Origin of the sequence: Magnetospirillum sp. UT-4, assembly GCF_902729435.1 — a bacterium.
Taxonomy (GTDB): Bacteria; Pseudomonadota; Alphaproteobacteria; order Rhodospirillales; family Magnetospirillaceae; genus Magnetospirillum.
Map to the genome: position 1 here is coordinate 1 of NZ_CACVCG010000052.1, position 55563 is coordinate 55563.

A 55563-nucleotide genomic window follows, 5' to 3' on the forward strand; every position below is an offset into this window, starting at 1 on the left:
GTCTCCGTCAGCGCCGGCGCCGCCTTGGTGCCGCCATCGCCGGGCTTGCATTGGCGTGGACGGCGGCCACCGCCGTTTCCGGCGCGCTGATGTGGCGCCGCGCCGAGACCTCGGCGCTGGCCTTCGCCCGCACCGAGGCGGCAGCCAACCTCAACAAGGACCGCGCCTTCCGCTACTGGGCCACCGAGCACGGCGGAGTCTACGTTCCGCCCACCGCGACCGCGCCGCCCAATCCCTATCTCGCGCACATTCCGGACCGCGACGTGGTGACCCAGGAGGGCAAACGCCTGACCCTGGTGAACCCCGCCTACATGCTGCGCCGGATGATGGAGCAGTACGAGGCGCTGTACGGCATCAAGGGCCGCCTGGTCAGCACGCTGCCGCTCAATCCCATCAACACCCCCGACCCGTGGGAGGAACGGGCCCTGGCCGAGCTGCAGTCGGGTGCGCGCGAGTTCTCGGAGCGGACGGTGATGGACGGCCGGCCGGTGCTGCGGATGATGGAGCCGTTCCGCACCGAGGAAGGCTGCCTCAAGTGCCACGGCCAACAGGGCTACCGGGTCGGCGACCTGCGCGGCGGCGTCGGGGTGGCGATCCCGCTCGGCCCCTATCTCACGGCGGCGCGCCAGCAGCAGGAGGACATCGCCCTCGCCCATGGCGGCATCTGGCTGCTGGGGCTGGTCGGCCTGGGCCTGGGCTGGCGCTCGGGGCGCGTCCGCATCGACCAGCAGGGCCGCTCCGAGCTGGGACCTGGCCCGCAGCGAGGAACGCCTGTCCTTCGCCATGCAGGGGGCCAATGACGGCCTGTGGGACTGGAACCTGGACACCGGCGAGGTGTACTACTCCGCCCGCTGGAAGGAAATGCTCGGCTATCGCGAGGACGAACTGGAGGCGACCCTGGCGACCTGGGCGCGGCTGGTTCATCCCGACGACAAGGCCCGCGCGCTGGCGCTGGTCGATGATTACGTCGCCGGCAGGGCCCCGCGCTACGAGATCGAGTTCCGCATGCGCCACAAGGACGGCGTCTGGATCGACCTCCTGTCGCGCGGCAAGCTGGCCCGCAGCGACGATGGCCAGGCGCTGAAGCCGCGGCGGCTGGTCGGCACCCATACCGACATCAGCGAGACCAAGCGCATCCAGAAGATCCTGGCGGAGGAACGCTCGCAGCTTCGCGCCATGCTCGACAACATCCCCGATCTGGCCTGGCTCAAGGATGCCGAGGGCCACTTCATCGCCGTCAACGAGCGCTTCGCCCAGGCGGTGGATATCCGGCGCGACCTGCTGGTGGGCAAGACCGACTTCGCCGTCTGGCCGCGCGACGTGGCGAGCGCCAATGCCTTTGCCGAGAACGACGTGCTGGCCTCCTGCCGCCCCATGCTGTCCGAGGCCAGGCTGGAGATCGACGGCCGGCCGCGCTGGTTCGAAATCCAGATCGCCCCCATCTGCGGCGAAAACGGCGTGTGCACCGGCACCACCGGCATCGCCCACGACATCACCGGCCGCAAGGAGGCCGAGGCCCGCCTGCTGCGCACCATCGACGAGTTGACCCGGTCCAACACCGAGCTGGAGCGCTTCGCCTATGTCGCCTCGCACGACCTGCAGGAGCCGCTGCGCAACATCGTCTCGTTCAGCCAGCTGCTGGAACGCCAGCTGGGCGAGCGCCTGACCGCCAGCGAGCGCGAGTACCTGGACTTCATCGTCAATGGCGGCCTGCGCATGCGCGACCTGGTCAACGACCTGCTGGACTATTCGCGGGCCGGCCGGGCCGACGGCGCCTATCAGGACGTCTCGCTGGCCGACGCCGTCGCCCGGGCCGAGGCCAACCTGCAGGCCGCCCTGCGCGAATCCGGCGCCACCCTGTGCCGCGAGGGGGATGCCACCCTGCGCGCCAACCCGCTGCAGATGGCGCAGTTGTTCCAGAACCTGATCGGCAACGCCGTCAAGTTCCGCCGCCCCGACATCGCCCCGGTGGTCACCATCGCCGCCCGGCCGGTGGACTCCGACATCGAGATCGCCGTCACCGACAACGGCATCGGCATCGCGCCGCCCTATCTCGACCAGGTCTTCGTCATCTTCAAGCGCCTGCACGCCGGCGGCGAATTCCCCGGCACCGGCATGGGCCTGGCCATCTGCAAGCGCATCGTCGAAAGCCACGGCGGCAGCATCCGGGCCGAATCGGATGGCCCCGGCACCGGCACCACCATCCGCATCCGCCTGCCCGCCGCCTGACCTCTGCCTCCGACGCCATACCGGCTGTGTCCATTGTGGGTAACCACAAGGTATTGCGTCGTCGTCATGGCTCCCCTGCATGTCACGCTATGGTCAAACGCTTGCCTCTGCATGTATGTTGCGTCGCAGCAATACGGGGAGCATGTCATGCTCGAAGAGTGGATTCATAACCTTCCCATCGCTGAACTGCGCCGCATCGCCTCGGACCCCAAGGTCGAAGGCGGGCGCATCTGGCACTTGGCCGTGCTCGAACTGATGGCCCGCCAGCGCCAGGCACTGGCGGCGTAGACCGCGAAGCCCCGGCGCCACCCGCCGTTCGGGGGTGGCGCAACCGGTCGCGGTACCGTACATGTTGACGGGTGGAAAACCGTCGGCACCGCCATGCATCTCCATTTCATCGAACACGGACCGCCTGAGGCCCCGCCGGTGGTCCTCCTGCACGGGCTGCTGGGCTCGTCGCGCAACTGGGGCGGGGTGGCGCAGGCGCTGGCCGGGCGCTGGCGGGTGATCGCCCCCGATCTGCCCAACCACGGCGCCAGCCCGTGGTCCGAGACCATGGATTATCCCGTCATGGCCCGCGAGGTGGCCCGCCTGATCGCCGAACGGGCAGGCGGCCGGGCCGCCGTAATCGGCCATTCCATGGGCGGCAAGGTGGCCATGCTGCTGGCGCTGACCCGGCCCGAGCTGGTGGAGCGGCTGATGGTGGTGGACATCGCGCCGGTGGCCTATGGCCACACCTTCGCCCCCTATATCCGCGCCATGCGGGCCGCCCCCGTCGCCACGGCGCGGCGGCGGGCCGACGTGGAATGCGCCATGCACGGCATCGTCGATAATCCCCGGGTTCGGGCCTTCCTGATGCAGAACCTCGACGGCCGCCCCGGCTTCTATCGCTGGCGGTCCAATCTGGCGGTGCTGGGGGCCGCCATGGACGACATCCTGGCCTTTCCCCGCCTGGACCCCGACGCCCATTACGACGGCCCGGCATTGTTCCTGCACGGCGAGGAGTCGGACTATGTGCTTCCCGCACACGAAGACCTGATCGCCGCGCTGTTCCCCGCCGCCCGCATCGACTCCATCGCCGGCGCCGGCCACTGGCTGCACGCCGACCGCCCGGCCGAATTCCAGGCGGCGCTGCAGGCGTTCCTGGCGGGGTAGGACAAAAAGGTCCGTTGCCGGAGTGGTTGGGGTGTCGTTCGGAAAGCGCCAACCGTCGTTCCCGCGAAGGCGGGAACCCAGGAGTCGCTGACAAGACGGCGGTGCACCCGTGGGTCCCCGCCTTCGCGGGGACGACGTCCACTTTGGTCAGGATTCCCCGCCACTCCGCGACAAATCAAAAAAAACCCTCCGCCAAGGGGGGGAGGCGGAGGGTATGGGAAGTTTGTCTTAGAGAGGGAGGCTGACCTCGGGGGAGGTCAACATCTGAGTCGTACGCTAGCCTATTCCCCGACCCATGTCAAAACAATTCTAATATCTGTTCGCAGGTGGTGTTGCTGCGCACCAAGGGGCGTTACGCCCCCTCCGTCGCCAGCACGCCGCTCATCACCTGCTCGACGGCGGCGCGGGGCAGGTCGCGGGTGATGAAGACGATGCGGGTGCGGTGGTCGGCGTCGGGCCAGGCGGGCAGGGTGGCCGGCGGGTGGAAGATGTGCTGGACGCCGTGGATGGCCAGCGGGCGGTCGGAATCGCGCACGTTGACGATACCCTTGACCCGCAGCAGGTTCTCGCCGCGGCTGGAGACCAGCAGCTCCAGGGCGAAGGCCAGGGCCGGCCAGCCCACCGGCTGGTCGTGGGTGAAGACGAAGGCCTCGATGTGGTCGTCGTGGCGGTTGGCGTCGTGATGGTGGTGGTGGTCATGGTCGCCCACCACCCGGAACGCCTCGGCGTTCAGCCATTTGCGCACGTCGGGGCTCTTATCGCGGGTGTTGAACAGGCCGGCATCCAGGATGGCGGCGGGGTCGATGGCGCCGTGGGCGGCGCGCAGGATGGGGGCGGCGGGGTTGAGGGTTTGCAGGCGGGCGTGCAGCACCTCCACCGCGGCATAGTCGGCGATGTCGGCCTTGGTCAGCACCAGCCGGTCGGCCATGGCCGCCTGCTTCACCGCTTCCGGCTGGCTGTCCAGGGTGCGGTCGCCGCAGGCGGCATCGACGGTGGCGACGATGCCGTCCAGGCGGTAGCGGGCGCCCAGCAGCGGGTCGCTCATCAGGGTGTGGATGATGGGGGCGGGGTCGGCCAGGCCGGTGGTCTCGATGACCACCCGGTCGAACTCGGGGATCTCGCCCTTGACCCGCTTCAGAAACAGGTCGCGCAGCGCGTTGACCATGTCGCCGCGCACGGTGCAGCACAGGCAGCCCGAGTTCAGCAGCACGATGTCCTCGGCGACGTGGCGGACCAGCAGGTGGTCGAGGCCGATCTCGCCGAACTCGTTGACCACCACCGCGGTGCGGGCCAGTTCGGGCCGGGCCAGCAGGTGGTTGAGCAGGGTGGTCTTGCCGCTGCCGAGGAAGCCGGTCAGCACGGTGACCGGAAGGATCTCGCTCATTTGCCGTACAACTCCTCGGGCGAAATGGCCACCTTTTCCACCTCGACCAGCCCCTCGGGGCGGGCGGCGGTGAAGAAGCAGGTGCGCCGGCCGGTGTGGCAGGCGACGCCGTCCTGCTCCACCTTCAGCAACAGGGTGTCGCCGTCGCAGTCGATGAGCAATTCCTTGAGCCGCTGCTGCTGCCCCGAGGTCTCGCCCTTGCGCCACAATTTCCCGCGCGACCGCGACCAGTAGCACACTCGTCCGGTGGCCAGGGTCTCGGCCACCGCCTCGCGGTTCATCCAGGCCATCATCAGCACCTCGCCGGTGTCATGGGCCTGGGCGATGGCGGGTACCAGCCCGTCGGCGTTGAAGGTGATGGCGGCAAGGGCGTCGTCGGGCTGGGTCATGGCGGCCTCCGGGAACAGGGCGGGTCAACATCCTTCGAGCCGAGCGCTGCGCACTCTCCTCAGGATGAGGCCTCATGCTGAGGAGGCCGCCGAAAGGCGGCCGTCTCGAAGCATCAGCCCGGGCTTACACCATTTCTCAGCGTCCCGCCAGACACCCCGTCAGCCCGTCGGCCAGCCCGGTCATCAGGCGGAAATAGAGATCGGGACCGGGCGGGATGGACGCCCCCTGGGGATCGAGGCTGCCGATGCCGGCCCCGGCCGCGGAGGCCAGGGCTTCGGCGGTCTTGGCCGGGAATTGCGGCTCGCGGAAGACGCAGGCGGCACCGCCCTGCTTCAGCCTGTCGCGCAGGCTCGCCATGCGCCTGGCCGAGGGCGGGCGGTCGGGATCGACGGTGATGGAGCCGGCGGCGGCCAGGCCGTAGCGGGCCTCGAAATACTGGTAGGCGTCGTGGAACACCACGTAGGGCTTGCCCGCCACCGGGGCCAGCCGCGCCCTCAGCTCGAGGTCGAGGGCGTCGAGCCGCGCCGCAATCTCGGTCGCATTGGCGGCATAGAGCGGGGCGTTGGTGGGATCAAGGGCGGCCAGCTTGGCCGCCAGCGCCGTCACCAGCACCTTGGCGTTGGCGGGGTCGAGCCAGAGGTGCCCGTCCATGGCGCCATGATCGCGATGGTGGTCGTGGTCATGGTCGCCGTGTTCCGGCTCCCACACTCCGCCCTGGCGCGGTGCCAGCACGGTCATGCCGGGCAGGTCGGCCATGGCGACGATCTCGGCCTTGCCCTTCATGCCCGCCAGCGGCTTGGCCATGAATGCCTCGTAATGCTCGTCCACCAGCACCACCAGGTGGGCGGCGGCCAGCTTGCGGGCGTCCGAGGGCTTGAGCGAGAAGGTGTGCTCGGACCGGCTGCCGCTGACCAGCAGCTCAGGCGTGCCGGCCCCCTTCATCACCGCCGCCGCCAGCGAATGCAGCGGCTGGATCGAGGCCACCACCTTCGGCGCCTCGGCCCGCGCCGGGAGGGAGGCGAGGGCGATAAGGGCGCAGGCGGCGCCGAGGGGCTTCCACATGCCGGGGCTCCGTGCCATCATGGTGGGTACGCTATGTTATAGTGTTGCAATCCCGGTTCGCCAAGATGAGCTTTCCCGTTCCCGGCCACGATCATCGCCGCTGCGTCGCCGGCGCCCTCGACGCCGCCGAGGCGGAATGCCGCCGCCGCGGCGCCCGCCTGACCGATGTGCGACGCCGGGTGCTGGAACTGGTGTGGGCCAGCCATGCCCCCATCGGCGCCTATGCCGTCCTCGATGCGCTGGCCGGCGATGGCCGCGCCGCCGCCCCGCCCACCGTCTACCGGGCGCTGGATTTCCTGCTCGCCCATGGATTGGTGCACCGCATCGAGCGCCTCAACGCCTTCATCGGCTGCTCCCATCCCGGCGCCCCGCACAGCGGCCAGTTCCTGCTGTGCAAGGAATGCGGCGCGGCGGCCGAGCTGGACGATCCGGCCATCGCCGGCGCGGTGGCGACGGCCTCCGCCCGCGTCGGCTTCACCGTCACCGGCCAGACCGTCGAGGCCGAGGGCCTGTGCGCCCTGTGCCGCCGCGAGGGCGGGGATGGCTGAGCCTCTGGTTCGGCTCGACCGGGTGTCGCTGTCGCTGGGCGGCCAGCAGGTGCTGACCGAGGTGTCGCTGGCGGTGGAGCCGGGGCGCATCGTCACCATCGTCGGCCCCAACGGCGCCGGCAAATCGACCCTGGTCAAGGTCGCCCTGGGCCTGCTGCCGCCCGAGGCCGGCCACGTCCATCGCCGCCCCGGCCTCGCCATCGGCTATGTGCCGCAGCGTCTGGTGGTGGCGCCGACCCTGCCGCTGTCGGTGCGCCGGTTCCTCGCCATGGCGGTGCCCCGGGCCCGCCTCGCCGACATGGAGCAATCCCTGGAGCGCGTCGGCGCCGGCCATGTGCTGGCCCGCCAGGTGACGGCGCTGTCGGGGGGCGAGCTGCAGCGGGTGATGCTGGCCCGCGCCGTGCTGCGCCGGCCCGATTTCCTCGCCCTCGACGAGCCGGTGGGCGGCGTCGACATGACCGGCCAGGCCGAGCTTTACGACCTCATCGCCGGGCTGGCCCGCGACCATGGAAGCGGCGTGCTGATGGTCAGCCACGATCTGCACGTGGTGATGGCCGCCACCGACGAGGTGGTCTGCCTCAACCGCCACGTCTGCTGCGCCGGCCATCCCGAGGCGGTCAGCCGCCACCCCGAATATCTCGGCCTGTTCGGACCGCGGGCGGCGGGCAGCCTGGCCATCTACACCCACGTCCACGACCATGCCCATCTCGCCGACGGCACCGTCGGCGCCGATTCCCCACACGTCAATGGCCCCCATGGGCATGGCCCGGATTGCCGCCATGGATGAGTTCCTGCAGCGCGCTTTGGCGGCCGGGCTGGGCCTGGCGGTGGTGGCCGGCCCGCTGGGCTGCCTGGTGGTGTGGCGGCGCATGGCCTATTTCGGCGACACCATCGCCCATGCCGCCCTGCTCGGCGTGGTCGCCGGCCTGCTGCTGGGCGCCGACCCGGCGCTGGGGGTGGTGGCGCTGGCGGTGGCGGCGGCGGTGCTGCTGGCGGCGGCCGAGCGCGACCGCCGCCTCGCCTCGGACACCCTGCTGGGCATCCTGTCCCACGGCGCCCTGGCCGCCGGCCTGGTGGCGCTGTCGCTGATGGAGGAGGTCCGCGTCAACCTGATGACCTGGCTGCTGGGCGACATCCTGGCGGTGACCTGGACCGATGCCGCCCTGGCCTGGGGCGGCGGCGCCCTGGTGCTGGCGGCGCTGGCGCTGGTCTGGCGCGCCCTGGTGGCGGCGGCGGTGGACGAGGACCTGGCGGCGGTGGAAGGCCACCGGGTCGGCCTGGCCCGGCTGGTGCTGATGGTGCTGGTGGCGCTGCTGGTGGCGGTGGCGCTGAAGGTGGTCGGCGCCCTGCTGGCCACCGCGCTGCTGATCATCCCGGCGGCGGCGGCCCGCCCCCTGGCCCGCACCCCCGAACAGATGGCGCTGCTGGCGGCGGCGATGGGAATGGTCGCGGTAGCCGCCGGCCTGGGCGCCAGCTGGCGCTTCGACACCCCCTCGGGCCCCAGCATCGTGGTGGCGGCGGTGGCGGTGTTCGTACTGACCAGGGTGGCGGCGCGGCGGGGGTAGGGGGGCACGGTCGCCGGCTGGCCGGTGCGGCTAATCGTCCGCATTCAGGTCGGCCATCAGATCGTCGATGGTGCCGACCCGGACCACGTCGCCGCGCCGGGCGGCTTCCATTGCGGCGATGGTCTCGGCATTGGGAACCAGCGGCTCGAACGGCAGCCGCTTTTCTGTCGCGATCCGCACCATCATCATGCGAAAGGCATCGGACACGGTCAGCCCGATGGACGACAACACCACGGTGGCCTCGTCTTTCACCTGCTCGTCGATACGGGCGCGGACAACGGTGTTCATGGCGGGACCTCCAGAATATGGGCCATATTGTAGCCCATACATGGTCGCGGCGTCCACCATGCCCAAGGGGGAACGGGAGCGTCCCCGCCCCTATCGCCCCGCCCCCACCGCCTCGATCAGGTCGGCGAAGCTGTCGATGACCAAATCGGCGCCGAGGTCGCGGGCCGGCACCTTGGTGTAGCCGAAGCTGACCAGGATGCAGCGCACATGGGCGCCCTTGGCGGCCAGCACGTCGTTGATGGAATCGCCCACATAGACGGCGTCGTCGTGGTGGACGCCCAGGCGGTCGAGGACCAGGTTGACGTGGGCGGGGTCGGGCTTGTGCACCGGGGTGTCGTCGCCGCCCACCACCACCGCGAAATATTGTTCCAGGTCGAGGGCGCGCAGGATCTCGCGCGTCGCCGAGCTGACCTTGTTGGTGCAGATGGCCAGGGTCAGGCCCTTGGCCTTGAGCACCTTCAGGGTTTCCACCACGCCCTCGAAGGGGCGGGTCAGGCGGGTGGCGTTGGGCTCGTAATGGGCGACGAAGCGGCGCACCAGCTCGGCCGGGTCGCCCTGGGGCATGCCGCCGCGCGCGGTGAAGGCGCGTTCCACCAGCACGGCCACGCCGTTGCCGACCATCGGCCCGACATCGGCCTCGGTCAGGGGCTCGCGGCCTTCCTCGGCCAGCAGGGCGTTCACCGCCCAGGCAAGGTCGGGCACGCTGTGGATGAGGGTTCCGTCGAGGTCGAAGATGATGGCGCTGAACCGTCGAGACATGATGCAATCCACTGACGAAGGTATGGGGGCGCATCATGCCCGCTTCTCGGCGCCTTGAAAACTACGCCCCAAGGGCGGTCGGACACCCCTTCCGGCGGGTAGCCGGCCTGTAACCTTCGGCAACAAAGATTGACTGGCGACCACCGTTCCTTTGTGGCACCTTGCCGCTTCAACCGCAACAGATTGGGTATCCCGGTCGGGTCATGGACAGACCTCAACTCGCCGTCATCGTGCTCGCCGCCGGCCTGGGCACGCGCATGAAGTCCGACCTGCCCAAGGTCATGCACCCCCTGGCCGGGCGCCCCATGATCCAGCACCTGATGGCCACCATCGGCGGCCTGTCGCCGGACCGGGTGGTGGTGGTGGTCGGCCCCGGCATGGACGACGTCGCCGCCGCCGCCGCCCCGGCCGAGACCGTGGTGCAGGCCGACCGCCTCGGCACCGGCCACGCGGTGGCGCAGGCCCGCCATCTGCTGGCCGACTTCACCGGCGACGTGCTGGTGGTGTTCGGCGACACCCCGCTGATCACCGCCGAGACCCTGGAACGCATGCTGGCCGAGCGGCGCGGGCCGAAGAACCCGGCGGTGGTGGTGCTGGGCTTCAAGCCCGCCGATCCCGCCCATTACGGCCGTCTGGTGGTGGGCGCCGAGGGGCTGAAGGCGATCGTCGAGTGGAAGGACGCCAGCCCCGACCAGCGCGCCATCCCGTTGTGCAATTCCGGCGTCATGGCGGTGGACGGCAAGCGGCTGTGGCCGCTGGTCGGCCGCCTCGCCAACGACAACGCCAAGGGCGAATACTACCTCACCGACCTGGTGGCGCTGGCCCGTGGTGACGGCGCCAATTGCTCCTTCGTGCTGGGCGAGGCCGAGGAGCTGCTGGGGGTCAATTCCCGCGTCGAGCTGGCCGCCGCCGAGACCATCGTGCAGCGCCGCCTGCGCCTGTCGGCCATGGAGAACGGCGCCACCCTGATCGATCCCGAAACCGTGTGGTTCGCCTGGGACACCCGGCTGGGCCGCGACGTGGTGGTATGGCCGCACGTGGTGTTCGGCCCCGGCGTGGTGGTCGGCGACCGCGTGGCGGTGAAGGGCTTCTGCCATTTCGAGAGCTGCCGTATCGCCGACGGCGTCGAGATCGGCCCCTATGCCCGCCTGCGCCCGGGCGCCGAGATCGGCGAGAATGCCCATATCGGCAACTTCGTCGAGGTCAAGAAGTCGGTGGTCGAGAAGGGCGCCAAGGTCAACCACCTGACCTATGTGGGCGACGCCCGCATCGGCGCCGGGGCCAATATCGGCGCCGGCACCATCACCTGCAATTACGACGGCTTCTCCAAGTCCCTCACCGACATCGGCGCCGGCGCCTTCATCGGCTCCAACACCTCGCTGGTGGCGCCGGTCAAGATCGGCGACGGCGCCATCATCGGCGCCGGCTCGGTGATCACCAAGGACGTGTCGCCCGGCGCCCTGGCGGTGGAGCGGGCCAACCAGATGGAACTGCCCGGCTGGGCCGAGCGCTTCCGCGCGTCGAAGCGCAAAGGCTAGGCGAGGGGAGAGCAGCACATGTGCGGCATCGTCGGCATCATCGGCAAGGGCGAGGCGTCGCCGCTGCTGGTCGAGGGATTGCGGCGGCTGGAATACCGCGGCTACGATTCGGCCGGCATCGCCACCCTGGTGGATGGCCGCATCGAGCGCCGCCGCGCCGAGGGCAAGCTGGCCAATCTGGAATCGCTGCTGGCGGCGCAGCCGCTGGGCGGAACCATCGGCATCGGCCACACCCGCTGGGCCACCCACGGCGTGCCCAACGAACGCAACGCCCATCCCCACGCCACGGCGCGGGTGGCGGTGGTCCATAACGGCATCATCGAGAATTACACCGAGCTGAAGGCCGAGCTGACCGCCGCCGGACAGATCTTCGAAAGCGACACCGACACCGAGGTGGTGGCGCAGCTGCTCGATCATTACCTGGCCGAGGGCAAGGCGCCCGAGGAGGCCACCGCCTTGGCGCTGAAGCGGCTGCACGGGGCGTTCGCCCTGGGCATCATCTTCACCGGCCACGACGATCTGATGATCGCGGCCCGCGAGGGCAGCCCGCTGGCCATCGGCTACGGCGACGGCGAGGTGTATCTGGGTTCCGACGCCCTGGCGCTGGCGCCGCTGACCCGGAAGATCAGCTATCTGGCCGATGGCGACTGGGCGGTGATGCGGGCCGGCGGGGTCACCATCCGCGACCGCGACGGCCACCTCGCCAACCGCGAGGTGCGCATGAGCCAGCTGTCGGGGGCGATGATCGGCAAGGGCCAGCACCGCCACTTCATGCTCAAGGAAATCCACGAGCAGCCGCAGGTGCTGGGCGACACCCTCAACACCATGCTCAATCCGGCCGAGCGCACCGTCACCATGCCCGATTTGCCGTTCGACCTGGCCGAGGTCAACCGGGTGACCATCGTCGCCTGCGGCACCTCGTATTATGCCGGCATGGTGGCGCGCTACTGGTTCGAGCGCCTGGCGCGGGTGCCGGTCGAGGTCGACATCGCCTCGGAATTCCGCTACCGCCGCCCGGCGCTCACTCCGGGCGATCTCGCCATCTTCATCTCGCAATCGGGCGAGACCGCCGACACCCTGGCGGCGCTGCGCTATTGCCGCCAGCAGGGCCAGCGCACGGTGTCGCTGGTCAACGTCGCCGAAAGCACCATCGCCCGCGAGACCGAGGCGGTGCTGCTGTCCAAGGCCGGCCCCGAGATCGGCGTCGCCTCGACCAAGGCCTTCACCACCCAGCTGGTGGTGATGGCCTGCCTGGCCATCGCCCTGGCCAAGGCCAAGGGCCGCCTCGATCGCGACGAGGAGGCGCGCCTGGCCCAGGCCCTGGCCGAGATCCCCGGCCACGCCGCCGACGTGCTGCGCGACGCCGGCCCGCTGCAGGAGATCGCCGAGGCGGTGGCCCCGGCCCGCGACGTGCTCTATCTGGGCCGCGGCACCGGCTATCCCATCGCCCTGGAAGGGGCGCTGAAGCTGAAGGAGATCAGCTACATCCACGCCGAGGGCTATGCCGCCGGCGAACTCAAGCACGGCCCCATCGCGCTGATCGACGACCTGGTGCCGGTGATCGTCATCTGCCCGTCGGACGAGCTTTACGACAAGACCGCGTCCAACGTGCAGGAGGTCATCGCCCGCGGCGGCCGCGTCATCTTCCTCTCCGACCGCAACGGCCTCGACCGCCTCGCCGCGACGCCCCTGGCCACCTTCGAACTCCCCACCGTCGATCCCTTCGTCGCCCCCATCCTCTACGCCCTGCCGGTCCAGCTGCTGGCCTACCACGTCGCCGTCGCCAAGGGCACCGACGTCGATCAGCCGCGGAATCTGGCGAAAAGCGTGACGGTGGAGTAGGGGGGCGGTGCTGTAGCACTGCGGCTCTCCGTCGTCGCATACGGAATCCCAAGTGATGCGCCCAGCCCCCTCCTGGCTTAAACCCGCGGTCGATTACGGGCCGCTGGCGGTGTTTCTGGCGACCTATTACCTCGCTGGACTCATGCCCGCCACCGCCGCGCTGATGGCCGCGACGGTGGTGGCGCTGGCGGCGTCGTGGTGGGGCGAGCGCCGGGTGCCGGTGATGCCGGTGGTCACGGCGGCCGTGGTGTTGGTGTTCGGCGGGCTGACGGTGTGGCTCAACGACGAAACCTTCATCAAGCTCAAGCCGACCATCATCTACGGCCTGTTCGCCGCCACGCTGGCCATCGGTCTGGCGCTCGACAAGCCGCTGCTGAAGGCCGCGCTGGGCGGCGCCCTTCGGATGGACCCGGCCGGCTGGCGGGCGCTGTCGCTGCGCCTGGCGCTGTTTTTCGCCGCGATGGCTCTTGCCAACGAGGTGGTCCGCCGCGTCGCCAGTACGGATGTGTGGGTGCTCTGGAAGGTGCCGGGAAGCATCGTCGCCACCCTGCTTTTCATGCTCGCCCAAATGTCCCTGGTCCAACGCCATCGGGTCGGGGAGCCCCCTGCCGGGGATTGACCAGGCCGGCGCCATGTCCTGTCACCGGCGGGCAGGTGCCTTGGCCTGCCGACGGCGGTTGTGGATTGAAAGCCACGAAGAGTTGTGTGATACTGTGAGGCATTCTGTGATGGTTATCGCAGGTGCCGGACATGACCATTCCTTCGTATCCTCGTGCGCCGATGCGCAAAGATTCCGCGAACAGCCAAGCCATCTTCCAGGTTCAGGAGCGGCTCAACGCTCTGGGCTGCGGCCCGATCGCCACCGATGGGAACTTCGGCGACGAAACCGAGGCGGCGGTCCGTCTGTTCCAATCCCGTTTCGCCGACCGCGCCGGCCAACCGCTGGTGATCGACGGCGTGGTGGGGGCGATCACCTGGGCGGCGCTGTTCGAGGAGGCCCAGCCGGCGGCGCTGCCGCCTGCAGTCTCGCCGTTCCGGTCCAAGGTCCTGGAGATCGCCGCCTCGCAGGTCGGCGTGCGCGAGCAGCCACCCGGCAGCAACGGCGGGCCGGTGGTCGACCAGTATCTGGCGAGCGTCGGCCTGGGGACCGGCTATGCCTGGTGTGCTGCCTTCGTCCACTGGTGCTGCGCCGGGGCGGCCCAGGCGGTTCCGTCTGCGGTGGCTCCCATCCGCACCGGGGGGGTGATGGATCTGTGGCGCATCGCCGGTCAGACCCCCGGCCTGACCATTATTTCCGCAGCCGCCGCGACCGACGATCCGCAATCGGTGCCGCCCGGGGCGATCTTCATCATCAATACCGGCCACGGCCACGGCCACACCGGCTTCGTCGAGGCGGTGACGGACGGCCGCCTGGCCACCATCGAGGGCAACACCAATGAGGGCGGCTCGCGCGAGGGGATCGGCGTGTTCCGCCGCAACGCCCGCAAGGTCGCCGGCATCAATGAGGGCTTCATCGTCTTCCCCTGATCGGGGATTGCAGGGGAGGGGAGCATGGGATTGCTGGAAGGATTGCTGGCCTTCGCGCTGACCATCCTGGTCTTCGCCAACGTGGTCAGCGCCGCGGTCGAGTTCGTGCAGCGGGTGGGCAAGGCGCGGGCGCGCGGCTTTCACCGCATGATGCTGGCCTATTGGGGCCGCGACCTGCCCGAGGTGCTGAAGGCCAACGGCGCCGGTCCGGCGGTGCTCGACGGCCTGAAGACCCAGTCCAAGGCCGACTTCATCGGCGAGATGGTGCGCCATCCGGTCGCCGGGCTGGACAATGCGGTCCTGTGCCGCGGCGACACCTGCGACCTGTCCAAGATGGTCGAGAAGCTGGACAGCACCGAGTTCCGCGACCGCCTCAGCACCACCCAGATCGGCGGGCTGATCGCCGCCGACCCCGCCGCGCCCAAGCTGATGGACGCGCTGGTGAAGCGGTTCGAGGTCATGGGCCGCGCCGCCTCCGAGCAGTTCGCCCGCAACGCCCGCACCCTCAGCATTCCCATCGGCATCGCCCTGGCCCTCGCCATCAACCTGGACAGCATCCACCTGCTGTCGCGCTACCTGACCGAGGAACCGCTGCGCCAGACCATCATCGCCAAGTTCCCGGCCGCCCCGGCGGTGGCCGTTCCCGCTCCCGGCGACCCGGCCGTCGATGCCGACGCCTTCAAGGCGATGACCGAGTATGCCCAGCTCCTGCGCAAGGAAATGGACGGCATGCGCACCCAGGGCTTTCCGGTGGGGTGGGACCAGTATCCCAATTGCTCGGCCAAGGACGGCACCGACAGCCGCTGCGTCAAGGCCGGGCTGAGGGGCATGGACGGAGTGCTGACGGTGGCCGGGCACGACCACGCCGTCTTCGCCAAATGGGCGGTCGGCGTGCTGATTTCCGGCCTGCTGGTCGGCCTCGGCGCGCCGTTCTGGTTCGAGGTGGTGCAGCGCCTGATGCAGGCCCGCAGCGGCCTGCGCGCGGTGACGCCGAACACGGCGCAGCAGGGCGGGACGAATTTGGGCGGGACGAATCCGGGCGCGGCGGGTTAGAGCCGGATGCTATCAGGTTGAATCGCGAGGCGATCCAACCTGATAGCTGAATCCGCCTCTAAATCAATAAATTAGAGTGCGATTCAGACATTAGGTCGGCGCACCCCGTGCGCCGACCTAATGTCATCGCGCTCTAACAGGCTGCGGAAAAACCCCTGTTTTTCTTTCGTCATTCCCGCGAAGGCGGGAATCCATGCCTCAGCACACAATATATTGCGGCCAGAACGCCATATTGCCCCTGCATGGACCCCCGCCTTCGCGGGGGTGACGGATCAGAGGGTGGCAAGCAGAGTATTTCCGCACCCTGCTAAGCCCCGCCGCCCTCGGTCAGCACCCGCTCCAGCTCGGCGACGCCCGAGGGCAGGTCGACTTTGCCGCCGACGGCGTTGATGGACGAGCCGAAGGCGTGCAGGGTGCGGAAGATGGTGTGGGCGCGGCACTGCTCGCCCATCTGGCCGATGCGCAGGATGTCGAGGCCGAAGGCGCCCGAGATCTCGACCTTGTAGACCCGCGACATGTAGCGGCGGACCTCCTCGCCCGACACCCCGGCCGGCACCTTGATGCCGACCACCGAGGACAGGCGCGCTTCCTCGGGCACCAGCAGGTCAAGGCCCATGGCCTCGATGCCCCGCTGCAGCGCCTGCGAGCACAGCTCGTGGCGGTGGAAGCGGGCCGGCAGGGTCTCGGTGCAGATCAGCCGCAGTGCCTCGTGCAGGGCCAGGATGCCCGACACCGGCGCGGTGTAGTGGTACGAGTTCTTGTTCCAGAAGCGGTCGGCCAGGCGGGCGTCCAGGCACCAATGGGCCATGGCGGCGTTGCGCCCCTCGATGCGCTTCCATGCCTCCAGCGAGAACGACAGCAGCGACACGCCGGGAATCGAGGACAGGCCCTTCTGGCCGCCGGTGATGATGCTATCGACTCCCCAATCGTCCATGTCCATGGGCATGGTCGACAGGGTGCACACCGCGTCCACCACCACCAGGCAGCCGTGGGAGCGGGCGATGGCGCAGATTTCCGGCAGGTAGCGGTTCCACACGGTGTTGGAGGTCTCGCCCTGGACCAGGGTGACCAGGGCCGGGCGTTCGCGCTTGATGGCGGCCTCGACCTCGTCGGGGGTGGTGGTGCGGGTGCCCGGCACGTCCAGGGTGACCACATCGGCACCGCAGCGGTTGGCCATCTCGGCCAGGCGCTGGCTGAAGAAGCCGTTGCAGATGGCCAGCACCTTGGTGCCCGGCTCGACCAGGTTGCAGACCGCCATCTCCATGGCCGCCGAGGCGGGACCGGCGACGCCCAGGACCTGCGCGTTGCCGGTCTGGAAGACGTAGCGCGCCATCACCTTCACCTGCTCGATGACCCGGTTCATGGTCTCGCCGAGATGGTTGATGACGATGGAATTGGCGGCGGCGACCCGTGCCGGAATCGGCACCGGCCCGGCGCCCATCATCAACAGGGGCTCCTCGGGCAGGATGGCATCGAGCGAAACGACGGCGGGCGGGCTGTGGCGCATGGGGCCTGACGGGGTTCGGGGTGGGATGAAGGGCGCACACAATAGCGTCGTTGTTCGCAGATGTCAGCCTGATGACGCGGGATGGGGGGCATGACATTGTTGGGGTGCCGTTCGAGGGGGGATTTCCATGCGTCGCCTGCTGTCGCTGCTCGTCCTATTGCTGCCGGCCATGGCCCAAGCCCAGGCGCCGGCCCCGCCCGGCCGGTTCGACTATTACGTCCTGGCGCTGTCGTGGTCGCCCAGCTATTGCGCGTCCAACGCCGGCCGCGACGATGCCGAGCAATGCGCCATGGCGCGGCCCAACGGCTTCGTGGTGCACGGGCTGTGGCCGCAGCACAAGCGGGGCGGCTGGCCGGCCGCCTGCGCCGCGCCGTCGGCTGTGCCGGGGCCGGTGATGGACTCGATGCTGCCGCTGATGCCGGCGCGCAAGCTGATCCAGCACCAATGGGACAAGCACGGCACCTGCGACGGCGGCGAGGCCGAGGACTACTTCGCCCGCACCCGCGACGCCCGCGCCCAAGTCAGGGTGCCGGTCTTCCTCGACCGCCCGGCGGCGCCGGTGACGCTGCCGGTGGCCGAGATCGAACGCCTGTTCGCCGCCGTCAATCCCGGCCTGACCCCCGACGGCATCGCCGTGATCTGCCGCGGCACGATGGTCGAGGAGGTGCGGCTGTGCCTGGACAGGGATTTGGGCTTCCGCCGTTGCGGCGGCGGGGTGGCCGATCGCTGCAAGGGCAAGGCGACCTTTCCGCCGGCACGATAGGGCCAATTTTAAGCCAGAGCTTCGCCTCATTCGGGCCTCATCCTGAGGAGCCGCCGCAGGCGGCGTCTCGAAGGACGAGGCCCGTCGCAGGTGGCCCGCCCCATCCTTCGAGACGAGCGCTGTGCGCTCTCAGGATGAGGCTACGGATAGGGAATGGCATGAGTTCCCGCCCGTGCGCCTTCGCGGGGATGACGGTCTTCGGTACCCCCTTCGCGGCACTTCCCTGGGTTGGACTCAGACGCCACCTGCGGCCTATGGACCTCCTCGCCGCCATGCCGCCGGTCGCCCGTGCCGTGTTCGTGCTGTCGCTGGTGGCGGCGGCCGGGCTGGCGCTGGGGCAGGTCAAGGTCAGGGGTGTCGGGCTGGGCATCGGCGGGGTGATGTTCGCCGGCATCGCCGGCGGCCATGTCGCCCACCGGGCCGGGCTCGACCTCAGCCCCGAGACCATGGACTTCGTCCGCGATTTCGGCCTGATCCTGTTCGTCTACACCATCGGCATCCAGGTCGGTCCCGGCTTCTTCGCGGCGCTCAGGCGCACCGGCCTGGCGCTCAACGCCCTGGCGCTGCTGATGGTGGGCCTCAGCGTCGCCGTCGCCGCCCTCCTGCATCTGACGCTGGATCTGCCGCTGGCCGCCATGCTCGGGGTGTTCTCGGGGGCGGTGACCAACGCGCCGGCCCTGGCGGCGGCGCAGACGGTGCTGCGCGAGGTGGGGGCGCCGGCGGCGCAACTGGCCATCCCCGGCCTCGCCTTCGCCGTCACCTATCCCTTCGGCATTGCCGGCAATCTGCTGGCCATGGGGCTGATCCGCGGTGTCTTCCGCATCGACCCGGCGGCCGAGGCGGCCGCGTTCGAGGCCCGCCGCCAGGCCGAGGCGCGGGCGCTGGAAACGCTGGACGTGGTGGTGCGCAACGAGTCCCTGGTGGGCGAAAGGCTGGGCGGCCTGACCCTGCTGCCCAGCCTGCACGTGGTCGCCTCGCGCCTGCTGCGCGACGGGCGGCTGTCGGTGCCCACCGGCGAGACTGAATTGCGCCACGGCGACGTGCTGCATCTGGTCGGTCCCGGCCCGTCGCTGCGCCAGGCGCGCATGCTGTTCGGCGGCGAGGCGGCGGTGGGCCTGACCACCACCAAGGGCAGCGACGTGAAATGGGAGCGGCTGGTGGTCACCGCCAACGGGGTGCTGGGGGCCTCCATCGCCGAGCTGAACCTGACCGACACCATCGGCGTGGTCATCAGCCGGGTCAACCGCGCCGGCATCGAATTGGCCCCGGCGGCGGCGCTCAAGCTGCAGTTCGGCGACATCCTGACGGTGATCGGGCGGCCCGAGGATTTACACGCCGCCGCCGCCCGCCTGGGCAATTCGGAACGCCGCCTGCAGACCGCCGAGATGGTGCCGGTGTTCATCGGTTTCGCCCTGGGCGCGGTGGTCGGCTCGCTGCCGCTGTTCCTGCCCGGCATGCCGGCGCCGTTGCGGCTGGGAATGGCGGGCGGGCCGCTGGTGGTGGCGATCCTGCTGGCCCGGCTGGGCAATCTCGGGCCGCTGGTGTGGTTCATGCCGCCGGCCGCCAACCTGGCGCTGCGGGAACTGGGCATCGTGCTGTTCCTGGCGGTGCTGGGGCTGGGCTCGGGCGGGCGCTTCGTCGAGACCCTGGCCGGCGGTTCGGGGCTGCCGTGGATGCTCTACGGCGTGCTGGTGACCATGGTGCCGCTGGTGGTCACCGGGCTGGTCGCCCGTGCCGTGCTCGGGCTCGACCTGCTCACCATCTGCGGCGTGCTGGCCGGGTCCCAGACCAATCCGCCGGGGCTGGCCTACGCCAACGCCCTGGGGGTGTCGCAGGCGCCGGCCCTGGCCTATGCCACCGTCTATCCCCTGGCCATGTGCCTGCGCATCCTGGCGCCGCAGATCCTGGTGCTGATGTTATGGTGATTTCGCTTGCGCAGCATGAACCCCCGTGCCAACGGTAAGGGATCGGAGCGGGGGGATTTTCCATGGAACTGCACGGGGTGGCGCAGGCGCTGCTGATCCTGTCGGCGGTGGCGGCGCTGGGGCTGGCCCTGGGCCAGATCCAGGTGGCCGGGGTGAGGCTGGGGGTTGGCGGCGTGCTGTTCTCGGGCATCGCCTTCGGCCATTTCGGCGCCCATATGGACCCGCAGATGATGATGTTCGCCCGCGAGTTCGGGCTGGTGCTGTTCGTCTACGCCATCGGCGTCTCGGTCGGGCCGGGCTTCTTCCAGGCGTTCAAGCGCGACGGCCTGACCATGAACCTGCTGGCGCTGTCGGTGGTGCTGCTGGGCACGCTGGTCGCCGTGGCGCTGCACCTGTTCGGCGGGCTGCCGCTGGCGGCGGCGCTGGGGACGCTGGCGGGGGCGGTGACCAACACGCCGTCGCTGGCCGCCGGCCAGCAGGTGCTGAACCAGTTGGGCGCCGAGGGGGCGGGGACCATCCTCGGCCAGGCCTACGCCATCGCCTATCCGTTCGGCATCATGGGCATCCTGCTCACCATGCTGACCATCCGCTTCGCCTTCCGCATCGACCCGAAGGAGGCGGCCCGCAGCTTCGCCGCCGCCCGCGACAAGGACTTCCAGGCGCTGGAGACGGTGAACGTCGAGGTCCGCAATCCGGCGGTGGTGGGCTGCCGCCTGCGCGACCTGGACGAGCTGAAGGAAATGGGCATCGTGCTGTCGCGCATGCTGCACGACGGCAACCAGAGCGTCATCCAAGCCGACGACGTGCTGGCCGAGGGCGACGTGGTGCTGGCGGTGGGGCCGCGCGGCAAGCTGGCCCGCCTCAACCGGCTGATCGGCCCGACCGCCGCCATCGACCTCAAGGAGATGCAGTCCAAGGACGTGGTGTGGGAGCGCATGGTGGTCACCCGCTCCGAGGTGCTGGGCAAGACCCTGGGCGAGCTGGACCTGCGCGGCAGCCACGGCGCGGTCATCAGCCGGGTCAACCGCGGCGGCCACGAACTGGTGCCCGACGGGGCGCTGAAGCTGCAGTTCGGCGACGCGGTGACGGTGGTGGCCGAGCCGGCGACCATGCCCCACATGGCCAAGGTGCTGGGCAACCGTTCGAAGGCGCTGCAGGAGACCCAGATGGTGCCGATCTTCGTCGGCATCGCGCTGGGCATGGTGCTGGGCTCGCTGCCCATCACGCTGCCCGGCCTGCCCTCGGCGGTCAAGCTGGGGCTGGCCGGCGGGCCGCTGATCGTCGCCATCCTGCTGTCGCGCATGGGCCATGTCGGCCCGGTGGTGTGGTTCATGACGCCGGCCGCCAACCACGTCATGCGCGACCTCGGCATCACCCTGTTCCTGGCCGCCGTCGGGGTCAAGTCGGGGGCCGGCTTCGTCGATACCCTGGTGCACGGCGACGGCCTGACCTGGATGGCCGGCGGCGTGGCGGTGACGCTGGTGCCGCTGCTGACGGTGGCGCTGGTCGGCACCTTGCTGGTGAAGATGAACTACCTGTCCCTGTGCGGCATCCTGGCCGGTTCCATGACCGACCCGCCGGCGCTGGCCTTCGCCCAGGGCATGACCTCGTCCGAGGCGCCGATCCTGTCCTATGCCACGGTCTATCCGGTGGTGATGGTGTTCCGGGTGATCGCGCCGCAGGTGGTGGCGCTGTTGCTCTGGGCCGCCTGAACCGAAACGCCGCCTGAACCGAAACGCCGCCTGAACCGAAACGCCGCCTGAACGAAAACGCCGCGCGGGTCCGTTCGGGGCCGCGCGGCATGTTCGTCAGAGGAGACAACCATTCAACACGCCAAGTATTGCCCCCCAACGCCGGGGCCGCAAGCGGATTCTGCCTATTCCAAATGCATGGCTGACATCTGCATTATGTGACGGCACGCGACGCCGTCGACCGCAGGCCTTGCGCCGAGGGGCGGTGCTGCGTCATCCTGTAAAAAAAATACATCGACGGGGACATTCATTGCCTGATTCCACCCAGTCCGACCTGGAACGGGAGAACGCCGAGCTTCGGCTGTTCCGCACGGTCTTCGACATGGCCGCCGAGGGAATCGTGGTCACCGATGGCGACAACCGCATCCTCGCGGTCAACCCCGCCTTCACCCTCATCACCGGCTACGAACCGTCCGAGGTGATCGGCAAGGACCCCAATGTCCTGCGTTCGGGGCTGCAGGAGCAGAGTTTCTACGACGCGATGTGGGAGCAGGTGCGGCGCACCGGCCGCTGGGACGGCGAGCTGCTGAACCGCCGCAAGAACGGGGCGATCTTCCGCGAGTGGCTGTCCATCGCCACCGAGCGCGATTCGCAGGGCGGCGTGCTGCGCCATATCGGCATCTTCCGCGACGTCTCCGAGGCCGAGGACACCGCGCACCGGCTGTGGCGGCACAACAACCTCGACCCCCTGACCGAGCTGCCCAATCGCGGCCTGCTGCTCGACCGCCTGCTGCAGGCGCTGGTCATCGCCGGGCGCGAGAACTCGCGCGCCGCCCTGCTGTTCATCGGCCTCGACGGATTCAAGACCATCAACGACACGTTGGGCCACACCATCGGCGACAAGCTGCTGCAGGAGGCGGCGCGCCGGTTCTCCGGCTGCCTGCGTGAGGGCGACACCCTGGCCCGCTTCGGAAGCGACGAGTTCGTCGCTGTACTGGCCGCCGCCCATTCGGTGGAAGAGGTCGAGGCGGTGGTGCGCACGGTGCTGGAATCGCTGCACGAACCCTTCCTCATCGAGGCCCACCGCATCCTGACCTCGGCATCGATCGGCATCAGCCTGTGGCCGGGTGACGGCGACGACGTCGAATCGCTGATGCGCAACGCCACCGGCGCCATGCAGCAGGCCAAGGAGGCCGGGCGCGGCACCTTCCGCTTCTTCACCGCGCATATGGACGCCCGCGCCCAGCTCCGCTCGCGCCTGGCCGGCGAACTGTCCGAGGCGCTGGAGCACGGCGAGTTCAGTCTGGTCTACCAGCCCCTCATCAACGTCAGGGACGGCCGCGTCGAGGGGGCGGAGGCCTTGCTGCGGTGGCACAGCCGCTATATCGGCGCCATCGGTCCCGACCAGTTCATTCCCCTGGCCGAGGAGATGGGCCTGATCCTGCCCATCGGCGAATGGCTGCTGGCCGCCGCCTGCGCCGAGGCGGCCGGGTGGGAGCCGGCCGGGCTGGGGCCGCTCTCGGTGGCCATCAACGTCTCGCCGCGCCAGGTGCAGCAGACCGATATCGCCGCCACCCTGGAACGGGTGCTGAAGGCCAGCGGGCTGGCGCCAGAGCGGGTGACCGTCGAGATCACCGAAAGCCTGGTGCTCAACGCCGGCGACGAGGTGCTGGACAAGCTGAACCGCATCCGCGCCCTGGGAGCCCGTATCGCGGTGGACGATTTCGGCACCGGCTACGCCTCGCTCAGCTATCTCAAGCATTTCCCGGTCGACCAGCTCAAGATCGACCGCAGCTTCGTCGCCGACGCGCTCGACAATACCGAGGACAGCCGCCTCATCGAGGCCATCGTCGCGCTCGGCCATTCGCTGGGGATGACGGTGGTCGGCGAAGGCGTCGAGACCAAGGAGCAACTGGCCTTCCTGGCCGAGCACGGCTGTGATCTGGTCCAGGGCTACCGCTTCAGCCCGCCGCTGGCCGCCGACCGCTTCCGCGAGTTCGTGCGCTCGCGCGCCTTCATCCTGCCGCCATGAGTGGTCCGCCACCCGACATTCCGCCCGGACTGGAAGGCCTGCTGCCGGCCTTCGCCGCGGAAGTCGATGGCGATTGCCGCGCCCTGGTGCGCCTTGCGGCGGACGGCGACGCCCCGGTCCTGGCCGAGCATGCCCACGCCATGCGGGGCAAGTGCGCCATGTTCGGCGAGACCATCCTGCACGACCTGCTGACAGCGGTGGAACTGGGGGCGGGCGCCTTCTCCGCCGAAGAAATGGCGGCGCTATTGACGCGTATCATTGAACGGTCCGATCAACTGCGTAAATATATGTCTTCAGACATAAGCGGGCGGCCATGAAGATCACTCAGTTCACCGATTTCTCGCTCCGGATGCTGCTGTATCTGGCGGCCAATCGTGATCGCCCGGTGACCGTGCGCGAGGTGGCGGGCTTCTACGACATCTCGTCCGAACACTTGAAGAAGATCGTGCGCCGCCTCAGCGAATTGGGCCACATCCGCACCATGCGGGGCAAGAACGGCGGCCTGCGCCTTGCCCGCGAGCCGGCCGAGATCAACCTCGGCCAACTGGTGCGGCAGGCGGAGAACCTGTCCCTGCTGCCATGCTACGAGGGCTTGCCCTGCCAGGTGGTGAACTGCAAGCTGCGCGGCGTCGTCGACGAGGGCCTGGCCGCCTTCCTCGCCGCGTTCGACCGCAAGACCCTGGCGGATATCATTTAGGACAATCAACCCTCGCCCACCCGCGGGCGAGGGGATGACCCCCCTTCAGGGACCCAGCACCCGCACCGGCGGGAACAGGGCGGCGACCGTGGTGCCGGTGCCCGGGGTGCTTTCGATGTGCAGACGGCCGTCGTGCAGTTCCACGAAGCGCTTGCACAGGGGCAGCCCGAGGCCGGTGCTCTCGCCCGAATGCCGGCGCGCCTGCAGCGAATCCACCTGGCCGAAGGGCTCCAGCACGAAGGCGATGTCCTTCGGCGCGATGCCGATGCCGGTATCCGACACCCCGAGGTGCAGCCAGCCTTCGGGCGTGACCGCCGCGCGGGTCTCGATGCGGCCGCCGTCGGGGGTGAACTTGATGGCGTTGGACAGCATGTTGAGCAGGATCTGCCGCACCAGCCGGCCGTCGGCGCGCAGCCGCACCCCGGGCTGGATCCGGGCGGCGAGCGTGTGTCCGGCCCGCTCGGCACGCACCGCGATCATGGCGTGGACATCCGGCACCAGAACGCCCACCTCCAGCGTCTCCTCGCGCAGGTCGAAGCGCCCGGCCTCGACCTTGGACAGGTCCAGGATGTCGTTGATCAGCGACAGCAGGTGGTTGCCGGCCGACTGGATGTCGGCGGCATACTGGACGTAGCGCGGATCGCCCAGCGGTCCCCAGATTCCCATCCGGATCATCTCGGCGAAGCCGATCACCGCGTTGAGCGGCGTGCGCAATTCGTGGGACATGCCGGCGAGGAAGTCGGACTTGGCGCGCGAGGCCTCCTGGGCCTGTTCCTGCGCCGCCTTCTGCTCGCTGATGTCCACATGCATGACCGAGGCGCCGACCCGTCCCTTGACGTCCGACGCCAGGGCCGAGATGACGCAGCGGAACCAGCGCCGCTCGCCGTTGCCATGGCAGGGATAGTCGTGCTGGAAGGATTGCGCCCGGCCGCCCAGCACCGAGGCCAGGCCCCACGCCACCACCCGGCTGTCCTGGTCGTCGCAGGCGCTGGCCTCCAGGTAGTTGACACCCCGCCAGCCCTCGGGATTGCCACCGTTCTCGGTGGCGAAGCGGCGCCACGCGGCGTTCACCGTGATGATGAAGCCATCATGGTCGAGGATGGCGGTCGGCGCCGGCAGGGCGTCGAGGAAAGACGCCAGCACGTCCGAAGGAAGCGTTGCCGTGTTCCAGCCCCCGAAGCTGTGGTGATCATCGTCCATGCGGGCGGTTCCCTTTGGTCGCCAAAAGCGATGGTACGCGATCAGGCTAATACTTTCGTCATGAATTTTCGGAAACCGGGGGCTGCGCCACCGGCATCCAAAGAACGTCCTCGATGGATGGCGCCCCGGTCAGCAGCATGACCAGCCGGTCCAGCCCCAGCGCATTGCCGGCGCAGTCGGGCAGGCCGGCGGCGAGGGCGGCCAGGAAGTCCTCGTCGATGGGATAATGCTCGCCGTAGAGCGCCTGCTTCAGCTCCATGTCGGCCTCGAAGCGGCGGCGCTGCAGGGCGGCATCGGTCAGCTCGGCGAAGGCGTTGCACAGCTCGATGCCGCAGGCGTAGGCCTCGAACCGCTCGGCGATTCGGGGATCGGCGGGGGAGGGGCGGGCCAGGGCCGCCATGGCCACCGGCCAGGAATGCAGGATGGTCGGCGCCTCGCCGTCCAGCTGCGGCTCGACGCAGTCCATCATCAGCTTGAAGAAAACGTCGTCCCAGCGATCGGCCGGGCTGGTGGATACGCCCAGGCGGGCGGCCTCGGCCTTCAGCGCCGCCTCGTCACCGGTGGTGGCCAGCACGTCGAAGCCGCAATGGTGGTGAAAGGCCTCGGCCACCGACAGCCGCCGCCAGGGCAGGAAGGGGTCGCAGCGGCTTTCGCCGCGCACCAGGTGGCTGGCCCCGGCGGCCGTGGCGCAGGCCCGCACCAGCGCCTCGGTCTCGTCCATCATGTCGTCCAGGCCGGCCCCGGCGCGGTACCATTCCAGCATGGTGAATTCGGGGCTGTGGCTGGCCGAGCGTTCCGCGTTGCGGAACACCCGGGCGAGCTGGAAGATGCGCTCCATGCCGCCGGCCAGCAGCTTCTTCATGGCGAATTCGGGGCTGGTGTGCAGGTAGAGCGTCGAGTCCGGCCCGCCCCAGGGATCGACAAGCGCGGTGGCGAAAGCCTTCAGGTGGATCTCCAGGCCGGGGCTGACCTGCAGGCAGGGGGTCTCGACCTCGGTGAAGCCGCGCTCGGCGAAGAAGGCGCGGATGGCGGCGACCATGCGCCCGCGCGCCGCCAGGTTGGCGCGGCGGCTTGCCAGCGAGTCGGGGCGCCACCATTCTTTGCCTGCCATCCATGTTTCCTTTAGAACTGCGCCGAATGGACCGTACTCTTCGCACCGTCGATGCCCTGGTCGCCGCCGGTCTCGTCACCGAAGCCGCCCGCGGCCGCCTCGACGCGGTGGCCGCCCGCACCGCGGTGGCGGTCACCGCCCACGTGGCGGCGCTGATCAATCCCGCCGATCCCGCCGATCCCATCGCCCGGCAGTACCTGCCGGCGCCGGAGGAGCTGGCGACGGCGCCCGAGGAGCGCGCCGACCCCATCGGCGACGAAGCCTACAGCCCGCTCAAGGGTCTCGTCCACCGCTACCCCGACCGGGTGCTGCTGAAGCCGATCATGGTCTGTCCGGTCTATTGCCGCTTCTGCTTCCGCCGCGAGGCGGTGGGCGATTCCGGCGCCACCCTGGGGCCGGCCGAGATGGACGCCGCCTTCGCCTATGTCGCCGCCCGCCCACAGGTGCGCGAGATCATCGTCACCGGCGGCGATCCCTTCATGCTGGGGGCGGCCCGGCTGGCCGACCTGGCGGCCCGCGCCGCCACCATTCCCCATCTCGACGTCTTTCGCATCCACACCCGGGTGCCGGTGGCCGATCCGGCCCGGGTCACCCCCGAGCTGGCGGCGGCGCTGGCCGGCGGTCGCGGTCCGGCGGTGTGGGTGTCGGTGCACGTCAACCACCCGGCCGAGCTGTCGTCCGAAGCCTGCGCCGCCCTGGCCCGGCTGGCCGATGCCGGGCTGCCGCTGGTGGCGCAGACGGTGCTGCTGAAGGGGATCAACGACACCGCCGAGGTGCTGGAGGCGCTGTTCCGCGCCCTGGTGCGCCACCGGGTGCGGCCCTATTACCTGCACCACCCCGACCTCGCCCGCGGCACCGCCCATTTCCGCCCCACCCTGGCCGAGGGGCGGGCGCTGATGCGCGCCCTGCGCGGGCGGCTGTCGGGCATCGCCCTGCCGACCTACGTCCTCGACATCCCCAGCGGCGCCGGCAAGGTCCCGGTGGGGCCGGATTGGTGGGACGAATCCGCCGGCGAGGTGGCCGATCCGGCCGGCGGGCGGCACCGGTATCCGTAGACGCCGTGGGGTTCCTGTGGTTGAATCCGGATGAACGTCGACGTTGATCCGGGCGGGATGGCATGACGGCAAACGCACCCTCGGCACAGGCCGTTTTCAAGGCGGAGCGCGACCGCTTCCTCAAGCTGGCGTTCTGCCGCGCCGATCTCCTGTTCGAGCTGGACCACGCCCACGAGATCGTGTTCTGCGCCGGTCCCACCGCGCCGCTGTTCGGCGCCATCGAGGCGAGGATGGCGGGGACGCGTTTCTTCGACCTGATCGCCGAAGGGGAGCGCCGGCGCACCGAGGCGGCGATGATGAACCTGGACAAGGACGGCCGGCTCAACGACATGCCGGTGGTGCTGCGCTCGGGCAAGGGCAGCCCGGTGCATGCGGTGCTGGCCGGCTTCCGCGCCCGCGAGTTCGACAACCACTTCTTCCTGGCGCTGAAGATCCAGCTGGCCGAGGCCGAGGCGGCGGCGGCCGAGGCCTGCGCCCTCGAGGAACAGCCCGACGAGGCCGCCTTCGCCAAGGTCGCCGCCCAGCGCCTGCACCAGGCCGGCGAGGCGGGCGACGAGGCCAAGGTGTCGCTGATCCGCCTGCGCAAGCTGAAGGAACTGGCGGAAAAGCTGGGCGGCGGCCAGCGCCATTCGCTGCTGGCGGCCATCGGCCGGGTGCTCAGGCGCTATTCCCTGGGCGGCGACGCCGCCGGGCGCATCGACGACGACAGCTTCGCCTTCGCCCATGGGGCGGGCATCGACCCCGAGAAGGTCAATGCCGAGATCGAGGAGGCGGCGCAGGCCTTCCTGCCCGCCGGCACCAGCATCGACGCCCGCTCGGTGACGCTGGAGGCCGATATCGGCTCGCTCACCGAGGACCAGGTGGCGCGCGCCCTGGCCCATTCCATGCAGCAATTCTGCGCCGGCAAGGACCGCCTGACGGTGCAGAGCCTGACCGACGCCCTCGACGAGATGCTGGACGGCACCGTCAAGACCGCCAAGTACTTCCAGCAGGTGACCAAGAAGGGCGATTTCGACGTGGTCTACATGCCCATCTGCGACCTGCGCCTGGGCAAGGTTCACCATTTCGAGGCGCTGTCGCGCTTCCGCGACGCCGAGCGGGCAAAATCCACCTTCCAGATCATCACCCTGGCCGAGAATCTGGGGGTGATCGCCGATTTCGACCTGGCGGTGGTGGCCAAGGTGACCGCGGAGCTGGACAAAGTGTGGAAGCGCAAGCCGCTGCCGACGGTGGCGGTCAACCTGTCGGGCATCTCGCTGGCCAGCGACCGCTTCGTCGAGGCGCTGCACAAGTATCTCGGGCGCGTTCCCGGCCTCAACCGCCGCATGATGTTCGAGATGACCGAATCGGCCGGCATCGCCGACATGGAGCGCACCAACAAGGTGATCCAGAGCCTGCGGAGCAAGGGCTACCTGTTCTCGCTGGATGATTTCGGCGCCGGCTCGGCCAGCTTCGACTACCTCAACGCCTTCGACGTCGACATCGTCAAGTTCGACGGCCCGGTGGTGCGCCGCGCCTGCGCCTCGAAGCGCGGCCACGATCTGCTCAGCACCATGTCCAAGATGTGCACCCAGGCCGGCATCCAGACGGTGGCGGAAATGGTCGAGGACAAGAAGGTCGCCAACCAATTGTTCTATTGCGGCGTCGATTACGGTCAGGGATGGTATTTCGGCAAGCCGTCGGCCAATCCGCTCGATTTCGAGGGGAATTTCGCCGGGGCCCATTAATGGGGGGGAGATGTCTCGCATCGCATTCCAGCGCGCCTTCCAGGAACTCGATGACGGCGAGCTCGACGACCTGATCGCCAGCGCCGAGCGCTTCACCTTCCCCGCCGGCACCCGCATCCTGCGCGAGGGCGAGGACAATGCCCGCATCTTCGTGGTGCTGGAAGGCGCCATCCGGGTGGTGCATTTCGAGCGCGAGGGGGCGGAGAAGAAAATCGCCGATCCGCTGGGTCCGGGCGACGCCTTCGGCGAGATGTCGTTCATCGACGAAATGGGCGCCAGCGCCACCCTGATCGCCGATTCCGACGTGGTCGCCAAGGCCGCCGGCAAGGACCTAGTGGCCGCCCTGGCCGCCCGCCATCCCGGCTTCATGGAGCGCTTCTACCTCTCGCTGCTCTACACCGTCATCCGCCGCCTGCGCCGCCTGGACGCGGCGTTCCTGATGCGGGGGAAGTAGGAAAAGGGGCGGGGGCGGTTGCCATGGCCGCCCCAAGCTGCTAGGTTCCGCGCCAATTTCCCGGCAGCCCTTTCGGAATTCCCAATGAAGATCAACGCCAACCTGATTCGCGTCGGCAACATCATCGAGCACAACGGCAAGCAGTGGGCCGTGCTCAAGACCGCCATCGTTCAGCCCGGCAAGGGCGGCGCGTTCATCACCGTCGAGATGCGCGACATCCGCACCGGCACCAAGACCAACGAGCGCTGGCGCACCGCCGACACCGTCGAGAAGTGCAATGTCGAGGAGAAGGAGTGCACCTTCCTGTTCCTCGACGGCGAGCACCTGACGTTCATGGATGCCGAGAGCTTCGAGCAGTTCACCGTGCCGTCCGAGATCCTGGGCGACGCGGCGGCCTTCCTGCAGGACGGCATGGTGGTGGCGGTGGACTTCATCGAAGGCTCGCCGGTGTCGGTGTCGCTGCCCGAGAAGGTGGTGATGACGGTGACCGAGGCCGATCCGGTGGTGAAGGGCCAGACCGCGTCGTCGTCCTACAAGCCGGCCAAGCTGGAGAACGGCCTCAAGATCCTGGTGCCGCCGTTCATCGCCGAGGGCGAGAAGATCGTGGTAAACACCGGCGACTGCTCCTACGTCGAGCGGGCCAAGTAGTCGTATCCGTGCCCGGGAAGGCCTCGCCCTTCGAGACAGCCACTGCGTGGCTTCCTCAGGGTGAGGCTGAATTCCTGAGAGATTGGTTGGCGCCCTCATCCTGAGGAGCGGCCGCAGGCCGCGTCTCGAAGGATGGGGGCGCCAGGCCGCTTCAACACCTTGTCAAAGGGTCCTTCCCGATGATCGTTCGTTCCGCGCTGCTCAACGTCATGATGGCGGCGGCCCGCAAGGCGGGCCGCGGCATGCTGCGCGATTTCGGCGAGGTCGAGAAGCTGCAGGTGTCCATGAAGGGCACCGCCGATTTCGTCTCGTCGGCCGACCTGAAGGCCGAGAAGACCCTGCGCCAGGAACTGGCCAAGGCGCGCCCCGGCTACGCCTTCCTGCTGGAAGAGGGCGGCGAGGTGGCGGGCGAGGACAAGAGCCATCGCTGGATCGTCGATCCCATCGACGGCACCACCAACTTCCTGCACGGCATCCCGCACTTCGCGGTCTCGGTCGGGCTGGAGCGGGACGGCGAGATGGTGGCCGGCGTGGTCTACGAGCCGATCTCGGATTCCATGTTCCATGCCGAGAAGGGGGCGGGCGCCTTCCTCAACGACTGGCGCCTGCGCGTCTCGGCCCGGCGCAAGATGGACGAATCGGTGATCACCACCGGTATCCCCCATCGCGGACGCCCGGGGCAGGAGGTGTTCATCAAGGAGCTGACCGCGGTGATGACCAACGCCGCCGGCGTGCGCCGCTTCGGCTCGGCCGCCCTCGACCTCGCCTATGTGGCGGCGGGGCGCTGCGAGGGCTATTGGGAACATTCCATCAAGCCGTGGGACATGGCCGCCGGAATCGTGCTGGTGCGCGAGGCGGGCGGCTACGTCACCGATTTCGAGGGCAAGGGCGACATGCTGGCGTCGGGCGACGTGGTCGCCGCCAACGACCAGTTGCATGCCCCGCTGCTTTCGTTGCTTCGGCGGGCTGCGAATTAACTGAAAATTTACGCTTGCAACGAAGTGAGAAGCCGGGATCGATTTCGGCATCTCACTGTTGTAGCGCGAGTCGTCATCATGTAGTCTCTCGACAATTCTGATGAGAGAGGCGGGGGTATTCGGCCCATGGCGATGGCGACTTGGCGGGTTCTGGCGCTGTCCGCGCTGGCGGGCGCCGTAGCCCTGCCGGCTTCGGCCCAGGTGGTGATCGGCGGTTCCGACCGCCCCAGCGTCGAGATCAACTGGGCGGTGCTGGACAGCCTGGGACGGCAGCCCACCCTGGCGGACATGCTGAAGGCGGAGGTCCCGGCCACGCCGGCGGCGCAGTCGCGCCTTCCCGGCACGCAGGCTCCGGTCGCCTACCGCCCGTTCAAGGGCGACAAGGGCGGCGCCGCCCCGGCCCCGCAGAAGACGGCCAAGGCGCTTCCCGCCGCGATGCCGGCCTCCGAGCCGGTCTACAAGCCCTACCAGCCCGTGAAGGCCGAGCCGAAGCCGGTGCCCGTGGCGGCCGCGCCCGCGCCCGAGCCGGCCAAGCCGGCGGCCAAGGTGGAAATCGCCAAGGCTGAAATCGCCAAGGTCGAAGCGCCTGCCCCTGCCGCGCCGTCACCCGCTCCGGTGACCGCCGCCCCGGCTCCCGCGCCCAAGCCGGTTGCCGCCAAGCCCGAACCGGCCAAGGTCCAACCGGCCAAGCCCGAACCGGCGAAGCCGGCCGGGCCGCAGGTGGCGCTGCCCGAGATCGCCAAGCCCGCGCCCGCGCCTGCGCCCGCGCCGCAACCGGCACCGCCCGCCGCCACCGCGGTGGTGCAGCCCATGGGGCTGACCCCGCCGCCGCTGGCCAAGGCCCCGGCAGCCCCCGCCGCCCCGGTCGCCAAGGTCGAGCCGCCGCCGGCTCCGGCTCCGGCCCCGGCCGCCATTTCCGTTCCGGTCCCGCCGCCGGCCCAGATCGCCTCGCTGCCGCCCGCCGCCGCCCCCGTGGTGGTTCCGGCGCCGGCCCCGGCGGTGCCGCGCCTGTCGGGCGACACTTTGTCCATCATCTTCTCGGCCGACGAGTCCAAGGTCCCTGCCTCCTCCCAGGCCAGCCTGGACGCGCTGGCCAAGCGGCTGGAGAAGGATGCAGGCCTCGGCCTGCAGCTGATGGCCTTCGCCGCCGGCAACGAGGCGGACGCCTCGAAGGCCCGCCGGTTGTCGCTGTCGCGCGCCCTCGAGGTGCGCAAGGCGCTGATGGAGAAGGGCGTGCGCTCGACCCGTATCGAGGTGAGGGCGCTGGGCAACCGCCTGGAAGGCCAGGGTCCCGCCGACCGCGTCGATGCTGTGATGGTGGCGCGCTGAGCCCATCGGCGGGCCTGCCGCTTCCCGGCTAATCCGTCAGTCCGGCTGCCCATCCCGCCCGGAAATGGACACAATCGGGACCCATGGTGGTCCCAGTGTTCCAGGTCCAGAGGCGCCCATGACCCAGCCCCGTCGTTATCTGCTGCGCATGGCAGCCTTTCTTGCCGCGGTGGCGGCGGTGGCGGCCCTGCTCGCCCCCGGCCTGCTGGCCGCCTTCATGGCCAATCCCGGCCTCAACGGCCTGATCGTCGGCGTGTTCCTGGTCGGCATCGCCATGAACTTCCGGCAGGTGCTGCTGCTCAAGCCCGAGGTCGAATGGCTCGAGGGCTGGCGGCGCGGCCAGCCGGTGACCTCCGGCGGCCGGCTGCGGCTGCTGGCGCCCATGGCCGGGGCGCTGGGCGAACGCCAGGGGCGGATGAGCCTGTCGGCGGTGGGCCTGCGCTCGATCCTCGATTCCATCGCGGCGCGCCTCGATGAATCGCGCGAGCTGGCCCGCTACTTCGTCGGGTTGCTGATCTTCCTCGGCCTGCTCGGCACCTTCTGGGGGCTGTCGCGCACGGTGGGCTCGGTGGGCGAGGTGATCGCGTCGCTGTCGGTCACCGGCGGTGACGCCGCGCTGGCCTTCGAGCACCTGAAATCGGGCCTGGAGGCGCCGCTGTCGGGCATGGGCACCGCCTTCTCGACCTCGCTGTTCGGCCTGGCCGGGTCGCTGGTGCTGGGCTTCCTCGACCTGCAGGCTGGCCAGGCGCAGAACGCCTTCTACACCGAGCTGGAGGACTGGCTGGCCGGTCAGACCCGCCTGGGCGGCTCCGGCCCGGTGGCCGAGGGCGACCAGACGGTGCCGGCCTACATCCAGGCGCTGCTGGAACAGACCGCCGATTCCCTGGACGAATTGCAGCGCATCCTGGCCCGCGGCGAGGAAAGCCGAATTTCCACCAACGCCAACATCCGCGCGCTGACCGACAAGCTGTCCACGCTCACCGACCACATGAAGGCCGAGCAGGCGCTGATGATCAAGCTGGGCGAGGCCCAGCTGGACGCCCGCCCGCTGCTGGCCCGCATCGCCGACCAGGCCGGCGGCGGCATCGACGAGGCGACCAAGTCCCACATCCGCAACATGGATCTGGCGCTGTCGCGCCTGGCCGAGGATTCCTCGCGCGGGCACGAGGAGCTGATCGCCGAATTGCGGTCCGAATTCAAGCTGCTGGCGCGCACCATCGCCGCCGTGGCCGAAGACGCGGAGACCTGAGATGGCACTGGCGGGACGGCGGGCGCGCCGGCGCGGCGTCGACATCTGGCCGGGCTTCGTCGATGCCCTGGCCACCCTCTTGATGGCCATGATCTTCGTGCTGCTGGTGTTCGTGCTGGCCCAGTACTTCCTGGGCAACGCCCTGTCGGGGCGCGAGCAGGCGTTGAACCGCCTGGGCGCCGAGATGGCGGCCCTGGCCGAGCAGCTGTCGCTGGAGAAGAAGGCCAACCAGTCGCTGCAGGCCGATCTCGGGCGGCTGTCCGGGCAGCTGACCTCGTCCGAGGCGGAGCGCGAGCGCCTGGGCCACGACGTCGCCGCGCTGGATGCGCTGAAGGCCCAGCTGGAGGCCCGGGTGGCCGAGCTGGACGGCAAGCTGGGCGAGGCCGGTACCGCCCTGGAGGGCGAGCGCCAGGTCAGCGCCCAGGCCCGCGCCGAGCTGGCCCTGCTGGCCCAACAGGTGGAGGCGGCCAAGCAGGAGCTGGCCCGCGTCGCCGCCGCCCTGGAGGCCGCCGAGAAGGCCGGGGCCGACCAGAAGGTGCAGATCGCCGATCTCGGCAAGCGCCTCAACCTCGCCTTGGCCGGCAAGGTCGAGGAATTGCAGCGCTACCGCTCGGAATTCTTCGGCCGGCTGCGCCAGGTGCTGGGCAACCGCCCCGGCATTCGCATCGAGGGCGACCGCTTCGTGTTCCAGTCGGAGCTGCTGTTCGACACCGCCTCGGCGGAACTGGGCCTGGAGGGCATCACCCAGGTGCGCGCCCTGGCCAAGACCCTGAACGAGCTGTCGGCCCAGATCCCCAAGGAGATCAACTGGGTGCTGCGGGTCGACGGCCACACCGACCGCCGCCCCATCGCCTCGGGCCGCTACCCCTCCAACTGGGAATTGTCCACCGCCCGCGCCATCACCGTGGTGCAGACCCTGGTCGCCAACGGCGTCCCCCCCGACCGCCTGGCCGCCGCCGGCTTCGGCGAGTTCCAGCCCCTCGACAAGGGCGAGACGGCCGATGCGTTGGCGAAGAACCGCCGCATCGAGATCCGGTTGGATCAGCGCTGAGGGGCGAGAGGGACTTGGCGATATTCGGGCCTCACCCTGAGGAGGCCGCGCCAGCGGCCGTCTCGAAGGGCGAGGCCCGTCGCACGTTCTTGGCCCGCCTCACCCTTCGAGACGCGGCCCGGGCGGGCCGCTCCTCAGGATGAGGCTGCCGATGGAGCGGAACCGAGCCGGCCCCATAGCCGGCCCGCCTACTCCACCGCCTCCTTGCGCGCCTTGGAATAGCCGATGCTCTGCAGGCTCTCGTCGATTTCCTCCAGGATGGCCGGGTCGTCGATGGTGGCCGGCATCTTGAAGTCCTGGTTGTCGGCGATCTTCTGCATGGTGCCGCGCAGGATCTTGCCCGACCGGGTCTTGGGCAGGCGCTTGACCACGGTGCAGCTCTTGAACGCCGCCACCGGGCCGATGGTCTCGCGCACCAGGGCGACCACTTCCTTCAGCACCTGCTCGTCCGACTTGGTCACGCCGGCCTTGAGGCAGATGAAGCCCAGCGGCAGCTGGCCCTTGAGCTGGTCGGCGACGCCGATCACCGCGCATTCGGCGACGTCGGGGTGGCTGGCCAGCACTTCCTCCATCTGGCCGGTGGACAGGCGGTGGCCGGCGACGTTGATGATGTCGTCGGTGCGGCTCATGACGTAGACGTAGCCGTCCTCGTCGATGATGCCGGCATCGGCGGTCTTGTAGAAGCCGGGGAACTCGCCCAGGTAGCTGTCGAAGAAGCGCTGCTCGGCGTTCCACAGGGTGTAGAAGGTGCCGGGCGGCAGCGGCAGCTTGACCACCAGCGAGCCGGTCTGGCCCGGCTTGCACGGGTGGTGGCCCTCGTCCAGCACCTGCAGGTCCCAGCCCGGGGCGGGCTTGGTCGGCGAGCCGGGCTTGACCGGGAATTCATGCAGGCCCAGGCAATTGGCGGCGATGGACCAGCCGGTCTCGGTCTGCCACCAGTGATCGACCACCGGCACCTTCAGGTTGGACTGCGCCCACTTGATGGTGTCCGGGTCCGAGCGCTCGCCGGCCAGGAACAGGGCGCGCAGGCTGGAGATGTCGTACGTCTTCAGCAGCTCGGCATTGGGGTCCTCGCGCTTGATGGCGCGGAAGGCGGTGGGGGCGGTGAACAGCACCGACACCTTGTGCTGGCTGATGACCCGCCAGAAGGCTCCGGCATCGGGGGTGCCGACCGGCTTGCCCTCGTACAGCAGGGTGGTGTTGCCGTTCAGCAGCGGCCCGTAGACGATGTAGGAATGGCCGACCACCCAGCCGACGTCCGAGGCGGCCCAGTAGACCTCGCCCGGCTTGACGTCGTAGACGGCGCCCATGGTCCATTTCAGCGCCACCATGTGGCCGCCGTTGTCGCGCACCACGCCCTTGGGCTGGCCGGTGGTGCCCGAGGTGTAGAGGATGTAGAGCGGGTCGGTCGCCGCCACCGCGACGCATTCGGCCGGGGCCGCCTTGGCCGCGGAATCGGCCCAGTCGTGGTCGCGGCCCGGGATCATCTCGGCCGCCGCCTGCGGGCGCTGCAGGATGACGGTGTGGCCGGGCTTGTGCTCGGCCAGCTCGATGGCGTGGTCCAGCAGCGGCTTGTAGGGGATGACGCGGTTGGTCTCGATGCCGCAGCTGGCCGATACGATGACCTTGGGCTTGGCGTCGTTGATGCGGGTCGCCAATTCGTTGGAGGCGAAGCCGCCGAACACCACCGAATGCACCGCGCCCAGCCGGGCGCAGGCCAGCATGGCCACCGCCGCTTCCGGCACCATGGGCATGTAGACGATGACGCGGTCGCCCTTGTCGACGCCCAGGCCGCGCAGCACGCCGGCGAAGCGCGCCACCTGGTCCTTCAGTTCGGCATAGGTGATGGTGCGGACGGTATTGGTGACCGGGCTGTCGTAGATGATGGCGGGCTGGGCGCCGCGGCCCTCGGCCACGTGGCGGTCGACGGCGTTGAAGCAGGTGTTGCACTCGGCGCCCGCGAACCAGCGGTAATAGGGCTTGCGCGAGTCGTCGAGGACCTTGGTCCAGGGCTTGATCCACGTGATGGCGCCGGCGGCTTCACCCCAGAAGCCCTCGGGGTCCTTCAGCGAACGCTCGTAAGCCTGTTGATACGCGTTGGTCATGGCGTCGACGATCCCTCTGCTTGGATTCGTTGCGGCGGCGGGGACCGCCCTGGCCCCGCTGCCGAGGGGGCCAAGCTTGCCGCAGCCGAAGAATTTTGCAAAGGGCCAATCTCCCCGAAGTGGGGGATGCTGGCCAGCCTTTAGGGGTAGGGCGGAAACGCAACGGGACCGCCAGATGCGGTCCCGCGAGAGTTCTGCGATCGGGAGGCCGTCAGTGCGGCGGCGAGTTCATCTTTTTCAGCTCGTCCTTGATGCGCAGTTTCTGGCGTTTCATCTCCGCGAGCTGGGAATTGTCGGGAAGGGGCCGGCGGGCTTCCGCATCGATGGCGGTCTCGAGCGCGGCGTGCTTGGCTTTCAAAGACTCGATCCGGTCCTGAAGGCTCATTACTATCCTCCCTGAGAGGTGGGTTGGACTCACAGCATAGGACGGGTCGGCCGGACTTGTCAGCAGGGAAAATCGGCCTGTATGCCTGAACGCAATTGCGAAATCAACCCTCTTCCGTAGGGTTATTTCCCCGACAGGAGGATTATGCCATGGGGTCCTGCCCTGCCCGATTGGTGGTGGGTATCAGCGGAGCGTCCGGTATCGTCTACGGCGTGCGGGTGCTGGAGGCGCTGCGCCGCCTGGGGGTGGAATCCCACCTGGTGATGAGCCGGGCGGCCGAGGTCACCCTGGCCCACGAGACCAGCCTGAAGGTGGCCGAGGTGCACGCCTTGGCCGATTACCGCTACAAGCCCGAGGACATCGGCGGCGCCCCGGCCTCGGGCTCGTTCCGCACGCTGGGGATGATCGTCGCGCCCTGCTCAATCCGGAGCTTGAGCGAGATCGCCACCGGCGTCACCACCTCACTGCTCACCCGCGCCGCCGACGTGGCGCTGAAGGAACGCCGCCGGCTGGTGCTGATGGTGCGCGAGACGCCGCTGCACGCCGGCCACCTGAAAAGCATGCTGGCGGCCACCGAGATGGGCGCCGTGGTGGCACCCCCGGTGCCGGCCTTCTACGCCCGCCCCGACAGCCTGGACGACATGGTGGCGCACACGGTGGGCCGCATGCTCGACCTGTTCGGGCTGGACAGCGGCGAGGTCAGGCGGTGGGGGGAGTGATGGAAAACCACCCCTCCCCCACAAGGGGGGAGGGAGAAGAAATCGGTCACCCCCCCGCCATCTCTCCCAGATAGATGCCCAGGCCGCGGGCGGTGTGGGCCAGGGTGCCGTAGGGATCGACGGCGCGGGTGATGCCGGCCACCTCGGACAGCGGCACATCGACCACCTGGCCGTGCTGCCACGCCACCACGCGATCGATCTTGCCTTGCGCGATCAGGTCCACCGCATGGACGCCGAAGGCCGAGGCGACCAGGCGGTCGCGCATGCCCGGGGTGCCGCCGCGCTGGACGTGGCCCAGCACGGTGACGCGGGTCTCGGCCTCGATCAACTGCCCCAGCTTTTCCGCCAGGTACTGGCCGATGCCGCCGTAGCGGGCCTCGCCGCCGGTGTGCAGCTGGGTCATCGCCAAGCCCTTCTCGGTCTTGCAGCCCTCGGCCACCACCACCAGGGCGTGGTTGCGCCCTTCCGCCCGCACCGCAGCGACCTTGGCGACGATGCCGTCCAGCGAATAGGCGATTTCGGGGATCAGGATGACGTCGGCACCGCCGGCGATGCCGGCCGACAGGGCCAGGTGGCCGACGTCGCGGCCCATCACTTCCAGGATCATGACGCGGTGGTGGCTGGCGGCGGTGGGGGCCAGGCGGTCGATGGCCTCGCACGCCACCGACAGCGCGGTGGCGTAGCCGATGGCATAGTCGGTCTGGGCGACGTCGTTGTCGATGGTCTTGGGAATGCCGACCATGGGCACGTTGCCCATCTTGCACAGCTTGTTGAGAATGCGCATGGAGCCGTCGCCGCCGATCACGATCAACGCGTCCAGCCCCAGTTCCTTGTAGCCGTCGACGAAGTCCTGCGAGCGGTCGCGGGTGGTGCCGTCGGGCATGGGATAGGCGAAGGGGTCGCCCTTGTTGATGGTGCCCAGGATGGTTCCCCCCAGCCGCAGCATCTCGCCCGAGACCAGCGACAGGTCGAACTCGCAGAAGTCCAGCGGCCGGTTCATCAGGCCCAGCGAGCCGTCGCGGATGCCGAACACCCGCCAGCCGTAGCCGCGGATGGCGCGGTGCACCACGGCGCGCAACGCCGCGTTCAGGCCGGCGCAATCGCCGCCGCTGGTGAGGATGCCGATACGCTTTTCCGCCATGTGCCCCTCCTGGCAAATCCGACCTTACCCATACCGTTTCAAATCGAGTTCTGCTACTGTGAACGCGACAGGCACACCAGAGTGTCTTGCATCCGTCATGATCTCCGGACCGGCATGATCGACGACAACATCGAAGAGATACGCCGCCGACTGGCCGAGTTGCAGAGCGAACACCGGGACCTCGACGATCTTCTCGTCAGGGTGTCGGTCGATCCCAGCATGGACCAGTTGCAGCTGCAGCGCATGAAGAAGCGCAAGCTGGCGCTCAAGGACCAGATCGCCCGGCTGGAAAACCAGTTGATTCCGGACATCATCGCCTGACCATGACCAGCCCGCTCGCCGCTGCCGACCTCGCGCATCTGTTCCACCCCTACACCAATCTGGTCCGCCATCCCGAGGCCCAGCCGCTGGTGATCGTCAGGGGGCAGGGGGCGCGGGTGTTCGACGAAGCCGGCAAGGATTACATCGAGGGGCTGGCCGGGCTGTGGTGCACCGCGCTGGGCTGGGGCGAGGAGCGCCTGGTCGAGGCGGCGGCGAAGCAGATGCGCGAGCTGGCCTTCTACCACCTGTTCAGCTCGAAGGCCCATGCCCCGGCCATCCGCCTGGCCGAGGAGCTGGCGGCCATGGCCCCGGTGCCGGATGCCAAGGTGCTGTTCGCCTGCTCGGGCTCGGAATCCAACGACACCGCCATCAAGCTGATCTGGTACCTGAACAACGCGCTCGGCCGCCCGGCCAAGAAGAAGATCATCGCCCGCGACAAGGCCTATCACGGCGTCACCGTGGCGACCGCCTCGCTGACCGGGCTGCCCAACAACCAGCGCTCGTTCGACCTTCCCATCGACCGCGTCCTGCACACCGGCAATCCCCATTGGTGGCGCTGCCGCGAGACGGGCGAGAGCGAGGAGCAGTTCTCGGCGCGGCGCGCCGGCGAGCTGGAAAGGCTGATCCTGGCCGAGGGCCCCGACACCGTCGCCGCCTTCTTCGCCGAGCCGGTGATGGGGGCGGGGGGAGTGATCGTGCCGCCCGCCGGCTATTTCGAGAAGATCCAGGCGGTCCTGAAGAAGTACGACGTGCTGCTGGTGGCCGACGAGGTCATCACCGGCTTCGGCCGCACCGGGCGGATGTTCGGCTCCGAGACGTTCGGGATGAAGCCTGATCTGATGACCGTGGCCAAGGGCCTGTCCTCGGGCTACCTGCCCATCTCGGCGCTGATCGTGTCGGGCGAGGTGTTCGGCCCCATCGCCGAGGAATCGGGGCGTATCGGGGTGTTCGGTCATGGCTTCACCTATGGCGGCCACCCGGTCTCGGCGGCGGTGGCGCTGGAGGCGCTGGCCCTCTACCGCGAGCGCGACATCCTGGGCCACGTCGGGGCGGTCTCGCCCGTCCTGCAGCAGGGACTGCGCGATCTGCAGCAGCACCCCCTGGTCGGCGAGGCGCGCGGAATCGGGCTGATCGGGGCGGTGGAGCTGGTGGCCGACAAGGACAGCGGCGCCGCCTTCGCGCCGGCCCTGGGAATCGGTGCCCGCGTGGTGGCCAAGGCGCAAGCCAAAGGCGTCATCCTGCGCGCCATGGGCGACGCGGTCGCCTTCGCCCCGCCCCTGGTCATTTCGGCCGACGAGATCGCCGAGATGCTGTCGCGCTTCCGCTCGGCACTTGACGAAGCTCATGGCGAATTGCTGGCCGAGGCGGCAGTGTCGCCCACAGCCTAGGGAATCGGCCACATTACGGCCATGTTAGTTGCGCCGCTGCGCGGCGATCCTTTAGGATCGCCTCAACTAAATCGAATCCGCGCCGATGAACGGTTGCGGAGGGAGGCAGGCACGATGGATTACCAGCACTACTTCGCCAAGCGGATCTCCGATTTGAAGTCGGAGGGGCGCTACCGGATCTTCGCCGATCTCGAGCGCCAGTGCGGCCGGTTCCCGGTCGCGCTGAACCACCGCGACGGCAAGGTCCATGAAGTGGTGGTGTGGTGCTCCAACGACTATCTGGGGATGGGCCAGCACCCCGAGGTCCTGGCCGCCGCCCACGAGGCCATCGACCGCTGCGGCGCCGGCGCCGGCGGCACCCGCAACATCTCGGGCACCAACCATTACCACGTCCTGCTGGAGCAGGAGCTGGCCGCCTGGAATGCCAAGGAAGCCGCCCTGCTGTTCACCTCGGGCTACGTCGCCAACCAGACCGCGCTGTCGACCCTGGGCTCGACCATCCCCGGCTGCGTCATCTTCTCGGACGAGCTGAACCACAACTCGATGATCGAGGGCATCCGCCAGAGCCGGGCGCCCAAGCACATCTTCCGCCACAACGATCCCGAAAGCCTGGACGAGGCGCTGTCCGCCTATCCCAAGGAGACGCCCAAGCTGGTGGTCTTCGAATCGGTCTATTCCATGGACGGCGACATCGCCCCGCTATCGGCCCTGTGCGACGTCGCCGAGGCCCACAACGCCATGACCTTCGTCGATGAGGTCCACGCCGCCGGCATGTACGGCGCCGAGGGCTCGGGCGTGTCCGAGCGCGACGGCGTGCGCCACCGCATGACGGTGATCCAGGCCACCCTGGCCAAGGCCATCGGCGTGGTCGGCGGCTACATCGCCGCCTCGTCCAGCCTGGTCGATTACGTGCGCAGCTTCGGTCCCGGTTTCATCTTCTCGTCGTCGCTGCCGCCCATGGTGGCCGCCGCCGCCCTGGCCTCCATCAAGGTGCTGCGCCGCTCGCCGGAAATCCGCGAGCGTCACCAGGAACGCGCCGCCACCCTGAAGCGCCGCCTGACCGAACTGAGCATCCCGGTGATGGATTCGGTCAGCCATATCGTGCCGGTGATGGTGGGCAACGCCGCCTTGTGCAAGCAGGCCTCGGACCTGCTGCTGAAGAAGCACGGCATCTACGTGCAGCCCATCAACTATCCCACCGTCCCGGTCAATACCGAGCGCCTGCGCATCACCCCGACGCCGCTGCATACCGATGAAATGATGGACCACCTGGTCAAGTCCATCGCCTCGGTGTGGGACGAGCTGGACCTGCACAAGGCCCACCACGCCAAGAGCGCCGCGGCGGAGTAGCCGCCCCCGTCATTCCGCTGTCTTGCCGGTTGAACGGCAAGACAAGGGACTCGACTCGCCCCGGAAACGGTTGCATCATCCAGTCAACCTGTGGGTGCGGGATCGAACCACGTCTTGGGGAAGACGTGGGTGAGGGGGTAGGGGGAATGGGCCGGCTGCGCGTCAAGCTCAGGCTGGGGATCGCTGCGACGTTCCTGTCGCTGGCCGTCCCCCTGACGGCGATCATGATCGCCGCGTTGTTCCAGCAGAACGTCACTCTTGCCCGGCGGATGGCCGACCAGGCCATGGAGCGGGCCACCCGCGAGGTCGCCACCACGGTGTCGGCGCTGTTCGGCAACCTGTCCGGGGCGGTGGGCATGTCGGTCTCGTTCGGCCGCGCCCTGCAGGAGGGGGCGCGCCAGCCCGACGCGCTGCGCCCGATGTTCGAGATGCTGCAGCGCATCCCCGAGGCCTACAGCATCTATTTCGGCACCCACGACGATGGCGGCTTCTACCAGGTGGTGCGGCTGCCCGAAGCGATTTCGGCGTTCGGCCCCTATCGCCGCAAGCCCCCCGAGGATGCCAGGTGGGTGGTGCGGATCCTCGATTCCTCGTCGGGGGAGCGGCGCGACACCTATGTCTACCTGCGCGACTGGGGCGACGTGGTCCGGGTGGAGCGGGCCGAGTCCGCCTACGATCCGCGTGCGCGGCCATGGTACCAGAACGCCCTGGCCGACGACCGGGTGGTCAATTCCGGCGCCTACGTCTTCTCGGGCACCGGACGCCCCGGCCTGACCCTGTCGCAGCGTCTGGTCACCGATGACGGCACCCGGGTCGGGGTGTTCGGCGCCGATCTGTCCATCGACGCCCTGGGCGAGTTCCTGGCCGGGCGGGGCATCGGGGCGGGGGGCGTCACCTTCATCCTGGACGAGGATTTGCGGCTGGTCGGGTTCCCCGATGCCGCCAAGGCGGTGACCATCGTCGACGGCAAGGTCGTCCTGGTGGACGGCGCCCAGGTCGACCATCCGGTGGTGTCCGAGGCGGTGCGGGCCCACCGCGCCGGCGGCGGGCTCTCGCTGCTGGTGGACTCCAAGGCCGACGGCTCGACCTGGCTGGCCGGCTTCCGGCCGTTCCCCGACCAGTTCGGCCGCCGCTGGACCATCGGCGCCATCGCCGCCGAGGACGAGTTCGTCGGCGCCATCAAGGAGGCGCGGCGCAACATCATCCTGCTGGGCGCCGCCTTCATGGTGGTGGCGACGCTGGGCGTGGTGTGGCTGTCCTATCTGCTGTCGCGGCCCATCGACCGGCTGATCGCCGAGACCGAGCGCATCCGCCGCTTCGAGCTCGAGGGCAAGGTCGAGGTCAGTTCGCCGATCCAGGAAATGGCCATGCTGGCCGCCGCGGTCGGGAGCATGAAGGCAGGCCTGGCCAGCTTCGGCTCCTACGTCCCCAAGAGCCTGGTCGAGGACATCATCCGCTCGGGCAGCGGCACCAAGGTCGGCGGCGTGCGGCGACCGCTCACCATCATGTTCTCGGACCTGCAGGGCTTCACCTCGGCCACCGAATCCATGGAACCGGAGCAACTGTTGCACTGGCTGTCGGAATATTTCGACGCCATGTCGAAGGCGGTCCACGACAATCGCGGCACCATCGACAAGTTCATCGGCGACGCGGTGATGGCCATGTGGAACGCACCGCTCGAGGACGACGACCACGTCGCCAACGCCTGCCGCGCCATGCTGGCCTGTCGTCGGGTCTGCCATGCCGGCGGCACCGGCGGTCCCGCCCTCAAGACCCGCATGGGCCTGCACACCGGCATCGCGGTGGTGGGCAATGTCGGTTCGCACGACCGCATGCAGTACACCGCCCTGGGCGCCGTGGTGAACCTGGCATCGCGGGTGGAAAGCCTGAACAAGCAGCTGGGGACCGAATTGCTGGTGACCGGCCCGGTGGCCGCGGCGGTGGGCGACCGCTTCCTGCTGCGTCCGTTCGGCCCGGTCCTGGTGGTCGGCGCCTCGATCCCGCTGGAGGTGTGCGAGTTGGTGGGCGAGGCCGGCGAGGCCGCCCCCGGCCTGGACATCTGGAACGCGGCCATGGCGGCCTACCGGGCCGGCCGCTGGGACGAGGCCGTCGCCGGCTTCGAGGCCTATTCGGCCGGCCGCGGCGAGGACCCGGCGGCCAGCCTGCTGGCCGGCAATGCCCGCCGCTTCGCCCAGTCCGGTGCACCGTCCGATTGGGACGGGGTGCTGCGCTTCACCAAGAAGTAGGAGGCAGCATGCTCCGGTCCCGACTCGTCCGCCTCGCCATCGCCCTCGCCGCCGCCTGGGCCTGCTGTCCCCTCCAGGCCGGGGCCGAACCGCTGGCCATCCTGCTGGCGCATACCCACCCGCAGCGGTCCGACCTCGACCCGCTGGCCGCCGCTGCCGCCGAGTTCCGTGCCCAGGTCGCCAGCCGGTCGGCGGGGGCCATGAAGGTCGACGTGCTGGCCGACGGTGTGGTCGGCAACGATGCCTCGATCCTGCGCCTGAGCGGCGAGGGTGTCATCCATGGCGGGCTGGTGGCCATGTCCGCCGCCGCCGCCGCCTATCCGCCGCTGCTGGCCACCCAGGTGCCGTTCGCCTTCGCCGAGGTGGAGCAGGCCCGCGCCGTCTTCGCCGGGCCGCTGGCCGCCCGGCTGGGCGAGGACATGGCGGCGCGGAGCCCGGTGCGGCTGGCCGGCTTCGTCGATTCCGGCGGCTTCGACATCATCACCAACCTGGATCGCGACGTCTCCACGCCCGAGGAGATGTGGGGCCTGCGCATGCGCGCCCTGCTGGGCTACGCCCCCGAGGAGGCCATGATCCGCGCCCTCGAGGCCCATCCGGTGGGGGTCTCGCTGCGCGACGAGCGCGGCGCCCTGGCCTCGACCCTGATCGACGGCCAGGCCGGCACCATCGCCACCATCCTGGTGCGCGGCCTTGACGCGCTGCAGGGGCACGCCACCATCACCAATCACCTGTACGCGCCCTATGTCTGGGTGTGGAACGCCAGCTTCCTGGCCAAACTGGATGCGGACCAGAGACGGATCGTCGACGAGGCGGCCGCCGCTGCCATCCACCGCGCCGAACGGAAGGCCGACGCGCTGGTTGGTCAGGGCCGCGGCGAGGCGGTCCTGGCCCGGCGGATGGTGGTGCACAAGCTCTCTCCGGCCGAACGCGAGGCTTTCCGCGAGGCAATGCGGCCGGCGGTGGAGGAGGCCCTGCGCACCGATTTGGGCGAGGCGGATGGCCGTTGGCTCGACCTGTTCATCGCGGCCGCCGGCCCTACCGCACGTCCCTGAACCGGAATTCCAGCCGCACCGGGAACGGCGCCTTGGCCTTCAAGGCGTCGGTCAGGCGCAGGGGCTGGGCGTCGCGGATGGCTTTGTAGAAGGCGTCGACGGTGCGCCGCTCCAGCGATTTCGGCGGCAGGCGGGGATAGCCGTCGAAGACCTCGGCCGGGTTCCACGGGCGCCGGGAATCGTATTCCCCGGCGAAATGGCCATCGGCGCCCACCGTCACCCGCACCGTGACCTCGCCTTCAGGCGCCCCCTTCAGCTCGGGCGGCGGCGTCCAGTGGCGGACCACCTGGGCCAGCACGAAATCGCGCTCGTTCCGGGTCGGCGGCTGCGGGCGGGTCGGGCGGGCGGTGACGGACGCGGTCGGCCGGCTGTCGGGCGGCGCGGCGTCCAGGTTGGGGATCTGGCGCGGCGCCTCCTGCCGGGCGGGAGCGGCCGGCGCCTCCGGGGCCTTCGGCGATGGCGCGGTCGCGGGCGGCGCCACCAGCTCCACCGTCACCGCCTGCGGTTCGGGGGCCAAATCGGGAAGCTCGGGGCCGATCCAGGCCAGCAGCAGGGCCAGGTGCAGCAGCGCCGACAGCAGCGGCGGCAACAGGCGGCGCATGTCAGCACACCCGGCCGCCATGCCAGCGCCGCATCAGGCCCAGGGCGGCGGCGGTGGCGAGCAGGCTCAAGGCCGCCATGGCGAGAAAGGCCAGCGCTCCGGCCTGCTGGAACAGGGCGCCGGCCAGCGGGCTCATCAGCCCCGGCGCCACCCCCATGGCCAGCGCCGAATAGACCGCCTGGGCGCGGGCCGACAGGCCCGCGGGCACCGCCCGCTGGATGAAGTGCATGGCGCCCAGATGGGCGCAGCCGAAGGTGGCGGCGTGCAGCAGCTGGGCCATTGCCAGCACCGGCACCGAGGCGGTCAGGCCCAGCACCAGCCAGCGCGCCACGCCGCAGCCGGCGGCGGCCAGCAGCAGCCCGGCGGGGCCGAAGCGGGCCACCGCCCGGCCGGAGAAGGCGAACAGCACGATCTCGGCCAGCACCCCTTCCGACCACAGCAGGCCGATGGTGGAATCGCTGATGCCGGCCTGCTTCCAGGACAGGGTGGCGAAGCCGTAATAGACCGTGTGCGAGGCATGGTTGAGGGCGCTGGCGGTGGCGAACAACAGGAACACGCTACTGCCCAGCAGCGGCGTCAGGCGCGGCCGTTCGGTGCCTTCCTCGTGGTGGGCGCGGGCGTCGGGCAGGGTCGCGCAGCTCAGGGCGGTGGCACCCAAGGCGCCGCCGATCAGCCACACCAGCACCAGCGGCGACACCACTTCCAGCAGGCGGCCGACCAGGACGGCGGCGACGATGAAGGCCAGCGAGCCCCACAGCCGGATGCGGCCGTAATCCAGCCGTTGCGCCTGGGTCACCATCATGGCCAGGCTTTCGCCCACCGGCATGATGCCCGACCACAGGCCCACCGCGGCGATGGTGACGCCCAGGATCTGCCAGAAGCCCTCGGCGAAGGCGAAGCCGGTCCACGCCAGGGTGGCGCCCAGGGCCAGGACCAGCATGGGCTTCCTGCGGTCGCCGCGGCGATCGACGGCGTGTCCGACCAGCGGGTTGACCGCCACCTTGACCAGGAACGTGCTGGCGATCACCAGCCCGATCTCGGTGGCGGTCAGGCCCTTGGCCTCCAGCCACAGCGGCCAGAACGGCAGGTGGATGCCGACCGCGGCGAACAGGGCGACGTAATAGGCGGACAGGCGAAGGCCCGCACCGGAAAAGGTCATGGCGACAGCCGCGCCAGGGTCAGGCCCCGCCTGGCGAGGGAACGCACCATGTCGTCCGAGGCGAGGAAGCGGTATTCCACCTCGCGCTGGTGGGTCAGGGTGTCGGCTGCCTCCAGCGCCGCGTCCACATGGCCGGGATGGACCATCATCAGGGTGCGCGGCCCGGGGCGGTCGGTGAAGCGCTCGAACAGCCGGTCGAAGGGGATGCGCCCGGAGAAGTCGTAGACGCCCCGGAACGAGCGGTTGTGCGGCACCCCGGCCGATTTCAGGCGGCGGCGGAAGCCCTGGCCCAGCTCCGAGATGACCAGGGCGCGCAGCGGCGAGACGCCGCGGGCGATGATGGCGGCACGCGGCTCGACGCAGCTGCGGAACCAGCCCTTGCCGCCCAGGCGGCGGCGCCACAGGCCGATCACCGCCTCGCCGATGCCAGGCAGCTGGTGGACGTGGTGATGGCCGTCGAGGAAGTCGGGGGGGCGGCCGAAGGCGGCCTCGAAGGCGTCGATCTGGCGCTCCAGCTCGACGGCGATCTCGGCGGTGTCGAGGCGGCGGGCCAGCGCCAGCTTGAGCAGAACCGGGAGCGGCGGCAGCCGGCCGGCGGGGGCCAGCGCCGGCATCGGCCCCAGCGGGCTCTGGTCGGTCAGTGTCAGGTGGAGCCCGATATCGGCAAGCCCGTCCAGCGGCTTCAGCGCCGCCGCCGCCTCGGGCCAGTGGGCCGAGCCGGTCATGCAGCCGGTGGCCTGCAGCCGGCCCATGCCGATCAGCGCGCGAATGGCGTCGGACACCCCGGGGGCGAGGCCGTAATCGTCGGCGCACAGGGTGATGGCGGGGCGGGTGTGGCTCATCGGCGTTCGTTGACCGGTTCTTTGGAATTCATCACACTGGCGGCATGTCGATCATCACGCAAGAGCCCCAGGTCCCCGAAGCGGCCGCCGCCACCACGCCGGTGCTGTCGCTGGTGGTGCCCATGTTCAACGAATCCGCCAATGTCGATGGCCTGTTCGCCAGGCTGGCCGGGGTGTTGGCGGACATCGGCGTGACCTACGAGATCGTCTGCGTCGACGACGGCAGCCGCGACGACACGGTGGCCCGGGTGGTCGAGCACCATCGCCGCGACCCGAGGATAAGGCTGGTCGAATTGTCGCGCAACTTCGGCAAGGAGCTGGCGCTGACCGCCGGGCTGCAGCACGCCAGCGGCCGCGCCGTGGTGATGATCGACGCCGACCTGCAGCATCCGCCCGAGGCCATCGCCGCCATGCTGGAGAAATGGCGCGAGGGCTTCGAGATGGTGATCGCGGTGCGTCGCGACCGCGAGAACGAAAGCGCCTTGAAGCGGGCCGGCGCGCGCGCCTTCTACCGCCTGTTCGAGGAAGTCTCGGACGTGCGGTTGCCGCCGGGGGCCGGCGATTTCCGCCTGCTCGACCGCAAGGTGGTGGACGTGCTCAATGCCATGCCCGAGCACACCCGCTTCATGAAGGGCCTGTACGCCTGGGTCGGCTTTCGCCAGACCACCATTCCCTACGACGTGGCGCCGCGCGCCGGCGGGGTCACCAAATTCAACTATTTCCGCCTCTACCGGCTGGCCATCGACGGCATCACCGCCTTCACCGACGTGCCGCTCAAGGTGTGGACCTTCATCGGCATGCTGGTGGCGGCCTTCGCGCTGCTGTACGGCCTGCTGTTCATCGTCAAGACGCTGATCCTGGGCATCGACGTGCCGGGCTATCCCTCGTTGATCGTCGCCACCATGTTCTTCGCCGGGGTGCAGCTCATCAGCCTGGGCGTGATCGGCGAGTATCTCGGCCGCGTCTTCTCCGAGGTCAAGCGTCGCCCGCTCTATGTGGTGCGCGGGCTGTACGGGCTGGAGCGGGGCGAAAAGCGGTAATCCTTGCCCTTCCCTGGTCACACCGATCAGCCTCATCGATTTCGTAGATTCACCTCGTGGACAGTCACGCGAGGGAGAATCACCATGACCGACCTGTTCTTCGAGGACCTGCGGCGCATCGTCCTGACCCTGCTGTTCCTCGTCGCCTTCGGCTGGGTCGCCGCCCAGATGCTGCCGGGACCGGCCGAAGCGGCGGATTTACCGTCCGTTCATGGCGGCTTTATACGGACGTAATACGGCTGTGATATGTCAATGGTGTCTGCATTCGATCCGGGGACGCCATGAACAGCTACAGCCGCATCCGCCGCACCCTTACCTCGCGCATGGCCAACACCCAGACCGACGACCGCCGGCGCTTCCAGCGCTATACCGGCGCCGGCATGACCGCCATCCTGAATGGCAAGGTGGTCGATGTGGACGACGTCTCCCTGGGCGGGTTGCGGCTGCCCCGCATGGAGCTGGCCCGCGGCACCGAGTTGACGGTGCAGCTGATGCCGCGGGTGGGCGACCGCCTGCTGGTCAATGAAAACATCCACGTGCGGACCATGGTGGTGCGCAATTGCGACGCGTGGACCCACCTGCACTTCACCGCCATGACCTATACCATCGCCAAGGCCATCATCCGCCACATGGGGCGGGTCACCGGGGTCAAGCCGTTCATGGTGCGGTAGGGCGGGCGCCGCAGGGGCCTCCTGCTCGTCCCCCTCACTCGTCATGCCCGGGCTTGACCCACTTCTGTCCGGTTTAATTTTCGGATTGCAGCCCTTGGTGACGGCTGCGTCCAGGGTGACGCTGGCCGAAGTAGACAGGATTACCCTCGCCCGCTTGCGGGAGAGGGAGGGGCCCGTCGCGACAGCGACGGGAGGGAGAGGGTGCGCGCCGCGAGGTGCGCTTCGCGACAGCGAAAGCGCTGGTTTCTCCAGGTCTTGGGCGCGCCGACGCGCGCCGCCCTCACCCCGGCTCGCTGGCGCTCGCCCCCCTCTCCCGCAAGCGGGCGAGGGGGGCAATTGCCAGCCGAAATTTAAACCGGACAGCCGTGGGCTTGACCCAGGGCTGTCCGCCACCGGGCTCGCCTCACAAGGTGGGCTCCAGTTGAAGCGACGGCGGCACGGGGTGGGAAGACGCCAAACCGGTTTATTTTCATCCCCTGCTACAGCAGCAGATCGACCCGTGGCGGTGCCGAATCCTCGACCTTGGAGCGGCAGGTGAACAGCCGTCCCGGCTCGATGCCGGCCTGGTCCACCAGATAGGTCTTGGCCGCCCGCGCCCGGGAATCGGCGAGGCGGACCAGACGGTCGTGGTCGGGGGCCGCCGCCTCGCCCTCGGGCGGCGCTCCGACCAGCCGCTGCAGGCGGGCCAGCACGCCGCTCTCCTCGGCTCGCCGGGCCTCCAGCAGGGCCGGTCCGTCGCTGTCGCGGGCGGCAATGCCGCACAGGNCAGAAGTGGGCTTGACCCGGGCATCTACACGTGGGTCCGCCCGGTCGCTTTATGAAACAATGAGTTAGGCCGCGCCACGTGGACCCCCGGGTCAAGCCCGGGGGTGACGAAAAGGGGGCGGCGCGAGCTTGCCTGGACAGCGCCGGGCCGGGCCCGGGGCCGGGGGATCACACCACCGCGGTCTCCGCCGGCTCCTTGCGCGGGGCTTCGTCGTCGGCGGCCGGCTTGGGGGTCTCGGGGACCTTGGGCGGCAGGGTCGAGATCACCGAGGTCGCCAGCGCCGCCAGGAACGGCATGCTTTGCACCACCAGCACCGCCGCCCACAGCCGGATCTCGGGGTCGTAGTAGTTGCGCAGGGCGGCGCCGGTGCCCATGGCGGCGACGGCGTCGCCCAGGGCGCCGCGGTACCACAGGGTCGACAGGAACGCCCCCAGGGTCGGCCCGAACAGCACCAGCAGCGCGGCGAACCAATGCGCCGCCATCAGCGACGTCTCTTCCAGCGTCATCTTGATGGCGTCCTTGAGGCCCACCTTCTCGGCCATCTTGGGCGTGCGCATGAACGGCGTCGACTTGGTGAAGACGCCCTGCCACATGGCCCAGGCGATGGCGTAGGTCAGGCCCATGCCGGCCACCGCCGACAGGATCCGCCGCTTCCACGAGCATTTGACGCGGGTGGAATAGAGGAAGATGTGGTGGACGATCTTGGCCACGAACACGCCCACCGTGGGCAGGATGAAGAAGGCCAGCGGGGTGTCGAAATAGCGCGGCGCCAGCACCATGCCCATCGTCCAGAGCAGGCTGGTGAGGCAGAACATCAGGTAGAAGCCGTCGGCGAACCACGGCAGCCAGCCCGACACGAAATGGTACTTCTGGCCCGCCGTCAGGCCGGTTTCCTTGAACGGGATCAGCGCCTTCCAATGCGCCTTGAGGATCTGCACGGCGCCATAGGCCCAGCGGAAGCGCTGCTTCTTGTAGGCCATGAAGCTGTCGGGAACCAGGCCGTGGCCCATGCGCTCCTGGATGTAGTTGGATTCGTAGCCGATCTGCATCATGCGCAGGCCCAGCTCGGCGTCCTCGACGATGCACCACTCGGCCCAGCGCCCGGCATCCTCCATGGCCTTCTTGCGCACCAGGGTCATGGTGCCGTGCTGGATGATGGCGTTGGCCTCGTTCCTGAACACCATGCCGATGTCGAAGAACCCGGCATATTCCCAGTTGATCATTTCCTTGAACAGGTCGTTCTGCCAGTCGCGGTGGTCCTGGGGCGCCTGCACGTGGCCGACCTTGGGATCGTCGAAATAGGGGATCAGCGAGGACAGCCAGTCCTTGCGCACCTGGTAGTCGGAATCGACCACGCCGATGATCTCGGCCTCGGGGTCGGTCTGCGACAGGGCGAAGTTGAGCGCGCCGGCCTTGGCCCCCGGCCAGGGGGCGAGGTGGAAGAACTTCACCCGCTCGCCCAGGCTGGCGCAATATTCCTCGATGGGCTTCCAGACCTCCTCCTTCTTGGTGTTGTTGTCGATCACCAGGATTTCGAAGTCGGGATAGTCCAGCGCCATCAGCGAATCGATGGTCAGCTTCACCATCTCGGGCGGCTCGTTGTAGCAGGGCAGGTGCAGCGACACCTTGGGCGTGCGGGTCAGGTTGCCGGGCGGCATCGGCTTGAACGCGCGTTTCAGCCGCCCCGACCAGGTCAGTTCGGTCAGCTCGATGCCGTTGATCAGCACCACGATCAGCAACAGCAACTGCGCCGGCAGCAGCACGCCGATCATCAGCTCGGTGGCGGGGGCCATGTCGCGCACCACCGGCGTCGACATGGTCCAGATCATCAAGGTGGCGGCGAACTGCACCAGCATGGCGAAGAACACCTTGCCGGCCATGCGCAATTCCTTCCACCGCCACAGGAACCAGCCCATGGGCAGCAGCGCGATCAGGGTGGCGGCGGCGGCCTGGAACGGCCATTCCTGGAACTCGATGACCGGGCCGATCCAGCTGAACTTGGGCTCGCGCTCGACGGTGAAGATGCCCCAGTGCTTTTCCGAGGCGGTCCCGTCCAGCTTGATCTTCCACGGCTGGTCGAAGGCCTCGACCACGTTGTAGTCCAGGTTCTCCTCCTGCGCCCAGTTGAGGAAACGGCGCAGGAACAGGGCCTGGTTGACCAGGCTGGGCACGGCGACGCCGTTGTTGCGCCCGGCCGAGGGCCAGCCCACTTCGCCGATGAAGATGGGCTTGTCGGGATAGGCCTGTCGGACCATCGACACCATGTGCTTGGTGAAATCCAGCGCCTCGTCGATGTGGCGGCCGCCGGGCTCCCAGTAGGGCAGGGTGTGGATGGTGATGTAATCGACTTCCCGCACCAGCTCGGGATGCTCCAGCCAGATGGCCCAGGCCTCGGCGGTGCTGATCTTGACCCGGTCCGGCACCATGGCGCGGACCCGGCGGATGTAGCGGATCATCTGCTCCGGGGTCAGGCGATGCAGGGTCAGGTTCTCGTTGCCGATGATGATGCGCTCGACATTGGGATTGTCGCGGGCGATGCGGGCGATGTTCTCGATCTCGCGCTCGTTGCGGCCCAGGCGCTCGTCCAGCCATGCCCCGGGCAGCGCCTTCAGGCCGTGCTTGGCGGCCAGCGCCGGCACCTGGTCCAGGCCCTCCAGCGTCGAGTAGGTGCGGACCTGATCGACCTTGCCGGCCAGCAGCGCCAGATCCTCGTCCATTTCCTCGGTGGTCGGCAGGAAGTGCTCGTCCAGATGCGGCATCTGGCGCACCAGGGTGGGATCGTCGTCGGCGCGCGACGGCGAGAACGACACCGAATGAATGGTGCCCGACCACGGCAGCCCGGTCTGAGGCCGGTTCAACGCCGCCCAGAAGCCGAGGTTGCCGAGGACGATGAGGACGAGAACCAGGAAGCCCGAAAGGCGCATGAGGGGAACGTCCGTATTCATGAGGACCGGTCGGTGAATCATCGCACCAACCGGGCGCGGCGAAAAGAGCGCGCGAACATTAGCCAAGCCCGGGAATCCTGTCCACGGGCTTGGGGCGGGAGGCTGTCACGCGGATGTGGCGGGAATGGGGCGGGGTAGGGCGGCGACGAGAGCCCGGCCCGGCCGTCGCCCCCCGCCCCCGATCCCTTCCCCGGCCACACCATCTCGGCCGAGGGCGCCCGGGCCCATGAGTCCTGGGCGGCGCAGCTGCCGCGCGACAGCGACCCGCGCCAGACCGCCCGCATGCTGAAGACCGCCATCGACACCTACGGCGACCAGGGGCGCGCCGACGTCGCCGACCTCCTGGGCCGCTTCCACCAGCACGATGCCGGCAAGGCCGCCACCCTGCGGAAGGAAATGGCCGCGCTGACCGGCGAGACCCTGCCCTTCCGCGTGGCGCCTTTGGGCGAGGGCTTCCGCGCCCCCACCGACGCCGAGCGGCTGTCCCAGGCCCCCAAGGCCCCCTTCGGCAGCCCCGAGGGCGCCGACTTCACCGCCGCCGCCGGCATGGCCGAGGCCCTGGCCAAGCAAGGCGACTTCGCCGGCGCCATCCAGCACCTCCGCACCTCCCCCGAGGCCACCCAGCCGTACCTCGCCGCCGTGCACCAGCTGATGGCGGACCGGAACCCCGTCCACGCCATGAATTTCGCCGAGGCCATGGACAAGGCGGGGATGGCGTCGGGGGGAGGTGGTACCGCCGAACCCGTTGCAGGCATGGAAACCCGTTCGGATCACGCGCTTCAGGCGCCCGATCCGGCTGTGGCCCGCGACGTCGAGGTGGTGAAGGACCCCGACAACCTTCCCGGGTACACCCACTGGCTGGCCCAAGCCGCAAAATCCGACCCGCAATGGGCGGATCAGCACGGCCGCACCGTCAGCCGCGAGCTGTACAAGAGCGACCCCAAGGCGGCAGAGGAGATGGTCCGCCAGGGTGAGGCCAACGGCATCAGGATCGGCCTTTATGCCGAGGGCCATCAAGCCGAGAAGAGCCCCGCCGAACTGGTCAAGACGGCCAATGGCCGGCACCTGTCGATGGGCCCCGACTCCGGCAGTGAACAATGTGTCGCCATGGTCAAATACGCCGTCCCCGAGCTTCAGGGGATCCGCGCCAGCGACTGGAAGGAAGGGGAGAAGATCAAGGGCCCCGGCGACCCGCCGCTCAAGGAGGGCACCGCGCTTGCCACCTTCGAGAACGGCAAATACCAGAACCGCGCCACCGGCAACCATGCCGTCGTTTTCGAAAAGTACGGCGAGAAGGGCGGACAGAAGGGGATGTGGGTGGTGGATCAATGGGATGGCCGGCCACCGAACTCAAGTTTCATCCACTTTGACAACCCGTCCGGCGGCCGGATTCGGCAGGCCGGGAACTACTCGGTGATTCGCAGGCCCTAGAGGTATATAATGCTTAGATCCGCAACCTCTACGTCATGCGATCTGGTCGGCATGTATAAGTTCATGTTTGCCGTAGTGGTGCTGTTGCTGCCGGCCATAGCGGAAGCCAAGCCCGAGGCCGTCGTAGCCTCGTGCCCAAAGACTTGGCAGTTCGGACCAAGGTCAATGCCCCTGACCGGGGCGTTGATCTGGGCCAATTTCATCAGGATCGATGAGACCACGACCATACGGGCGGGTCGCGCGCTGTCTCGGATGGACATCGCCCAATTCGATCAGCGGCCAGTCTTTCTACATTGTACCTACGGGAAGGACTGGAAATCCGTCGTCGCTGTTCAGTTGCCCGAGCACACGATCTCGTGCGAAATCGAATGGGAGACGACGAAGCGGCGCGATACTGAAGGCGTCCACACCCACTATATCCGCGCCCTGAGCGCCGAATGCCATGGCCCTGCCCAAGGCGAGCCGGCGCAGGCCTTTGCCGTCTCTCCCCCTTCGCCGGCCACAGAGGTCGAGGCGCTGCGCCTGCGCCGCAGCGCCGCCGACCTGAAGCAGCTGGTCGCGGCCCGTGGCGGCAGCTGGTTCCAGCCGGCCGAGGGCGCGCCGGCCGAAATCGGCTTCGGCGACACCCGGCTGAAGGTCATATTC

Annotated in this window: 53 protein-coding genes (1 of these 53 only partly in view); 37 read left to right on the plus strand and 16 right to left on the minus strand. The window is 69.1% G+C overall.

From position 1 onward, the window contains the following. The 4 genes from MTBUT4_RS07885 to MTBUT4_RS07900 all read left to right on the plus strand — a co-directional run. Window positions 1-800: DUF3365 domain-containing protein (locus MTBUT4_RS07885; RefSeq protein WP_173979129.1), on the plus strand; the 800-nt coding region annotated here is incomplete at its 5' end. Then, entirely contained in the window at window positions 784-2229 is a 1446-nt protein-coding gene (locus MTBUT4_RS07890) for a PAS domain S-box protein (protein WP_173979130.1), read from the plus strand. The genes MTBUT4_RS07885 and MTBUT4_RS07890, both read left to right, overlap by 17 nt. Before the next feature lie 147 nt (window positions 2230-2376). Further along, complete coding sequence (locus MTBUT4_RS07895; RefSeq protein WP_173979131.1) at window positions 2377-2517, plus strand: hypothetical protein; 141 nt, start codon at window positions 2377-2379, stop codon at window positions 2515-2517. Window positions 2518-2655: 138 nt separating this feature from the next. Continuing rightward, the gene (locus MTBUT4_RS07900; protein WP_371737680.1) at window positions 2656-3384 is read left to right on the plus strand and encodes an alpha/beta fold hydrolase; all 729 of its coding nucleotides are present in this window, start codon (window positions 2656-2658) and stop codon (window positions 3382-3384) included. A gap of 352 nt (window positions 3385-3736) precedes the next feature. On the opposite strand, the gene MTBUT4_RS07905 is transcribed toward MTBUT4_RS07900, so the two are convergent. The 3 genes from MTBUT4_RS07905 to MTBUT4_RS07915 form a co-directional block, all read right to left on the minus strand. Continuing rightward, complete coding sequence (locus MTBUT4_RS07905; RefSeq protein WP_173979133.1) at window positions 3737-4768, minus strand: GTP-binding protein; 1032 nt, start codon at window positions 4766-4768, stop codon at window positions 3737-3739. Next, window positions 4765-5157 carry a phosphoribosyl-AMP cyclohydrolase gene (gene hisI, locus MTBUT4_RS07910; protein WP_173979134.1) on the minus strand — a complete coding sequence of 131 codons (393 nt, stop codon included), beginning with the start codon at window positions 5155-5157 and terminating at the stop codon, window positions 4765-4767. The genes MTBUT4_RS07905 and hisI overlap by 4 nt, the downstream gene beginning before the upstream one ends. A 136-nt stretch (window positions 5158-5293) precedes the next feature. Next, a complete protein-coding gene (locus MTBUT4_RS07915; RefSeq protein WP_173979135.1) occupies window positions 5294-6220 on the minus strand; it encodes a zinc ABC transporter substrate-binding protein in 927 nt (308 codons plus the stop codon). Window positions 6221-6285: 65 nt separating this feature from the next. Between MTBUT4_RS07915 and MTBUT4_RS07920 the strand changes: the two genes are divergently transcribed. Genes MTBUT4_RS07920 through MTBUT4_RS07930 form a run of 3 tightly spaced genes read left to right on the plus strand, consistent with a single transcriptional unit; the run spans window position 6286 to window position 8333 of the window. Beyond that, window positions 6286-6768, plus strand: a complete 483-nt coding sequence (locus tag MTBUT4_RS07920) for a Fur family transcriptional regulator (protein ID WP_173979136.1) — start codon at window positions 6286-6288, stop codon at window positions 6766-6768. Continuing rightward, entirely contained in the window at window positions 6761-7555 is a 795-nt protein-coding gene (gene znuC, locus MTBUT4_RS07925) for a zinc ABC transporter ATP-binding protein ZnuC (protein WP_173979137.1), read from the plus strand. Before MTBUT4_RS07920 ends, znuC begins: the two co-directional genes overlap by 8 nt. Then, window positions 7548-8333, plus strand: coding sequence for an iron chelate uptake ABC transporter family permease subunit (locus MTBUT4_RS07930; protein WP_173979138.1), 786 nt, complete (start codon window positions 7548-7550; stop codon window positions 8331-8333). The genes znuC and MTBUT4_RS07930 overlap by 8 nt, the downstream gene beginning before the upstream one ends. A gap of 30 nt (window positions 8334-8363) precedes the next feature. On the opposite strand, the gene MTBUT4_RS07935 is transcribed toward MTBUT4_RS07930, so the two are convergent. Continuing rightward, window positions 8364-8621, minus strand: a complete 258-nt coding sequence (locus MTBUT4_RS07935) for a type II toxin-antitoxin system RelB/DinJ family antitoxin (RefSeq protein ID WP_173979139.1) — start codon at window positions 8619-8621, stop codon at window positions 8364-8366. Between the two features lie 90 nt (window positions 8622-8711). After that, window positions 8712-9380: a phosphoglycolate phosphatase gene (gph, locus tag MTBUT4_RS07940; protein ID WP_173979140.1), complete on the minus strand. Its 669-nt coding sequence runs from the start codon at window positions 9378-9380 to the stop codon at window positions 8712-8714. 203 nt (window positions 9381-9583) lie between these two features. On the opposite strand from gph, the gene glmU reads away from it, so the two are divergent. From glmU to MTBUT4_RS07970, 5 genes are all read left to right on the plus strand, one after another. Further along, complete coding sequence (gene glmU, locus MTBUT4_RS07945) at window positions 9584-10918, plus strand: bifunctional UDP-N-acetylglucosamine diphosphorylase/glucosamine-1-phosphate N-acetyltransferase GlmU (protein ID WP_173979141.1); 1335 nt, start codon at window positions 9584-9586, stop codon at window positions 10916-10918. Window positions 10919-10936: 18 nt separating this feature from the next. Beyond that, window positions 10937-12760, plus strand: a complete 1824-nt coding sequence (gene glmS / locus MTBUT4_RS07950) for a glutamine--fructose-6-phosphate transaminase (isomerizing) (protein WP_173979142.1) — start codon at window positions 10937-10939, stop codon at window positions 12758-12760. Between the two features lie 55 nt (window positions 12761-12815). Continuing rightward, window positions 12816-13379, plus strand: a complete 564-nt coding sequence (locus MTBUT4_RS07955) for a septation protein A (RefSeq protein WP_173979143.1) — start codon at window positions 12816-12818, stop codon at window positions 13377-13379. Between the two features lie 161 nt (window positions 13380-13540). Beyond that, window positions 13541-14287 carry a CHAP domain-containing protein gene (locus tag MTBUT4_RS07965; RefSeq protein ID WP_217424130.1) on the plus strand — a complete coding sequence of 249 codons (747 nt, stop codon included), beginning with the start codon at window positions 13541-13543 and terminating at the stop codon, window positions 14285-14287. 24 nt (window positions 14288-14311) lie between these two features. Next, window positions 14312-15340, plus strand: coding sequence for a hypothetical protein (locus MTBUT4_RS07970; RefSeq protein WP_173979144.1), 1029 nt, complete (start codon window positions 14312-14314; stop codon window positions 15338-15340). A gap of 307 nt (window positions 15341-15647) precedes the next feature. On the opposite strand, the gene MTBUT4_RS07975 is transcribed toward MTBUT4_RS07970, so the two are convergent. Further along, complete coding sequence (locus MTBUT4_RS07975) at window positions 15648-16847, minus strand: alanine--glyoxylate aminotransferase family protein (RefSeq protein WP_173979145.1); 1200 nt, start codon at window positions 16845-16847, stop codon at window positions 15648-15650. Between the two features lie 127 nt (window positions 16848-16974). On the opposite strand from MTBUT4_RS07975, the gene MTBUT4_RS07980 reads away from it, so the two are divergent. The 6 genes from MTBUT4_RS07980 (at window position 16975) to MTBUT4_RS08005 (ending at window position 23955) form a co-directional block, all read left to right on the plus strand. Further along, the gene (locus MTBUT4_RS07980) at window positions 16975-17610 is read left to right on the plus strand and encodes a ribonuclease T2 (RefSeq protein WP_173979146.1); all 636 of its coding nucleotides are present in this window, start codon (window positions 16975-16977) and stop codon (window positions 17608-17610) included. Window positions 17611-17864: 254 nt separating this feature from the next. Further along, a complete protein-coding gene (locus MTBUT4_RS07985) occupies window positions 17865-19535 on the plus strand; it encodes a putative transporter (protein WP_254434787.1) in 1671 nt (556 codons plus the stop codon). 62 nt (window positions 19536-19597) lie between these two features. Then, window positions 19598-21247 (plus strand): putative transporter, encoded by a 1650-nt coding sequence (locus tag MTBUT4_RS07990; protein ID WP_217424131.1) that lies wholly within the window; start codon window positions 19598-19600, stop codon window positions 21245-21247. Window positions 21248-21536: 289 nt separating this feature from the next. Continuing rightward, window positions 21537-23258, plus strand: a complete 1722-nt coding sequence (locus MTBUT4_RS07995) for a bifunctional diguanylate cyclase/phosphodiesterase (protein ID WP_173979147.1) — start codon at window positions 21537-21539, stop codon at window positions 23256-23258. Further along, window positions 23255-23575: an Hpt domain-containing protein gene (locus MTBUT4_RS08000; RefSeq protein ID WP_173979148.1), complete on the plus strand. Its 321-nt coding sequence runs from the start codon at window positions 23255-23257 to the stop codon at window positions 23573-23575. Before MTBUT4_RS07995 ends, MTBUT4_RS08000 begins: the two co-directional genes overlap by 4 nt. Next, window positions 23572-23955 (plus strand): Rrf2 family transcriptional regulator, encoded by a 384-nt coding sequence (locus MTBUT4_RS08005; RefSeq protein WP_173979149.1) that lies wholly within the window; start codon window positions 23572-23574, stop codon window positions 23953-23955. Before MTBUT4_RS08000 ends, MTBUT4_RS08005 begins: the two co-directional genes overlap by 4 nt. Before the next feature lie 45 nt (window positions 23956-24000). On the opposite strand, the gene MTBUT4_RS08010 is transcribed toward MTBUT4_RS08005, so the two are convergent. Together MTBUT4_RS08010 and epmA are read right to left on the minus strand one after the other, a co-directional pair. Beyond that, window positions 24001-25155: an ATP-binding protein gene (locus tag MTBUT4_RS08010; protein WP_173979150.1), complete on the minus strand. Its 1155-nt coding sequence runs from the start codon at window positions 25153-25155 to the stop codon at window positions 24001-24003. Window positions 25156-25213: 58 nt separating this feature from the next. Continuing rightward, window positions 25214-26266 carry an EF-P lysine aminoacylase EpmA gene (gene epmA, locus MTBUT4_RS08015; protein WP_173979151.1) on the minus strand — a complete coding sequence of 351 codons (1053 nt, stop codon included), beginning with the start codon at window positions 26264-26266 and terminating at the stop codon, window positions 25214-25216. A 26-nt stretch (window positions 26267-26292) separates the two neighbouring features. On the opposite strand from epmA, the gene MTBUT4_RS08020 reads away from it, so the two are divergent. The 8 genes from MTBUT4_RS08020 (at window position 26293) to MTBUT4_RS08055 (ending at window position 34756) form a co-directional block, all read left to right on the plus strand. Beyond that, window positions 26293-27321 (plus strand): lysine-2,3-aminomutase-like protein, encoded by a 1029-nt coding sequence (locus tag MTBUT4_RS08020; RefSeq protein ID WP_173979152.1) that lies wholly within the window; start codon window positions 26293-26295, stop codon window positions 27319-27321. 62 nt (window positions 27322-27383) lie between these two features. After that, on the plus strand, window positions 27384-29048 hold the full coding sequence (locus MTBUT4_RS08025) for an EAL domain-containing protein (RefSeq protein WP_173979153.1): 1665 nt from the start codon (window positions 27384-27386) through the stop codon (window positions 29046-29048). A 10-nt stretch (window positions 29049-29058) separates the two neighbouring features. Next, complete coding sequence (locus tag MTBUT4_RS08030; RefSeq protein ID WP_173979154.1) at window positions 29059-29502, plus strand: cyclic nucleotide-binding domain-containing protein; 444 nt, start codon at window positions 29059-29061, stop codon at window positions 29500-29502. An 84-nt stretch (window positions 29503-29586) separates the two neighbouring features. Further along, window positions 29587-30150, plus strand: a complete 564-nt coding sequence (efp, locus tag MTBUT4_RS08035) for an elongation factor P (RefSeq protein ID WP_173979155.1) — start codon at window positions 29587-29589, stop codon at window positions 30148-30150. Window positions 30151-30329: 179 nt separating this feature from the next. Then, window positions 30330-31127 (plus strand): inositol monophosphatase family protein, encoded by a 798-nt coding sequence (locus MTBUT4_RS08040; protein WP_173979156.1) that lies wholly within the window; start codon window positions 30330-30332, stop codon window positions 31125-31127. Between the two features lie 126 nt (window positions 31128-31253). Further along, window positions 31254-32456: an OmpA family protein gene (locus MTBUT4_RS08045; protein WP_254434788.1), complete on the plus strand. Its 1203-nt coding sequence runs from the start codon at window positions 31254-31256 to the stop codon at window positions 32454-32456. A gap of 118 nt (window positions 32457-32574) precedes the next feature. Next, window positions 32575-33705, plus strand: a complete 1131-nt coding sequence (locus MTBUT4_RS08050) for a flagellar motor protein MotA (protein WP_173979157.1) — start codon at window positions 32575-32577, stop codon at window positions 33703-33705. A gap of 1 nt (window position 33706) precedes the next feature. Next, on the plus strand, window positions 33707-34756 hold the full coding sequence (locus MTBUT4_RS08055; RefSeq protein ID WP_173979158.1) for a peptidoglycan -binding protein: 1050 nt from the start codon (window positions 33707-33709) through the stop codon (window positions 34754-34756). Between the two features lie 188 nt (window positions 34757-34944). On the opposite strand, the gene MTBUT4_RS08060 is transcribed toward MTBUT4_RS08055, so the two are convergent. Together MTBUT4_RS08060 and MTBUT4_RS08065 are read right to left on the minus strand one after the other, a co-directional pair. After that, window positions 34945-36861 (minus strand): propionyl-CoA synthetase, encoded by a 1917-nt coding sequence (locus MTBUT4_RS08060; RefSeq protein ID WP_173979159.1) that lies wholly within the window; start codon window positions 36859-36861, stop codon window positions 34945-34947. Between the two features lie 211 nt (window positions 36862-37072). Next, window positions 37073-37246 (minus strand): YdcH family protein, encoded by a 174-nt coding sequence (locus MTBUT4_RS08065; RefSeq protein ID WP_173979160.1) that lies wholly within the window; start codon window positions 37244-37246, stop codon window positions 37073-37075. A gap of 149 nt (window positions 37247-37395) precedes the next feature. Between MTBUT4_RS08065 and MTBUT4_RS08070 the strand changes: the two genes are divergently transcribed. After that, window positions 37396-37965 (plus strand): UbiX family flavin prenyltransferase, encoded by a 570-nt coding sequence (locus tag MTBUT4_RS08070; protein ID WP_173979161.1) that lies wholly within the window; start codon window positions 37396-37398, stop codon window positions 37963-37965. A gap of 46 nt (window positions 37966-38011) precedes the next feature. On the opposite strand, the gene MTBUT4_RS08075 is transcribed toward MTBUT4_RS08070, so the two are convergent. After that, on the minus strand, window positions 38012-39106 hold the full coding sequence (locus MTBUT4_RS08075) for an ATP-dependent 6-phosphofructokinase (protein WP_173979162.1): 1095 nt from the start codon (window positions 39104-39106) through the stop codon (window positions 38012-38014). Between the two features lie 114 nt (window positions 39107-39220). Here MTBUT4_RS08075 and MTBUT4_RS08080 point away from each other — a divergent pair, with 114 nt between their 5' ends. The 5 genes from MTBUT4_RS08080 to dctP all read left to right on the plus strand — a co-directional run bounded on the left by MTBUT4_RS08080 (window position 39221) and on the right by dctP (window position 45463). After that, window positions 39221-39427 carry a YdcH family protein gene (locus MTBUT4_RS08080; protein ID WP_173979163.1) on the plus strand — a complete coding sequence of 69 codons (207 nt, stop codon included), beginning with the start codon at window positions 39221-39223 and terminating at the stop codon, window positions 39425-39427. A gap of 2 nt (window positions 39428-39429) precedes the next feature. Continuing rightward, window positions 39430-40815, plus strand: coding sequence for an aspartate aminotransferase family protein (locus MTBUT4_RS08085; RefSeq protein ID WP_173979164.1), 1386 nt, complete (start codon window positions 39430-39432; stop codon window positions 40813-40815). 114 nt (window positions 40816-40929) lie between these two features. After that, the gene (gene hemA, locus MTBUT4_RS08090; protein ID WP_173979165.1) at window positions 40930-42165 is read left to right on the plus strand and encodes a 5-aminolevulinate synthase; all 1236 of its coding nucleotides are present in this window, start codon (window positions 40930-40932) and stop codon (window positions 42163-42165) included. A 146-nt stretch (window positions 42166-42311) separates the two neighbouring features. Next, window positions 42312-44411 carry an adenylate/guanylate cyclase domain-containing protein gene (locus MTBUT4_RS08095; RefSeq protein WP_173979166.1) on the plus strand — a complete coding sequence of 700 codons (2100 nt, stop codon included), beginning with the start codon at window positions 42312-42314 and terminating at the stop codon, window positions 44409-44411. An 8-nt stretch (window positions 44412-44419) separates the two neighbouring features. After that, window positions 44420-45463 carry a TRAP transporter substrate-binding protein DctP gene (gene dctP, locus MTBUT4_RS08100; protein ID WP_173979167.1) on the plus strand — a complete coding sequence of 348 codons (1044 nt, stop codon included), beginning with the start codon at window positions 44420-44422 and terminating at the stop codon, window positions 45461-45463. Here dctP and MTBUT4_RS08105 read toward each other — a convergent pair. From MTBUT4_RS08105 to MTBUT4_RS08115, 3 genes are read right to left on the minus strand one after another with little or no spacing between them, the layout of a single operon-like run. Then, on the minus strand, window positions 45447-46064 hold the full coding sequence (locus tag MTBUT4_RS08105; RefSeq protein ID WP_173979168.1) for a hypothetical protein: 618 nt from the start codon (window positions 46062-46064) through the stop codon (window positions 45447-45449). The two genes, dctP and MTBUT4_RS08105, sit on opposite strands and share 17 nt — an antisense overlap. Before the next feature lies 1 nt (window position 46065). After that, complete coding sequence (locus MTBUT4_RS08110) at window positions 46066-47223, minus strand: 3-phenylpropionate MFS transporter (protein WP_173979169.1); 1158 nt, start codon at window positions 47221-47223, stop codon at window positions 46066-46068. Continuing rightward, on the minus strand, window positions 47220-48065 hold the full coding sequence (locus MTBUT4_RS08115; RefSeq protein WP_173979170.1) for a ChbG/HpnK family deacetylase: 846 nt from the start codon (window positions 48063-48065) through the stop codon (window positions 47220-47222). Before MTBUT4_RS08115 ends, MTBUT4_RS08110 begins: the two co-directional genes overlap by 4 nt. 44 nt (window positions 48066-48109) lie before the next feature. On the opposite strand from MTBUT4_RS08115, the gene MTBUT4_RS08120 reads away from it, so the two are divergent. The 3 genes from MTBUT4_RS08120 (at window position 48110) to MTBUT4_RS08130 (ending at window position 49776) form a co-directional block, all read left to right on the plus strand. Further along, window positions 48110-49105 carry a glycosyltransferase family 2 protein gene (locus tag MTBUT4_RS08120; protein WP_173979171.1) on the plus strand — a complete coding sequence of 332 codons (996 nt, stop codon included), beginning with the start codon at window positions 48110-48112 and terminating at the stop codon, window positions 49103-49105. Between the two features lie 84 nt (window positions 49106-49189). Beyond that, the gene (locus MTBUT4_RS08125; protein WP_173979172.1) at window positions 49190-49339 is read left to right on the plus strand and encodes a hypothetical protein; all 150 of its coding nucleotides are present in this window, start codon (window positions 49190-49192) and stop codon (window positions 49337-49339) included. Window positions 49340-49386: 47 nt separating this feature from the next. Next, complete coding sequence (locus tag MTBUT4_RS08130) at window positions 49387-49776, plus strand: hypothetical protein (protein WP_173979173.1); 390 nt, start codon at window positions 49387-49389, stop codon at window positions 49774-49776. A 479-nt stretch (window positions 49777-50255) separates the two neighbouring features. Here MTBUT4_RS08130 and MTBUT4_RS08135 read toward each other — a convergent pair whose 3' ends face one another. Together MTBUT4_RS08135 and MTBUT4_RS08140 are read right to left on the minus strand one after the other, a co-directional pair. Beyond that, window positions 50256-50468 (minus strand): hypothetical protein, encoded by a 213-nt coding sequence (locus MTBUT4_RS08135; protein WP_173979174.1) that lies wholly within the window; start codon window positions 50466-50468, stop codon window positions 50256-50258. 241 nt (window positions 50469-50709) lie between these two features. After that, window positions 50710-53466: a glycosyltransferase gene (locus tag MTBUT4_RS08140; protein ID WP_173979175.1), complete on the minus strand. Its 2757-nt coding sequence runs from the start codon at window positions 53464-53466 to the stop codon at window positions 50710-50712. A 303-nt stretch (window positions 53467-53769) separates the two neighbouring features. Here MTBUT4_RS08140 and MTBUT4_RS08145 point away from each other — a divergent pair, with 303 nt between their 5' ends. Continuing rightward, a complete protein-coding gene (locus tag MTBUT4_RS08145) occupies window positions 53770-54918 on the plus strand; it encodes a BPSL0067 family protein (RefSeq protein WP_173979176.1) in 1149 nt (382 codons plus the stop codon). Between the two features lie 51 nt (window positions 54919-54969). After that, window positions 54970-55563, plus strand: partial view of a hypothetical protein gene (locus MTBUT4_RS08150; protein WP_173979177.1) — the 5' portion only. It continues 270 nt past the right edge of the window; only the first 594 of its 864 coding nucleotides appear in the window; it begins with the start codon at window positions 54970-54972; its stop codon lies off the right edge, out of view.

Bases quoted from the DNA above. Each gene is read 5' to 3' on its own strand.
- MTBUT4_RS08125 (WP_173979172.1), top strand. From the start codon at position 49,190: ATGACCGACCTGTTCTTCGAGGACCTGCGGCGCATCGTCCTGACCCTG.
- MTBUT4_RS08115 (WP_173979170.1), bottom strand. From the start codon at position 48,065: ATGAGCCACACCCGCCCCGCCATCACCCTGTGCGCCGACGATTACGGC.
- MTBUT4_RS08145 (WP_173979176.1), top strand. From the start codon at position 53,770: ATGCTGAAGACCGCCATCGACACCTACGGCGACCAGGGGCGCGCCGAC.
- MTBUT4_RS08065 (WP_173979160.1), bottom strand. From the start codon at position 37,246: ATGAGCCTTCAGGACCGGATCGAGTCTTTGAAAGCCAAGCACGCCGCG.
- MTBUT4_RS07975 (WP_173979145.1), bottom strand. From the start codon at position 16,847: ATGCGCCACAGCCCGCCCGCCGTCGTTTCGCTCGATGCCATCCTGCCC.
- MTBUT4_RS08060 (WP_173979159.1), bottom strand. From the start codon at position 36,861: ATGACCAACGCGTATCAACAGGCTTACGAGCGTTCGCTGAAGGACCCC.
- MTBUT4_RS07965 (WP_217424130.1), top strand. From the start codon at position 13,541: ATGCGCAAAGATTCCGCGAACAGCCAAGCCATCTTCCAGGTTCAGGAG.
- MTBUT4_RS08025 (WP_173979153.1), top strand. From the start codon at position 27,384: ATGACGGCAAACGCACCCTCGGCACAGGCCGTTTTCAAGGCGGAGCGC.
- MTBUT4_RS08070 (WP_173979161.1), top strand. From the start codon at position 37,396: ATGGGGTCCTGCCCTGCCCGATTGGTGGTGGGTATCAGCGGAGCGTCC.
- MTBUT4_RS07990 (WP_217424131.1), top strand. From the start codon at position 19,598: ATGGAACTGCACGGGGTGGCGCAGGCGCTGCTGATCCTGTCGGCGGTG.
- MTBUT4_RS07930 (WP_173979138.1), top strand. From the start codon at position 7,548: ATGGATGAGTTCCTGCAGCGCGCTTTGGCGGCCGGGCTGGGCCTGGCG.
- glmU (WP_173979141.1), top strand. From the start codon at position 9,584: ATGGACAGACCTCAACTCGCCGTCATCGTGCTCGCCGCCGGCCTGGGC.
- MTBUT4_RS08085 (WP_173979164.1), top strand. From the start codon at position 39,430: ATGACCAGCCCGCTCGCCGCTGCCGACCTCGCGCATCTGTTCCACCCC.
- MTBUT4_RS07970 (WP_173979144.1), top strand. From the start codon at position 14,312: ATGGGATTGCTGGAAGGATTGCTGGCCTTCGCGCTGACCATCCTGGTC.
- epmA (WP_173979151.1), bottom strand. From the start codon at position 26,266: ATGGCAGGCAAAGAATGGTGGCGCCCCGACTCGCTGGCAAGCCGCCGC.
- MTBUT4_RS08095 (WP_173979166.1), top strand. From the start codon at position 42,312: ATGGGCCGGCTGCGCGTCAAGCTCAGGCTGGGGATCGCTGCGACGTTC.
- MTBUT4_RS08110 (WP_173979169.1), bottom strand. From the start codon at position 47,223: ATGACCTTTTCCGGTGCGGGCCTTCGCCTGTCCGCCTATTACGTCGCC.
- MTBUT4_RS07955 (WP_173979143.1), top strand. From the start codon at position 12,816: ATGCGCCCAGCCCCCTCCTGGCTTAAACCCGCGGTCGATTACGGGCCG.
- MTBUT4_RS07935 (WP_173979139.1), bottom strand. From the start codon at position 8,621: ATGAACACCGTTGTCCGCGCCCGTATCGACGAGCAGGTGAAAGACGAG.
- efp (WP_173979155.1), top strand. From the start codon at position 29,587: ATGAAGATCAACGCCAACCTGATTCGCGTCGGCAACATCATCGAGCAC.
- MTBUT4_RS07890 (WP_173979130.1), top strand. From the start codon at position 784: ATGCAGGGGGCCAATGACGGCCTGTGGGACTGGAACCTGGACACCGGC.
- MTBUT4_RS07895 (WP_173979131.1), top strand. From the start codon at position 2,377: ATGCTCGAAGAGTGGATTCATAACCTTCCCATCGCTGAACTGCGCCGC.
- MTBUT4_RS07915 (WP_173979135.1), bottom strand. From the start codon at position 6,220: ATGTGGAAGCCCCTCGGCGCCGCCTGCGCCCTTATCGCCCTCGCCTCC.
- MTBUT4_RS07980 (WP_173979146.1), top strand. From the start codon at position 16,975: ATGCGTCGCCTGCTGTCGCTGCTCGTCCTATTGCTGCCGGCCATGGCC.
- MTBUT4_RS08005 (WP_173979149.1), top strand. From the start codon at position 23,572: ATGAAGATCACTCAGTTCACCGATTTCTCGCTCCGGATGCTGCTGTAT.
- znuC (WP_173979137.1), top strand. From the start codon at position 6,761: ATGGCTGAGCCTCTGGTTCGGCTCGACCGGGTGTCGCTGTCGCTGGGC.
- MTBUT4_RS08030 (WP_173979154.1), top strand. From the start codon at position 29,059: ATGTCTCGCATCGCATTCCAGCGCGCCTTCCAGGAACTCGATGACGGC.
- MTBUT4_RS07985 (WP_254434787.1), top strand. From the start codon at position 17,865: ATGGACCTCCTCGCCGCCATGCCGCCGGTCGCCCGTGCCGTGTTCGTG.
- gph (WP_173979140.1), bottom strand. From the start codon at position 9,380: ATGTCTCGACGGTTCAGCGCCATCATCTTCGACCTCGACGGAACCCTC.
- MTBUT4_RS07905 (WP_173979133.1), bottom strand. From the start codon at position 4,768: ATGAGCGAGATCCTTCCGGTCACCGTGCTGACCGGCTTCCTCGGCAGC.
- MTBUT4_RS08105 (WP_173979168.1), bottom strand. From the start codon at position 46,064: ATGCGCCGCCTGTTGCCGCCGCTGCTGTCGGCGCTGCTGCACCTGGCC.
- MTBUT4_RS08130 (WP_173979173.1), top strand. From the start codon at position 49,387: ATGAACAGCTACAGCCGCATCCGCCGCACCCTTACCTCGCGCATGGCC.
- MTBUT4_RS08000 (WP_173979148.1), top strand. From the start codon at position 23,255: ATGAGTGGTCCGCCACCCGACATTCCGCCCGGACTGGAAGGCCTGCTG.
- dctP (WP_173979167.1), top strand. From the start codon at position 44,420: ATGCTCCGGTCCCGACTCGTCCGCCTCGCCATCGCCCTCGCCGCCGCC.
- MTBUT4_RS08045 (WP_254434788.1), top strand. From the start codon at position 31,254: ATGGCGATGGCGACTTGGCGGGTTCTGGCGCTGTCCGCGCTGGCGGGC.
- MTBUT4_RS08050 (WP_173979157.1), top strand. From the start codon at position 32,575: ATGACCCAGCCCCGTCGTTATCTGCTGCGCATGGCAGCCTTTCTTGCC.
- glmS (WP_173979142.1), top strand. From the start codon at position 10,937: ATGTGCGGCATCGTCGGCATCATCGGCAAGGGCGAGGCGTCGCCGCTG.
- MTBUT4_RS07920 (WP_173979136.1), top strand. From the start codon at position 6,286: ATGAGCTTTCCCGTTCCCGGCCACGATCATCGCCGCTGCGTCGCCGGC.
- MTBUT4_RS08020 (WP_173979152.1), top strand. From the start codon at position 26,293: ATGGACCGTACTCTTCGCACCGTCGATGCCCTGGTCGCCGCCGGTCTC.
- hemA (WP_173979165.1), top strand. From the start codon at position 40,930: ATGGATTACCAGCACTACTTCGCCAAGCGGATCTCCGATTTGAAGTCG.
- MTBUT4_RS08055 (WP_173979158.1), top strand. From the start codon at position 33,707: ATGGCACTGGCGGGACGGCGGGCGCGCCGGCGCGGCGTCGACATCTGG.
- MTBUT4_RS08140 (WP_173979175.1), bottom strand. From the start codon at position 53,466: ATGCGCCTTTCGGGCTTCCTGGTTCTCGTCCTCATCGTCCTCGGCAAC.
- MTBUT4_RS08010 (WP_173979150.1), bottom strand. From the start codon at position 25,155: ATGGACGATGATCACCACAGCTTCGGGGGCTGGAACACGGCAACGCTT.
- MTBUT4_RS08120 (WP_173979171.1), top strand. From the start codon at position 48,110: ATGTCGATCATCACGCAAGAGCCCCAGGTCCCCGAAGCGGCCGCCGCC.
- MTBUT4_RS08040 (WP_173979156.1), top strand. From the start codon at position 30,330: ATGATCGTTCGTTCCGCGCTGCTCAACGTCATGATGGCGGCGGCCCGC.
- MTBUT4_RS08075 (WP_173979162.1), bottom strand. From the start codon at position 39,106: ATGGCGGAAAAGCGTATCGGCATCCTCACCAGCGGCGGCGATTGCGCC.
- hisI (WP_173979134.1), bottom strand. From the start codon at position 5,157: ATGACCCAGCCCGACGACGCCCTTGCCGCCATCACCTTCAACGCCGAC.
- MTBUT4_RS08080 (WP_173979163.1), top strand. From the start codon at position 39,221: ATGATCGACGACAACATCGAAGAGATACGCCGCCGACTGGCCGAGTTG.